Source organism: Hyphomonas sp. UBA3195 (assembly GCF_002366485.1).
Lineage (GTDB): Bacteria > Pseudomonadota > Alphaproteobacteria > Caulobacterales > Hyphomonadaceae > Hyphomonas.
In genome coordinates, this window is sequence record NZ_DEXB01000028.1 from 145539 (window position 1) to 186006 (window position 40468).

Sequence of the window (40468 nt, forward strand, 5' to 3'; positions counted from 1 at the left end):
AAACAAAGTCGGAAGACACTCTGCAAGTCAGAGGCCGGTTGGTAAGACCTGATTAACCATGGCCTTCGGGATCATCGTCCCGGCGATGGGCTTCGGTCTCCCGGCGCGCTTTGTCCGCGCGCGCTTGCTCCAGGGATCGATCGGACTTGGTGCGTCCGAATTTCGCGCGGTTTTCCTTGGCCAACTTGTCTTTCTCGGCCTTGGCTTTCGCTTTTCGAAATTTGTTGAGATTGATCGGTTCGGCCATCAGTCCTTCCTCTCGAAACGCGCCAGCCGCGCCTCCAGGCCCTCTTTCACGCCGGGCCATTCGCGGGCGAGGATCGAGAACACCACAGTGGTGCGGACAAAACCATCCGGCAGGACGCGATTATCGCGCAGGACGCCTTCCTGCACGCCGCCCAGCTTGGTCACTGCTGCACGAGACCGGGCATTGCGTTCATCCACATTGAAACAGACGCGGATTGCTCCCTGACCAAAGGCATGGCCGAGCAGCAAATGCTTGCAAGCGGGATTTGTCGCGCCACCCTGAAATTCAGGCGCATAAATCGTCATGCCGATCTCGACATTCTCCGACACTGCATCCGGGTTGAGATAGGCGCTCATCCCAGCGAAGCGACCCTCCGGCGTCAGAACGGCAAACGGCACCAGTGTGCCAGCCTCCGCACGTTTCCGGATCGCTTTTACCCAAACCGAAATCCAGTCGCCCGGCGGATTGAAATACGGCCACGTCGCCAGCCGCTGGCCGGACCGCTCAGCCATGTCCCGTAACGCTTCGGCATGCGCGTCAATGTCAAACGGCACGAGCCGTACGAAACGGTTCTCCAGCGTGACGGGCGCAATCTGCAAACCGGCAAATCCCTTAATCGCCGGAATGCGTCTCGCGCCACTGTTCCATGGCCAGCGAGATGGCGAAGGTTTCGCGATATTTCGGGCTGGAGGCCGGGCGCGGGGCCTTGGCGGCCGTCATCGCCATGATCTCGGCCAGCTTGTTGTGGGCCGCGCCGGACTGGCCTGCGCCGATATAGGCGTGCAGCTCGACCAGCGCCGAAGATAGCGGATCATGCGCTCGGATCACGAAGTACGGCTCGTCCTCGGCCAGCTTGTCCAGGATATCGAACTGGGACGGGTTGGATTTGGATCCGACGGGAGCGTTTGCCATGGAGACGGCCTTTCTTGGCGGGAAGTGATTCTGTGTCGCGCAGTCTAGTCTTCACCGCGCCAATCGCCAGCCCTCACTGCATCGCCGCCTGCCGGCGATACGCGCTCGGCGTCAGACCCGTCATCGCCTTGAATGACCTGTTGAATGGGCCGAGCGAGCCAAATCCGCAATCCATCGCGATGGACAGGATAGGCTGACCCTCAAGATCAGGACGGGCAAGCCTGCGCTTCGCCTCGGCTATACGGTAGGAATTGATCATCTGGTTGAAATTGGCGAAGCCAAGGTCGGATACGATGCATTGGCTGATCTTGTATTCCGGTTCGCGCAAACGTTCGGCTACATCGGCGACTTTTATCTGGGGTTCCAGAAACACGTGATCAGTCTCGATCAGACGCTCTAGTCGCAAGGCAAGCGCCGGATGTCCTGCCGCTGACTTTGGCCGCTTGGTCTGCGCAAGAGGATTTTGCCTTCGATAGAGCACTGCCGCGCTTGCACCGACCAATGCGAGCGTGGCGGCGACAATCCTGAACTCTTCCTGCCAAACATCGAGTCCGCGCTGGTCGTTCATGAGGGAAACAAAGACGATCGCGGCATAACCACCCGCAAAGCATAAGCGGAACCGTCGCTCCGCAGATGAGGCCTTCAAGCCATCAATGGCCTCCACGAAAGTCATGAGCAGCATGGCTGACCCAATCAGCCCCTTCATGCTGGCCACCATTCCGACCAGTCTGCCCGCATGCCCTTCCGGGACCACATAACTGATCAGGCAGGTCAAATAGAGCGTCACGACCACGACGAGCGGCCAGGCTTTTCGCTCGGTTTCCTGCCGGAACAATTCGCGCGACAAAAGCCAGGCCATACCGCAAGGCACGAAACCGATGAGCACCAGCACAACACCGAGCTGGGGGACAATGCCGCCGACGAAATACTCGGCAATGAAAGCACATACCGAAAGCGCAAACGCCGCCCAATACAGTGTAAGCGGAGCAACTGGACCAAATGGCAGGCCGTGCCTGAACATGCCATCGTTCTCAATGCGTATTTGGGCGATCTTCATAAGCATCTCTTCCAGTTGGCCAGCAACGGGGGCAAGCTTAGAAGCTTACCGGAGCAATATCGACGGTTTTCTGCGGAAATCCTCGCCGATTTCCAAATCGGCAAGACGTTGTCGGCGATCCTGACCACACCTTCCCTGTTTGAAACATGGAAGGATTGCGCGTGGCACCCACTTCACAAAATCTTGGAAAATGGAACAAGCTCCTGAGCCGCACAGGCATAGCGTGGTTTTGCATTGCTGCGGTCGGCCAACTGGCCTTCATCGCCTTTATCATTGCTCATTATGGCACCCGCACAGCCACGGGAAACTTTGCAAGGTGGAACGACAAGCAACTCATCAAAGGCCATGTTCCGGGAGACGATGCGGGCAATCTGATGTTTGCAAGTCACGTCTTGCTGGCGGCCGCAATGACGCTGACGGGCCTCATACAGCTCATTCCGGCTCTGCGGCGGCGGCTCCCAACCCTGCACAGATGGTCTGGCCGCATCTTTTTGGTGCTGGCTTGCACCCTTGCACTGGGGGGGCTCTGGCTCACGTGGGGGCGCGACACATACCTGTCTCTTGTGGGAGCCGCCAGCGTGTCGCTGAACGCCGTGCTGATCCTGGTTTGCGCCGTTTACACAATCCGCTTTGCGTTGGCGCGCCGACTCGCCGACCATCAACGCTGGGCCATGCGCCTGTTCATGGTTGCCAATGGCGTCTGGTTCGTTCGGGTCGGCCTGATGGGCTGGATAATGATCAACCAGTCCCCTCGCTGGATGAACAGCACGATGAGCGGACCTGCCGACATCATCATCACCTATGGCAGCTACCTGATTCCGCTGGCCGTGCTTGAACTCTATTGTGCCGCCCGCCGGAGTCGCTCCGCCGCCGCAAAGGCGGCAGCCAGTCTGCTTGTCGCAGCGGCCACCGTCTTCACCGCGATCGGCATTTTCGGAGCGTCGACGTTTCTCTGGTTCCCGCAGCTCTAGCTGGACGAGACAATGCCGCCATCGCACGGGACGGTGTGCCCGGTGATATAATTGGAGGCCTTGGATGACAGGAACATGGCGAGGCCGGCAATGTCGGAGGGCTGGCCCACCCGGCCAGACGGATTCTGGTCGCCAATCTTCTGCCAGTCGACGCCTTCGGTTTCGCCTTTGAAGCCGACGCCGGTGGATAGCATATAGGTCGGGAATGGGCCCGGCGCGATGCCGTTGCAGAGAATATGCTCACCGGCCAGATGCGCGCCCATGAAGCGCGTCAGATGGATGACGGCCGCTTTGGACGTGCCATAGGCAAAGCCGCTCATCGGTGAGGTGTGCATGCCGTCGATGGAGGCGATGTTGATCACGCGGGCCGGAGAGTCCGCGCTCGCCGCCTTGCGCAGCAGCGGCATCAGCTTCTGGGTCAGGAAGAAGAGCCCCTTCACATTGACGTCCATCACCTTGTCCCAGCCATGCTCCGGGAAGTCTTCCAGCTTAGCACCCCATGCCACACCGGCATTGTTGACCAGAACGTCGACCTTTTCTTCCCGCTCGGCGAGCGTGTTGGCGAGGTGTTCGATGCCGACCATCTGGCCCACATCGGACGGAATGGCATAGATTTCGCCACCATATTTTGCTTTCAGACGCTCGACCGTTTCCTCACAGGCATCCGCCTTGCGCGAGGAAATGATCACCTTCGCGCCATTTGCCAGAAAGCCTGCCGCGATCATTTCGCCAATGCCGCGCGAGCCGCCCGTAATCACGACGGTCTTGCCGGCCACCGAAAACAAATTGCTGAAATCCATATCCATGCGCCTGTTCCTCCAAGTTTCTGATTGGCGTTCCTAGTGGCGGAACTGCCGATCCGAGGCAAGGAGATTACGTCGCAGGCGCGCGTCAGTGCGCTCCGCTGAAGGCACCTGTCTTGACCGAATAATCCACCGCAATCGCGTATTCGGGATCATCATCGGAATCGACCATTAGTTGCCCGGCCTTGCTGAGCAACTTGTGGCAATCACGCGAAAGATGGCGCAGCTGCAGGGTCTTTCCGAGGGCCTCATAACGACGCGCAAGGTCTTCGATCGCTTGCAATGCGGACTGGTCCACAACACGCGAGCGCATGAAATCCACGATCACCACATCTGGGTCGGTTTCGGGATGGAACAGTTCGGCAAAACCATCGGTCGATCCGAAGAAAAGCGGGCCTTCGATCTCGTAGACATGCGCGCCCGGTGTGCGCACGCTGTCACGCTCGATGACGTGGATGCGGCGAGCATTGTTCCACGCATAGGCGAGCGCCGAGACGATCACTCCAACGACCACAGCCGTCGCCAGGTCATAGAAGACGGTGACGATGGTCACCAGTACGATCACGGCGGCGTCCAGCAGCGGGATCCGCGTCATGATGCGCAGGCTGTTCCATGCGAATGTGCCGATCACGACCATGAACATGACGCCGACCAGCGCGGCCAACGGGATCTGTTCGATGAGGCCAGAACCAACGAGAATGAAGGCCAGCAGGAACAGTGCGGCGGCGATGCCTGCGAGGCGCGTACGTCCGCCGGATTTCACATTGATCATCGACTGGCCGATCATGGCGCAGCCGCCCATGCCGCCAAAGAAGCCTGTGATCAGGTTTGCGGTGCCCTGCGCCACGCACTCCTGGCTCGCTCCGCCTCGCTTGCCGGTGATCTCCCCGACAAGATTGAGCGTCAGCAGGCTCTCGATGAGGCCGATAGCTGCGAGAATGACCGCGTAAGGCAGGATGATCTTGAACGTCTCAAATGTCAGCGGCACGCTCGGCATATGGAAACTCGGCAGGCCGCCCTGAATGGAGGCGAGATCACCCACGCGCGGCACGTCCAGGCCGAACCCGATCACCACGGCAGCGACAATGCCGATCCCGGCCAGTGGCGCAGGAATGATTTTGGTGAATTTCGGCAACAGCCAGATGATCGCCATGGTCAGGCCAACCAGCGCCAGCATGACCGCGAGCGGCCAGCCGCTCATCCATTCCCCGCCGGACATGCCGTGCGCCGACACTTCAGCCGTGCCCGGCACCTGGAACTGGGTCAGCTGCGCCATGAAGATCACGATGGCGAGGCCGTTCACGAAGCCGAGCATCACCGGATGCGGTACGAGGCGGATGAACTTCCCGAACCGGAAAATGCCCGCCACCAGCTGGAGGATACCCATCAGCACAACAGTCGCGAACAGGTACTCAACGCCATGCTGCGCGACGAGCGAAACCATAACAACCGCCAGCGCGCCGGTCGCGCCGGATATCATGCCGGGACGCCCGCCAATCACCGCTGTCACGAGGCCCACGATGAAGGCCGCATACAGTCCGACCAGCGGGTGCACGCCCGCCACGAAAGCGAAAGCCACGGCCTCCGGCACGAGCGCCAAGGCGACTGTCAGGCCGGACAGCAATTCGATCTTGATCCGGTTCGGCGTGAACTGGGTGAAGCTGGCCTGCGACAGGCCCTGGGCGCCAAGGCGATCTGCGAAGGCTGCAAAAGTCGATTTTACCACGGGATGACACTCTTCGATCTGAGGGCAGGAAGATGTTTGCCGCCGTATGGCGATCTTCCCCCTGCGGCGCAACCGCAGGCGTGAAGAAACTGGCCGGGAGACTTCAGTCTGCCGGTTTCCTGTACAATGAAACGTGCATCCTGCTTTCGGGGGTGAAAGGCTCTCGCTTCCATCCGCCCCAGCGGTGTTCCAGCATCAGGCCGCCCAACTCTGCCATCAGGTCCATTTCCTGCGGCCAGGCATAACGCATGACCAGCGGCACAAGTTTTGTACCGCCCTCGGTGATACGCACGCGCTGGAATTGGATCACTTGCCGGGTTGGATCATGCATCTTCGCTTCAAACCAAAGGGACTTGAAGCCAATCTGCGTCGTGCGCATGCTCTGATTGTCGTGATACCCGGAAAAATCCGGCACAAAGGTTTCCACCAGAAACCCACCGCCGGGTACCAGCCTGTCAGCAACATGGCGGAAACAGCGCACCTGAGCGTCCTGACTGGTCAGGTTGAACAGCGTGTTGAAGACGAGGAAAGCAAACTCGAAATCGCCGTCTATGGCACAGTCGGCCATATCGCCGATGACGACCGGAATGTCTGCCCCGCCCGGCTTTTCGCGCAGCTTCTCCACCATGGCGGCGGAGCCTTCGATGCCGGATATGGCAAAGCCGCGCTTTGCCAGTGGCAGGGCCATGCGGCCTGTGCCGATTGCCAACTCAAGAATGCGGCCCTTGCCAGCCAGCTCCGCAATCAGGGCGACAGACTCCTCCGTCGTCCCCGGATCATGGAGGGCGTCATAATCATCCGCATTGAGCGCGCCAAACGTCTCGGGATCAAAATCCAGCATGCCCGCTCATAGCATATCAGCCAGGCGAGATCATCTTGGACGGATCGACGATATTGTCGAAATCTTCGCCGGGAATGCCGTCCTTGATCGCTTCCTCGCGAAGCGTCGTCCCGTTCTTGTGGGCCGTCTTGGCGATCTTGGCAGCGCGGTCGTAGCCATACTTTTCCTTCAGCGGCGTCACCAACATGAGGGAATTCTCGAGGCCGCGCTGGATATTCTCGAGCCGTGGCTCGATTCCGACAACGCAATTCTCCGTGAAGCTCACCGCCGCATCGGCAAGCAGGCGCACCGACTGGAGGAAGTTGTAGGCCATCATCGGGTTGAACACGTTCAGCTCGAAATGGCCTTGGCTGTCGGCAAAGCCGATGGCGGCATTGTTGCCATGAATGTGCGCGCACACCTGGGTCAGCGCTTCGCACTGGGTCGGGTTGACCTTGCCCGGCATGATCGAACTGCCCGGCTCGTTTTCCGGCAAGGCCAATTCGCCAAGGCCGGAACGCGGGCCGGACCCAAGGAAACGGATATCATTGGCGATCTTGAAGCAGGACATGGCCACGGTGGTGATCGCCCCATGCGTGAACACCATCGCGTCATGCGCGGCCAGCGCTTCGAACTTGTTCGGTGCGGTCGTGAATTTCAGGCCGGTAATGCCAGCGATCTTCTCGGCAACTTTTTCTGCAAATCCGACCGGCGAGGCGAGGCCCGTGCCGACGGCCGTGCCGCCTTGCGCGAGTTCCATCAGCTTTGGCAGCGTCAGTTCGATGCGCTCGATGCCATTGGCCAGCTGCTGCGCGTAACCGGAAAATTCCTGGCCGAGCGTGACGGGCGTTGCGTCTTGCGTGTGCGTGCGGCCGATCTTGATAATGTCGGCCCATTCCTTGGCTTTGGAATCGAGCGCATTGTGCAGAACCTGAAGCGCCGGCACCAGGCGATGAACGACTTCCTCAACGCACGCGATGTGCATCGCCGTCGGGAACGTGTCGTTCGACGACTGGGACATGTTCACATGGTCGTTCGGGTGAACCGGCTTCTTTGAGCCCTTTTCGCCCCCCAGAATCTCGATGGCGCGGTTCGAGATCACTTCGTTCGAATTCATGTTGGACTGCGTGCCCGACCCGGTCTGCCAGACGACGAGGGGGAAATGATCGTTCAGCTTGCCTTCAATGACTTCTTCGGCGGCCTGCACGATCACTTTGCCCAGTTCGGGATCCATCTTGCCGAGGTCCATATTGGCTTCAGCGGCGGCCTTCTTGACGATGCCAAGGGCACGGATGATCGGCTCTGGCTGTTTTTCCCAGCCAATCTTGAAGTTTCCGAGGCTGCGCTGAGCCTGCGCGCCCCAATAGGCGTCATCGGAGACCTCGATGGGGCCCATCGTGTCGGTTTCGGTGCGCGTCGTCATGAGTGCAAGCTCCTTCGAGAATAAGTTGGACAGGACACCCTTGGCGCCGGATGGCCCTGTAGAAAACCTGAGAACCGGCGCGGTGTAGCACGGCCATGCGCCGCTGCAAGGCGACATTCGGCCTATCTGGCCATGGCAACGTGGAATTAAGGCCTGTGGTCTAGTCAGCCGCCATGAAAACGATTGCAGCTCTCGGTTTTAGCCTGGTCATGCTCGGCGTCGGTCTTCTCTTCATCGGAAAGGCCGGTCTGAACACCTATCGCTATCTCGGCTCCAGCAACTGGGAAAGGGCACCAGCCCTGATCGAAAGCAGTGAAATTCGTACGGGACGGGATAGCGTGGCCCGGTCCGGAATCCGCGCAAAGGTGCGACGCGCGCTGACATTGTACGAAACGCAGGTGACCTACCGCTACGAGTATGACGGCAAGGCCTATACCGGCCATCGGGTCGATCTCGGGTCACGGCGCTCCTCGGACGCCAAGGCACATCGCAAGCTGAAACGGCGGTTCGACCAATTGCAGGCAGAGCAGCGCCAGATATATGCATGGGTGAACCCCACCAGCCCCGAAGAGGCTGTGCTGTATCGCACCCACAATTGGGTGGTTACAGCGTCCATGGCACTGTTCGGACTGTTCGGACTTGGCATCGCCGGCGGCGTGGTCGCATCCGAGCTTTGAACCCGGCGACCTTCAACAGGCGCCACCTTCTCCCCCATTCGTGTCTTGCGCGGTCCTGACGGCCTCGCCTAGATTGCGGGTTCGCGGGGCCCAACGGGGCCGGACCGAGATACATTTCCGGAAGACGCCAGGACTGCCCATGAACGCTCTCGCCCAGGCACTGTCACAACCGGCGACGCTGCTTGTCGCCGCGCTGGCCTTCGCGCTCGGTTTTCTCGTGCGCGGGATCGGACTTAATTCCTTCTCGCCACCCCTCATGACCGAGGCCCAGATCGAAGAAGCCCTGTCGAAGGTCACCAAGGCCAAGTGGGCCGAGATCGACCGGGCAACCGACGACCGCAAGAAAATCCTTGCCATCAAACTGCTGCGCGAACAAACGGGTCTCGGCCTGAAGGCCTCGAAGGAAGCGGTCGAGGCGCGCATGCAGTCACGTCATCGGATGCGGGGATGAGCCTTGCCGAATGGGTTTCCGCCGGAAAGGTGCGCGCGCGCATCACGGATGAGGGCGCGCTCGAAGTGCGCTGTCACGGCCTGACGACGCAGGCGAAATATTACAAGACCCTGCTCAAGGAATTCTTTCGCAAGGAGTTCCCGCCCCTGCGGCCCGGCTATGGGGATTATTCCGTTCACATCATGATGGAATACACAGGCGATGCGCCCTGGATGGACCTCGACAATCTCGCCAAGGCCCTGCTCGACAGTTTGACAGGGAACGTCTTCGAGGATGACCATCAGGTCGCCCGCCTGCTGGTCGAGCGGCGCGTGGGCGAACGCGAAGGCATCTGGCTGAAAGCCGAGGCGATGGACTGAGCCGTCAGAACGGGTTCAGCGTATAGCCATCCTGTTGCAATTTCGCGTGCGCGGTCATCGCCGAAAGTGCGATTTCGACACCCGGCAGCAAATCTGATTTCTCGATGTCGCGATAGGCTGCAGTCTGGCCACACAGAATAATACGGACACGGTGCTTTGCGAGCGCGGCCACCAAGGGCGCATTCGCGTTACCTGCTCCTGCCACAAGGTCCGCCGAGGCTCCGCCATGCACAACCACCGCCAGCTTGATGTTGGCAGCAGGGATACCGACCGCCTCGTGCATGTTCAGGAAACGCGCTGCGCTTTCCAATGTCCGGTTCACCTTGCCCGGCTCAGCAGGTGCCGCCGTGTCGAATGCGATCTTGAAGACGGCGTCCTTGGACAGCCGCTCGGCATCCGGCACACTCGCCACTTTCCCGAAAGCAGGGATCGCCATACCGGGTTTGAAATCATCAGGACCCGCCAGCGCAGGCGCAACCAGCAGCAAAGCCGCGGTAGCGGAAAGGATTGATCGTATCATGGACATCTCCTCTAAGTGCCGCTGACCCTAGGCGGTGGCGCCAGCGACGTCGAGCCGCATTTGATATAAGGGCTTTTGCGTAGTCACCGGGCCGCCCACCATTGCTAGGACCATCGCCATGAAACAGGCATGGATTCCTTTCGCGTCGCGCCCCGTCCCGCGCTATACAAGCTATCCCACGGCGGCGGATTTCACGCCGCAGGTGGCGGAGACGGAGGCCGGGATCTGGGCCAGCCAGACTGCGTCGGACAAACCGATCTCGGTCTATATCCACGTGCCGTTCTGCGAGAAGCTTTGCTTCTATTGCGGATGCGCGACCAGCGTGCCGAATGGTTACACGCGCATTGCTGCTTATCTGGAGATATTGCATCGCGAAATCGACCTCTGGGCCAGGGCGCTGGGGGCCCATGACGGGATGGCGCACCTGCATTTTGGGGGCGGCTCTCCCAATGCGCTTTCAGCCGAAGACTTCAAGGACCTTGTCGCGCATGCAAGCCGCGCCTTTGGCCTGCGTCCCGGCGCCGAGATCGCGGTCGAGATAGACCCGCGTGGCCTGACCCCGGATTTCATCCACGCCATGGCGGCCTCCGGCGTCAATCGCGTCAGCTTCGGCGTCCAGACGCTCTCCGCCACCGTTCAGCAAGCCGTGGGCCGCATTCAGCCGAAAGTCCTCCTCAGCGAGGGCATCGCCCGACTGCATGAAGCAGGGATCGGTGCGATCAATATGGACCTCATGTATGGCTTGCCCCACCAAACGGTCACGGATGTCGAGGAAGCCGCGCATTTCGCCGCCGAGATGGGCGCCGCCCGCATCTCGCTGTTCGGCTACGCGCATGTGCCATGGTTCGCCAAACACCAGGCCGCTATCGACGAAGATGCCCTTCCCGGCCTTGAAGCGCGCTTTGAACAGGCCGAGGCAGGCGCGCGCACGCTGGAACTGGCAGGCTACCAGGCCATTGGCCTTGATCATTTCGCTCGCGCCGACGACTCGCTCACTCAAGCCGCCCGCACGGGCGCGCTTCACCGCAATTTCCAGGGTTATACGGACGATCCATGCGATACGCTGGTCGGCATAGGCAGCACGGCAATCTCCCAGTTTTCGGGCGGTTACATCCAGAACTTCAAGGAGCGGACAGCATGGCGCGCAGCGATTGAAGCGGGTCGCCTACCGGTCGAGCGTGGTGTCGCGCTGACTGAGGATGACCGCCTGCGCGCCCGCGCCATCGAGACGCTGATGTGCCAGATGGAAGTGGACGTGGACGGGCTCTGCCGCGAAATGGGCGCTGCCCCCGACAGCCTCGCCGACGCGCTTGAAACCGCCCGCTTTCTCCAGTCCGCAGGCCTGTGCCGGATCGCCGGCAGCACTATCCAAGTACCACCAGACGCACGCCTTTTCCTGCGCACGGTCGCCCAATGTCTTGATGGTCGCTACAAGCCCGCGCCGCGGCGCCATACCAAGGCAGTCTAATCCCGCGCGTTTGGACATATGGCATCCGACATATGGCATCCCTTGCAGATACTCGATCTGGTGTTACACGCAGGCTCTACAATCCGGAGCGCGAAATCCCATGGCTGAATTCCTGGTCCTGCATCAGAAAAACAATAACAAGGTGCGCGTCGTGAATATCGAGCATGTACGCATGCTGCGGCCCCATGACGAAGCCGGCACGTGGCTGGAGTTTGGTGGCGACAGCGAAATATCCAGCCTCCTGGTTCGGGAAGATCTGGATGACCTGATCACTTTTCTGGAAGCTGAACACGTTTAGCCAGAGACGCTCTGCAGCGCCTAAGCCCCCAGCGCTCGCGCATGATGGGCAATATGCTCGTCCATATAGGTCGCGATGAAATAGTAATCGTGGCCGTAGCCATCGCGCATATTGTAATCCAGCCGCTGGCCATGCTTTGCGCAGGCGTCGGTGAAGATTTCCGGCTTCAGTTCGCGCTCCAGAAATGTGTCGGCCGTGCCGGTATCCACGAGGATCGTCGCCTTGGTCTGGCGCTCCTTGACGAGTTCGGTCGCATCATACTGCTCCCATGCCACGGAAGGTTCGCCGAGATAGGCGGTGAAGGCCTTCTGGCCCCAAGGAACCTGCGCCGGGCTTGTGATCGGGCTGAACGCCGAACAGGATTTGTATATTTTCGGATGCTTCAGGTGCAGCGTGATCGCGCCATGACCGCCCATGGAATGACCGAAGATGCCCTGCCGGTCCATGTCGGCATAAGGAAAGTGTTCTGCGATCACCTTGGTCAGCTCATCCGTGATGTACTGATCCATCTTGTAGTGCTTCGCCCACGGCTCTTGCGTGGCCGTCAGATAGAAGCCCGCGCCCTGACCCAGATCATAAGCCTCATCATCCGGCACATCGTCGCCACGCGGGCTCGTATCCGGCGCAATAATCATGATGCCGTGCCGGGAGGCTGCCCGCTGCAGTCCGGATTTCTCCATCACATTCGCCCAGCTGCAGGTCAGGCCGGAGAGATACCACAGCACCGGCACTTTCTCCGGATCGGCCTGCGACGGCGTATAGACCGCAAACCGCATCGTACAGTTCTGCAACGCGCTCTCATGATCATGCACGGACAACGTGCCGCCAAAGGATTGCCATGCGGATACCTGGGTGAGGGTCATGTGCTGAGGTCCTGTCCATTCGAGTGAAAGTAACCTCACTGATGTGGCCCGGTTGAGCCTGCAGGACAAGGCCCCGCCGCGCACATGGTCGCCCGAGGTCAGCCTTGCCAGCCTCGCCCCGCTAGCCCAAAACAGGGCCCAGCCCACCAAAGCCTTCGGAGGATCTATGCCCGGCTATACATTGTACGGCGCCGACGTCAGTTATTACACGGGCAAGGCGCGCGCCTATCTCGACTGGCGCGGCGTGGACTATGTCGAGGAGCTGGCAACCCTACAGGTTTATCGCGACATCATCCTGCCCTCGGTCGGCTGGCCCGTGATCCCGGTGATGAAGACGCCGGACGGCGAGATTGTCCAGGACACGACCGACATCATCGAACACATCGAAGCCGCCGAAGGCCTCTCCCCGCCTGCGATCCCGGACGGCCCGGTGCAGGCCTTTGTCGCCCAGCTGCTGCAACTCTATGCCGATGAGTGGCTGGTCATTCCCGCCATGCACTATCGCTGGAACTATAATGAAGACTGGGCCTATCAGGAATTCGGGGCAATCTCGGCCCCGGACCGCCCGGCGCCGGAGCAATACGAGATCGGCAAGCGCAATGGCGAACGCTTCAAGGGCGCCCTGCCCCCGCTGGGTGTCTCGCCGACCACTGCACCGGCGATCGAGCAGAGCTATGAGGCTTTCCTCCGCGAATTCTCCGCGCATCTGGAAGTGCATCCCTATGCGCTGGGCGGCCGCGCCACGCTGGCCGATTTCGCCCTGTACGGCCCGCTCTATGCGCATCTCTATCGGGACCCGGCTTCGGGTGATCTGATGAGGCGCTATGCGCCCAAGGTCGCCGACTGGGTCGAGCGCGTGAAGGCAGGCTCCCCACCTCAGGGCGACCTGCCCGCCAATGACGAAATCCCCGTCACGCTGGTGCCCATCCTCGCCCGCCAGATGCGCGAGCAATTCCCGGCCCTGCACCAGACCGCGCAACTCTTCGCCAACTGGGCCGAGACCGCTTCCCCCGGCACACATGTGCCGCGCGCGGTCGGCCAGATCGAGATCGACATTGAGGATACGCAAGGTCCAGCCGCTGCGCGCACCTTCCCGCTGTGGCGTTTGCAGGCAGCGCTCGACGCCTATTCGGCGCTTGACGGCGACGCCCTCGCCCGCGCCGATGATCTGCTGGAACGTGTTCGCGGCAGCGCGCTAAAAGAGTTCATCCTGCCGGCCCGGCTTGCGCGCGCAGACTATCGCCTCGCACTCGCCTGATTGGGTCAGGGCGTGACGGCGAGACACTCGATCTCGACCTCTGCCCCAAGAGCCAGACCATTGACACCAAAGGTCGACCGCGCCGGTTTGGGGCCCGGCAGCGCTGCGTCATAAGCCGCGTTCATTGCGCCATAAGCCGCCATGTCGCCCAAGAAAACTGAACATTTTACCACATCAGAAAGGTCGGCATCGAACTCGGCAAGGGTCCGTTCGATATTCGCAAAGATCATGCTGGTTTCAGGGCCTACGCCTCCGGACGCGAGTTCATTCGTTGCCGGATCAATGCCCAGTTCGCCGGAAAGATAGATTACGTCGCCCACGCGCACGGCCTTGGAAAAGGGCAGATCCGTTCCCGCTTTGGTGACGCCGGGAAAATGGGAAACTTCGGGTGAGGTGTTCACCTGAATGTCCTGAACATCCATAGCGACGCAGCCACTCAACAGCATGGCCGCTGCGCTCACCCCCAAAATTCTCATCATGTCCGCCTTCCCCTCAGTGAATCCATTTTGGCTCTTCGCCCTCGATCCCATCCTCCTCGTCATCGTCAAGGTCCGAATAGGTCGTGAACTGAACATCGTATCCGAAGGGCTGGTCTTCCGCTGGCACGTCCGGCTCGGTCACATAGACCTGCAACTCGCCGTCCATCTTGAAGCCAAGCCGCTTGCCGATGACAGAAATCATGTCCGCGGCCTGTTCCGGGTCGGTCGCCCAGACCTTCATGCCCATGATGCACGGACCGATCTCGGTCTCGTAATCGGCGTTCGGCTCGAACACCTGCCCGTCCGCAATCAGCGTATAGTGAGTAAACTCCGTCATGGAGAAATCATTACCCGCTTTGCAGCCAAGGTCGAGCCCGTGGGGCCAATTTCCGGGGGCTGGCGCGCACAAAAAAGGGCGACGCGTACAGCGCCGCCCTCCAAAGTTGACGTGCGTCCCACGCTAGCCGCGCAACATGGTGCAGATCTTGTTGCCGTCCGGATCGCGCAGATAGGCGAGATAGAGCTTCATGCCGCCGCCTTCTCGCCAGCCCGGTGGGTCTTCGATGGCCTTGCCGCCTGCTTCGATCCCGGCCTTGTGCCAGGCATCGGCCTGTTCGGTGCTGTCGACCGCAAAACCGATCGTGCCGCCATTGGCATGACAGGCTGGCTCGCCATCAATCGGCGGCGTGACAAGGAATGTTCCGCCATTGTGGAGATAGATCAGTCGCCCCTTCGGATCGACAATCGCCTCGCGCCCGCCCAGCGACTTGAAAAGCGCGTCGTAGAATTTCTTTGATTTTTCCAGATCGTTCGTGCCGACCATGACGTGACTGAACATGTGTTTCCTCCTTGTGGATGGGGAATTTGTGCCTCAGCCGCCGAAACAGCGCCAGAGGGATTTCGGCCTCCCCCCGCGTCAGCTTGCCATAGCCGCCGCCAGCAGCGGACGCAGATGGCTCAAATAGTCTGCTTTGCCGATGGCCAGCCCTTTGGCCCGCAGGATGTCGTAGGCGGTGACGAGATGGAAATAGAAGTTCGGCGTCAGCCATTCGTCGATATAGTCTTGGCCGGTCATGGAAAGCGTCGGCATGCCTGGCAGTTCGAGAGAGGTCTTCGCCTCGGCGAAGCTTTCCTTCGTGTCGGTCTGCGCCTCGATCCGGGAAATCGTCTCGGCCACAAGGGCTTTCAGGTCCGCGAAGCTCGCCGTATCAACCTCGAACTCTTTCACAGGCGTGTCGTTTAGCTTGCCCAGAAGTAATTCTGCCTGACGGCACGTGAACCAGAGCTGGTTCGGCAGAGGCAGCATGTCCTCGGCCAGCCGCGCCGTCAGCAGGGCTGTCTTCGCCGCGTCGTCCGGAAACAGCTCCGCCTCGGCCCGGCCAAGAATATTCTGCAGCGTGATCAGGCGCGTGCGGTAGATGTCGAGATTGCGTTTTACGATGGTCATTGGATAGTTCCTCCCCGGTCACTCTGAACGTGTCCGCCCTAGTCGTAAACCACCACGCTCCGAATGCTCTCGCCAGCATGCATCAGGTCGAACGCGTCATTGATCTTGTCCAGCTTCATGACGTGGGTGATCATCGGGTCGATCTGGATCTTGCCGTTCATGTACCAGTCGACGATCTTGGGCACGTCGGTGCGCCCTTTCGCGCCACCGAAGGCCGTGCCGCGCCAGTTGCGCCCGGTGACCAGCTGGAAGGGCCGTGTGCTGATTTCCTTGCCGGCCTCGGCCACGCCGATAATGATCGAGGTGCCCCAGCCGCGATGACAGCATTCCAGCGCCTGACGCATCACATCCGTATTGCCGGTACAATCGAAGGAATAGTCCGCGCCGCCATCGGTCAGTTCGACGAGATGGGCGACCACATCAGCGGTCTCCTTCGGATTGACGAAATGCGTCATCCCGAATTTCTCGCCCCATTCCTTCTTGGAATTGTTGATGTCGACACCGATGATCTTGTCGGCGCCCGCCATCTTCGCGCCCTGCAGCACGTTGAGGCCGATGCCGCCCAGGCCGAACACGACGACATTGTCACCGACCTGAACCTTGGCCGTATTGGTCACCGCGCCCACGCCCGTCGTCACACCGCAACCAACATAGCAGGCCTTGTCGAAGGGCGCGTCGGTGCGGATTTTCGCAACCGCGATTTCCGGCAGGACGGTGAAGTTCGAAAAGGTCGAGCAGCCCATATAATGATAGATCGGCTGGCCCTTGTAGCTGAAGCGCGTCGTGCCGTCGGGCATCAGACCCTTGCCCTGCGTCGCGCGGATCGCGGTACAGAGATTGGTCTTGCCGGAAAGACAGCTTTTGCACTGGCGGCATTCCGGCGTGTAGAGCGGGATCACATGATCGCCCGGCTGCACACTCGTCACGCCCGCGCCGACTTCGCGTACAATGCCTGCGCCCTCATGGCCCAGCACGCTCGGGAAGATGCCCTCACTGTCCAGCCCGTCCAGCGTGTAGGCGTCCGTATGGCAAATGCCTGTCGCCATGATCTCGACCAGGACTTCCCCGGCCTTCGGGCCTTCCAGATCCAGTTCGACAATTTCCAGCGGTTTCTTGGCTTCAAAGGCGACAGCGGCGCGCGTTTTCATGAGGGAGCTCCATAATGTTTGGGTGCCATACTACTCTTGCGCTCTGCGCGATAAAGTACGTAATTCGCAATTCATTGTTGCAGGACTGGGATAATGCAAACGGATTGGGATGGTATTGAGGAATTCGTGGCTGTGGCGACGTGCATGGGCTTCAAGCCCGCGGCGGAAATGTTGAACGTCTCAACCTCGCATGTGAGCCGCGCCGTTACCAGACTGGAAAACGCCATTGGCGCGCCGCTATTCTATCGCACCACCCGCAAAGTCTCTCTCACCGATACGGGCCGCACCGTGCTCAGCCATTGCCAGCAACTCATCGAGTCGCGGGACGAGCTGTATGCCGTCGTAGGCGGCACCAATGAACCGCAGGGAGAGATCAAGATCACCTGCCCCACATCTCTGGGCGAACGCTACATCTCGCCCATCGTGCGCGAGTTCAGCCAGGATTATCCCAAAGTAGAGATCACGCTCGACCTCTCCAACCGGCTGGTCGACCTGATCGCCGAGGGCATCGATCTCGCAATCCGCACCGGCATGCTGGAAGATTCCCGCCTGATCAGTTCGCGGGTGGCAAGCCGGCAATTTCTGGTTTGCGCATCCCCTGCCTATCTGGACGCCCACGGCACGCCCGAACGGCTTGACGACCTGAAATCCCACAATTGCCTGACAGGCTCCTCCAGCACATGGCGCTTTCGGCAGGGCGGCCAGCACGAAACCCTCCGTCCACGGGGCAATTGGCGTTCAAATTCCGGCGCATCCGTGCTGGACGGATTGCTCGCAGGCAAAGGAATCGGACAGCTACCACTTTTTTATGTCGCGCCGTATCTCGAGAACGGGCGACTGATCGAACTGTTCAGGGAACTCCGGCCCGAGCCAGAACCCATCTGGGCAGTTTACCCCCAAGCCCGTCACCTTCAGCCCAAAGTGCACTTGCTGGTAGATCGCATCCGCGCACAATTGCAGCCCGCATTCGAAGTGCGCATCCAGCATCACCTGCGAGGATAACCCGGTCACCCCCCGCTAGGCGCAAGACTCCAGATTGGCATCAAACGCGCCCATACGGGAGATTTTCGGCCCATCTTCATGAATATCGCATCGGTCGATCCGCAACTCTCCCTCTTCCAGCCGGATCAGATTGAACGAAGGCGGCTCAGCCCGCAGGCGCACCGATAACGTCCCGGATGAGACGGCGAGATAGCAACCATTGGCGCGCTGGCGCACGACGACCGAGGGCGTGTGGACATGCCCCGTCAGCACCATCTGTACATGGCTCGCCGCCACCATATCGCTGGCGCGTCGGCCTCTGCGGGTCCGTGTGCGGAGCGGCGCACCGGGCAGGGAATGAAACGGATGATGGCAGGCAATCAGTTTGACCTCTGCCCGTGACTTGCCCGCGCGAACAATCGCCTCATCCAGGTCGTCCAGATTGACAGACCCCTCGGCCCAGTTCCGCCGTGCCTGCCAGCCGCGCGCCGTGTTGAGGCCGACAGCGATCGCACCGCCAGCCTCGACGACCTCAAATTGCTGATTGAATCGCCGTTTGAATCGTTTGAAGGGTTCCGCCGCCCGCGCCGCGACATTGAACATGGGGGTGTCGTGATTGCCGGGCACAACGAGCTTCGGCATGTCGAACCTGTCCAGCCACTCGGCCGCAGCATCGAACTCACGTGTACGTCCCCGCTGGGTCAAATCTCCGCACACGACCAACATGTCAGGTTTGGTGGATTTGATACAGGCTTCGGCAGCTTCAATCGCGTTTTCGTCTTCGGCGCCGAAATGAATGTCTGAAATCTGTGCAATAACTGTCATCAGGACATGTCTGGAACGAAGATTTTCACCGCAGAATCGATCCGCCGGAACCTCAGCGGTGTGTCCATCTCTTTGAGCTCACCATCCAGCGTGACATTGATGCGCCCCTTGTCGGTCTGGTGCACCTCGATCTCGTCAGCAAGTTTCAGCGCAACATCCTCAGCATTGCGCCAGCCATCGAACATCATCTCCAGGCCAAGCTTGGCGAGGTCCAGCAAGCCCTGAGGGTCAATACTCGCAATCTCCAGCTTTCCGGGCGTGTCCGGATTGATGTTCACCGTCAGAGTGGTGGCGGTCTCGGCGGCCTTGCCGGGGGCGTTCCAGGCAATGTTGGATTTCAGAGCCAGAGCCGAAGAGTCGTGCACGATCTCCGCGGCCTCAAGAATTTTCCCCTCGCGCAATGCTTCGCGTGAATTGGTGAACCGGGTCATGTCACCCATCATGGCCGCCACGAAGAAGCGGGGTCCGCCGACAATCTCGCCACATGGCATCGGGCGTACCTTGCCGCCCTGCAGCGCGCGATCGATCAGCACGTCCCACTCATGGTCGCCGCCCAGGGCGCGAGTGGGCAACATATTCATCGTCCCGCCCGGCAGTGGCAGGACCGCCGGACCGAGCAGACCGGCATGCGACAACGCGCAGGCAATCGTGCCATCCCCGCCCCAGACAATCAGCGTGTCCGGCTCTTCAGCGAGCGCCGCTTCCATGAGCAGCGCAAGATCATCCTCACCGACCGTATGGATCGAGGCAGCGTCCGGCAGGCCTGAGAGTTTTTCACGCAAGAGATCAGCGGCTCCCTCGGGCGTGCTGCCCGAGAGCGGATTGATCACACAGGACACACGGCCAAGCCGCGAAAGCACATTTGTTGGGGTCATGTGCGTAGAACGCGCCAGATGACAAATTTGTTCCCGGCGTTCAGCAAGCTCTCGCCCTGCGGGAAAACCTCGCTATAACGGCGCGCATGACAGAAATGACACCTTCCGATTCGCTCCGCGTCGCCATAGCCGGCGTCGCGGGTCGCATGGGCCGCCAGCTGGTCGGCGCCGCGCTTGATGCTGGCCTTACCGTGGTGGGCGGCAGCGAGGCTCCCTCTTCCGAACATCTCGGCGAGGATATTGGCGAACTGGCAGGCCGTCGCCTGTTGGACCTGAAACCGGCAACCGATCCCGTCGCAGCTGCGGCAAAGGCTGATGTCTGGATCGACTTCACCCGCCCTGCCGCGACCCTGGCTGCGCTAGACTCCCTGAAACACACAAGCGTGCGCGCCGCCATCATCGGCACGACCGGCTTCACTGATGAAGAAGAGGCCGAGATTGCGCAGGCCGCGCAGTCCCTTGCCATCGTCAAGGCGGGCAATTTCTCGGTGGGCATCAATCTGCTGCAGGCCCTCACCCGCATGGCGGCCGAACGGCTCGGTCCGGATTGGGATATCGAAATCCTCGAAACGCATCATCGCCGCAAGGTCGACGCCCCCTCGGGCACCGCGCTCATGGTGGGCGAGGCCGCCGCTGCAGGCCGCGGAAAGCCGCTGTCAGACCTGCGGGCTGGCCCTTATGATGGCCCAGACGCCAAGCGGCGCGCTGGCAGCATCGGCTTTGCCGTACGCCGGTCTGGCGGGGTGATCGGCGAGCATGAAGTCAGCTTCGGCTCGGACATGGAAATCCTCTCGCTCAGCCATACCGCCATTGACCGCGCGGTCTTCGCGCATGGCGCCCTGGGCGCGGCCGCATGGGCGATGCGCCAGGATCCAGGCCTCTACGACATGAATGACGTGCTGGGGCTTTGAAGCAACGCCCACAGGTCACCATTCTCCCAACAGCTGAATCAGGGTTGACGCTCGTGTTCGCAGTGGCAGCATGACAAGTTCGTAAAGTTTGAGCACTGGGACCGGCATATGATCGGAATTGTGGTTGTCAGCCACGGAAAGCTTGCCCGCGAACTCGTCGCCGCCACGGAACACGTGGTCGGCGAGCAGGATCGATTCCGCTCGATCTCGATCGAAGTGGAAGACGACATCGAGGCGCGCCGCGATCAGATCCGCGAAACGGCCAAGTCCTGCGATGCCGGCAAGGGCGTCATCATCCTGACAGACATGTTCGGCGGCACGCCCTCAAACCTCGCCATGTCGGTGATGAATGCCGGCAATGTCGAAGTCCTGTCCGGCGTCAATCTGCCCATGCTGATCAAGCTGGCCGAAGTGCGCGGCGAGATGACCCTCAAGGACGCCGCCAAAGTCGCCGCAGAGGCGGGCCGCAAGTATATCAACATCGCCTCCGAACTCCTCGCGAAATCAAACTGATGCCCGACACGGAAACCCTCACCGCCAGCCAGCGCGCCATGATCGTCAACCGCAAGGGCCTGCACGCGCGCGCCTCTGCCCGCCTGTCCCGCCTTGCCGGTGAGTTTCAATCCCGCATCATCGTCTCGCACGAGGGCGAAACCGCCGATGCGCGCTCCATCATGGACCTCATGATGCTGGTCGCTCACAAGGGCTGCGAAGTCGACATCAACGCCGAAGGCCCCGACGCGGCCGAGGCGGTCACCGCCATCGCCAGCCTCATCGCCGACGGCTTCGGCGAACAGGGCGACGCCGACACGATCTGCTGAAAATCAGGGCTCAATCGGAAACCACAAGCCGATCATGGGCCTCGACACGGAAGGGAGGCGGACCCGGACCCGTATTGTGCGTCTATTTCAACTGAAAGAAGCGCTCAGCGTTCTTGTAGAGGATCGCCTCGCGTTGGTCTTCGCTCAGCCATTCGATGGATTCCAGGCGGCCCAGGACCAATGCGGTTGGAATATTGTCCGTCCCCATCATGATACGGTCATCGAAACCGGCCTCAATCAGAATTCGCAAGCTTTCATCATACAGTTCAATAGGCAGCGGACCATTTGTGATCGAAAGATCGACATTGACCTGCGGATAATCGCGTAACAGCGCCAAGGTCTCGTCCCAGTGCGGCTCATAGCTCCCTGCGCGTCCGGCTCCGACATGCTGTATCCAGACTCTCAGATTGGGATGACGCTCCAGCACCCGGCGCAACAATGCCGGATTGCCCATTTCAGGATCATAGTCCGGGCAACAATCGGAATCACTGCGCATGGAGTTTATTGCTTTTGGTGGCGGGCCGCGCTGAGTGTGGACGCCGACGGGTAGATCGTATTCCTCCGCCAATGCGAAATATGGATCATATCTCGGATTACCGACCGAAACACCATAATAATTCGGAATGACCTCGTGGATGGCCTCGATTTTTCCGTGCTCGACCATTGTCCGCAGCCATTCGATATCGACCCAACCCTCATCCGCCGGGAAGCAGTTGTACCGGGGCTCCGCAAGATTTCGAGGACACCCCAGCATGACGCCAACCAGAAATGCATCCGGTGCCACATTCTTCCAGGTTTCGACATCGTCATAGTCCGTGATGGAAATTACCGCCAACCGCACACCATTCTGCGACATCTCGCTCAACATTTGCGAGCGGTAAGCATCATCATCCCCTGTCGGCCAGGTGCCATGGCGATGCACGTCAATGATCTTCGCGACAGGTTCCGGCCGCTCTTCCGTGCCGTCACCATACGCTGGCGACAAGAGGGTACAGCTCGTGAGCGTTGCCAGTGCTGCGGCCAGTATCAGAATGTTGTGTGAGCGCATTCACTGTCCCCGTGAAGTCTGGAGTTCACTTGTCGAGGATATCCAAGGCCTTGTCAAAACGACCGCGGGTCGATGCCGGGCTCAGCGCTGATGCTGACATAGAGCGGACTATTTGAAATCGCCTTTGCCATAAACGGTCGAGGATAAAGAATAAATTGCGGGCGCCGGGCCCTGTTGACTACCATCTCAATTCAATTGAGAGTTGCGCAACATTCACGACTGTCGTTTTGCACAGGGGATAAGCTTACAATGAAAACACTGACCATTTGCGCTTTGTTTCTAACGATTGGAATGGTCGGTTGTACGTCAAACGAAAACAGCACATTCACCGATGAGAACGGGCAAGAGTGCAGGCGAACTTACAATCAAATCTATCAGCCACCTGTGACAGTTGGGGGTGCGGGCACAACAATAAGCGTTCCTGGTGATACAGTTTGTACCGACCCCGAAGATGCGGCGATACCAGAGGACGCAATTGTTCCTACTCAAGATGAAGCATCTCGCACGGTGCAGTCCATCAACCAGGCGCAGCGCCAAACACTTTCCTTCTTCGAATCCGCGAATGGTCCAAACCTTACGTGCAAGATCACGGATCGCGGTGAGGACCGTGTTGAATCGATTGAGTGCCAAAAAACGTCCGGCTCTGATTTGTGCCTACGCGGAATGTTCGAAAATGGCGTTGCTGAAAACTTGGAGCGGTGCTTTGACCTACCAGCTCAGGTGACACTTTTCGATTCAACCCGGTACGATTTGGGGGCTGAGGAATCTCATCTTTTAGAATCTTGGGCCGTTTGGGGGGCTGAGGAAAATGACCCTGTTGTTTATAATACCATGTTCGCAAGCTTTTCAGGAGCAGAGTGGCAACCAATGTTTGCTGGCTTTGGCCAACCGTCCAAAAAAATTGCCCAATTCATGGCACCGGAATGGTTGAATCGCCCAGAATCGAGAGGGCGTGTGGTGCCGCCGAAGAAGCCAGTATTAGTGACTGAATAATAAAATACCGAAGCGAAGTTCAAACCTTGGTTGAATAAGTCGGGAGAACTCCAGACCCTCTTCGGCTGGAAGCCCCCTCCTCACCATCCCGGGAAGCCGGGAGGGCATATGCGGGCCCTAGACTGGCTCACTCCAAACACCTCCCCCCTTCCAAAACCCCCAAATCATCCCTATATTGGTCATGTCTTCGGACTATGGCGATAAACGCGCGTGCAATAAGCGGTTCGGACCCGGGGGCGGTACCCGGCGGCTCCACCAAAAGCAGGTTCAGGCATTCACCGGCCTGTTTCTGACGGGGCCGAAATAGGATCGACGGACGTGTAAAGACGATGCCTTTGCCGGATTGGGCCCCCTCAGAAGCCCATATCACATAGTTGCAAATGACAACTTTGCTGAAGGTGAACTGCTCGCAGCGTAAGCTGTGCTCGGTTAACCGATCTAACTCCTAGGGTTTCAGACCCCTAGGCGGGGCCCGGAGGCGCCTGGCAACAGAAGCCTCCACCTTATCCTTTTCCTCGCAAATTCGTGGCCGCCGCGCGCTGGCCAGTCTGGAACTTTGTCGCTAGCGTTCGGATCGAACACGCTGAGGGAGCTGGCCACCATGAAACATTACCTCGTCGCCGCCATATCGGCGCTCGCCCTGACCGCCTGTTCCCCGCAGACTGGAGACACGTCGATGCCGGATACCAAAGCGCCGATCAGCTATGCCGCCGAAGGCTGGACCGTAAAATCCCTGCCTGAACTGGCGGAAGCCCTGCAAACCGGTGAGGTCTCCGCCGAAGCGCTGACCCAGGCCTATCTGGACCGGATCGAGTTGGTCGACCGCTCCGGCCCCACGCTGCAAGCGGTCCTCACCCTGAACCCGGATGCGCTGGAGGCCGCCCGCGCGCTGGACGCAAAGCGGGACGCCGGCGAGCCGCTCGGCGCGCTCCACGGCCTGCCAATCCTGCTCAAGGACAATATCGAAACAGCAGACAACATGCCCACCACGGCTGGCGCCCTCGCCCTGAAGGACAATGTCACGGACCGCGACTCCCCGCTCGTCGCGGGGCTGCGCGCTGAGGGCGCCATCATCCTCGGCAAGACCAATCTCAGCCAATGGGCAAACTTCCGCTCCAACAGTTCGATGAGCGGCTGGTCCGCGCTTGGTGGACAAGTCCGCAATCCGCACATGCTGGACCGCAACCCCTGTGGCTCAAGTTCCGGATCGGGCGCTGCCGCCGCCGCCTCCCTCGCCGCGGGTACGGTCGGCACCGAAACCAATGGCTCGATCATTTGCCCATCCAACGTGAATGGCGTCGTCGGCTTCAAGCCCACGGTCGGCCTCGTCTCGCAGGACTTCATCATTCCGATCTCCTCCTCACAGGATACAGCCGGCCCGATGACGAAGACGGTCATGGGCGCCGCGATGATGCTCAACGCCATGGCGACCGGCGCAGCGAAGACAGACTATGCCGCCACCCTTGATGCCGCCGCATTGCAAGGCAAGCGCATTGGCGTCCTGCGCGGCGCCCAAGGCAGCAGCCCGCTCATCAAAGACAGTTTCGAACAGGCCCTTTCGGACATGGAATCGGCAGGCGCAATTCTGGTTGATATCGACGACATCGACATGCCCGACGGCTTTTGGGGAAAGTCATTCGATGTGTTGAAGTATGAGTTCAAGGCGACACTGAATGCCTATCTCGCGAGCACGCCGGACACGGTCACAACGCCCACGCTGGCCGACCTGATCGCTTTCAATGCCGAACATGCAGACATCGAACTCGCCTTGTTCAATCAGGATATTTTTGAGCAGTCAGAAGGCATGGAAGATCTTGAACCCGATGGCTACAAAGAGGCTGTTGCCTTCGTCCAGTCCGCCACCCGCGAAAACGGCATAGACCGTCTGTTGGCAGAGCATGACGTGATCGCCCTTGTCGCCCCTTCAGGGCCACTTGCCCCGCGCGCTGATCCGGTCAATGGCGATGTCTGGCCGGACTGGGCAGGCGCGGGCTATGCAGCGGCCATTGCCGGCTATCCGCACCTGACGGTGCCAATGGGCACTGTTCGGGGCATCCCCATTGGCCTGTCCTTCATGGGCGGCAAGGACCAGGACGCGGCGATCCTCTCGCTCGGCTATGCTTATGAGCAGCGGACGCAAGCCCGCGCCGAGCCGCAATACTACCAGACCGCCGAAGACCTGCCCGAAATCGCCGAGGCCATGCGCCGCCGGGACTGATCGCTAGAGCAGGATCGTGCCCTTGCCATCCTTTTCCAGCGCGCGCTGATAGGAGGGATAGGCGCGCATCTGTTGCAGGAATCTGTGCGCATTCGGATAGTTCCCGGCATCCATGCCGGCCCGGTGCGCCGCCAACTCCATCGAGTATCCCATCACGATATCTGCCGCGGTCAGATTATCTCCGGCAAACCATGTACTCTTGCCAAGTGCTTTTTCGATTTCGGTCATCAATGCCTTCAGGCGCGGACCGAAGAACGCCTTGTCCAGTCCGCCGACCAGCATCTTCGCCGCAGGCTTCAGGAAAAATGGCGCACGCGCTGTCATCGCCATCATGACGAATTTGTTGGTCAGCAAAGGCTGCAGGCTTCCCTGCGAGACATGAAACCAGAACAGGTAATCGGCCCGGTTCGGTGTGCCCGGCGCGGGGCGCAGGCGGCCATCATCATGCGTATCCAGGATATGATCCATGATCGCATTCGTCTCCGAGAGCGTAATGTCGCCATCGGTGATGCAGGGCGCCGTCCCCAGCGGTGAGACCGCCTTGTACTCAGCCGGGGCCAGCCGCGTGTTCGGGTCGCGGTCATAGAGCTTGACCTCGTACGGCACGCCCAACTCCTCCAACAGCCAGAGGATGCGGATGGATTGCGACTTTTCGAGATGGTGCAGCGTGATCATGGTTTGGCCCCTCAGCCCAATATTGGCGACAGATGGACTGTAGGGCGCGACGGCCCCACGTCCAGCCACGATCCTGCGAGGGAAACACGAATTTCCTGTAACAATCAGAGCGTGATTTCACGCCCTTCAGCCGCAGAGCGATAGATCGCCTCGATCAGGGCCATGTCGCGAAGGCCCATTTCGCCCGGCGTGAGGATCGCTGCATCCTCCCGGATCGCATCCGCCATATGGTCACACATGCGGGCAAACTGCACATCGGGATCGCCGGGCACGAGGTCTTCGCGGACACCGTCGCGCACCAACGACATCTTATGCCCGCCATAGCCGGTTGCAGGTTCCATTATCAGCACACCGCCCTCCCCTTCGACCCGCGCAAGATTGCGGCCGGGTGTCGTGTCATAGGACGTGACCATATTGGCCACGGCTCCGGACGGGAAACGCATCTCTGTCGTCACTGTAGAGAAGATTTCTGCAAAACGCGGATCATTCGCCGGTTGCTCTGTTACGGCCTTTACAGAGACCGGCATTTCGCCGGAGAGGTACAGCGCCGACTGCAATCCGTAGATGCCATAGTCTTCCAGAGGACCACCCCCTGCAAGCGCCCGGACAACCCGCCAATTTTCCGCCACGCTGGTCGGACCCATGCGATAGGTCTGGGCCGTCTCGATCGTCTTGATCTTGCCAACCGCACCCTCACGCATCAGCTCCATGGCGCGCAGGTTAAACGGCTCGAAATGGCAGCGATACGCAATCATCAGCTTCTTGCCTGACGCTTCCGAGGCCGCGATCATCTGCTCGCACTCGGCCGCGGACAGGGCCATCGGCTTTTCGCACAGCACATGCTTGCCTGCCGCAAAACTCTTTTCGGTCCACTGCAGATGCAGCCCCGTCGGGAGCACATTGTAAACTGCATCTACCCGGTCATCGTCTGCGATCCGGTCAAAGTCTTCATACGAATAAATAGCATCTTCCGGCAGGCCATAGGCGGCGGCCACGGTCTTCGCCTTCTCCGGATTGCCGGACACAACCGCCGCAACATGGCAGCGTTCACCATTCGCCAGCGCAGGCAGGACCTTGCCAATGCCATAGCCGCCGAGCCCCATCACCGCGAAGCCGACACTGCCTGCATTGGGCGCGGATGGCGGTGTGTCAGGCAGTTCGCCCCAATTGGGCCAGGGCATGCCAATCGCCTTGGCCGGGATCGCCGCGCTGCCTTCTGCGCTCGCGCAACTTGCCAGCCATGGCGCTGCTGCCAGCGTGGCGCTGCTCAGCACCATGAAACGCCTGCGTGAATGCGTGAATTCGGTCATGACAATCTCCCTGAAGGCCACAGTCTTCTGTTAGCGCTATCTCAAGAAAACCGCAGGCCGCCAAACCGGTCAAGGAAAAAGCCGAGCGGTCCGGATCACAATTGGATCACATCAAACCGGGACCTGTCTTCTTCATCAGCCGCTCGACCACCGCGCCGACATGATACTTCATCGCGTCCGGCCCCATCGGTGCCTGCCGGGCGAATTCGTCTTGTACTTCATCTGCGCGTTTTTCCGCCGCCAGCCAGGCCGATGGCTCCGGCACGATCAGGAATGTGCCGCGCGCAATCTCGTCCAACGTATGTCGCGCGACCTCGAGAGGCGGTTTGCCTTCGGCCATCACGGCGCGGGCCATGTCGCTGCGGCGCTCATCTGCCGACATACCCGTCGCAGCGGGGCTTGTATCCGGCATGTGCGTTGCCGTCAGGCCGGGGCACAGCACGCTGACACCAATCGACTCTGGCAATTCGGCGCGGAACACATCGCCCAGCGCCAGTACGCCATGCTTTGACGCCGTGTAAAACCCATTGCCCGGATGCTGCAGGCCCAGCGCGTGTTCCGACGCGGTCAGGCAGAGATGCCCGGCATGGTCCGCATCGATCATGCGTGCGGCAAACGCCCTGGCTGTCGCCCAGACGCCTTTGAGGTTGACGCCCATCGTTACGTCGAACTCCGCCTCGCTGGCCTTCATCAGCGGCCGCGCCACGCTGACCCCAGCATTGGCGAACACCAGATCCACTCCGCCCAGCCAGTTCCAGGCCTCGCCGGCCATGGCCTCGACCCCCGCCACAGCGGCAACATTGCAGGCGATGGCCAGCGCGGCATCGCCGAGTCTGGCCGCATGTGCCTCGGCCGCATCCTTGTTGATGTCCACAATCACGACGCGACCGCCATCGGCCACCATCGCTTCGGCCAACGCCGCGCCGATGCCGCTTGCACCGCCCGTGATGACCGCCGTTCTGCCCTTGGTTTCCATTATCCGCCCTCCCTGGCGTTCTGACCTGTCAGCTATAGCGCGCTTCAACCTTTTCACCGGCCTTGCCAGCCTGCACCGCTTTCACGCTGGCTTCGAGGTCTGCGAGATAGGCGTCGGCCACATCGGCATGTTTGGGGCTCAGCATCAGGTGCAGGCTCGGCGGCTCTTTCGTGACCGATGTGAACCAGCCACGCCTGAAAATCTCGCCATAAATCGCGAAGGCATGGGCATCGGGATGGTGAAAGGCCATCAGGCCCAGCATCGGATTTCCGACAATCTCGAAACCGAGCCGCTTCACGCCGTCTTCCATTCGCTCCCGCGTCGCACAGACCTGCCCCTGCAACCGCTTGTACCCTTCGACACCCAGCGTGTTCATCACGCCCCAGGCCGCGGAGATCGCCCCGCCCGGCCGCGTGCCCGCCAGCGTCGGCGTCTTCATCGGCGCGCCGCTCCAGCCCGCCATGTCGAACGGCATGTGGGCGTAAAGCTCCTCACTCCGGAACAGCACCGTGGAGGCGCCTTTGGCGCAATAGCCATATTTGTGAAGGTCGGCGCTCATCGACTGAACCGCTGGCACTTCGAAATCAAAGGCTGGCACCGGCACGCCATTCATCCGCGCGAACGGCGCGAAATATCCGCCCACACAAGCATCGACATGCAGCCAGACACCGTGCTTCGCGGCCACCTCGCCCAGTGCCGCAATCGGGTCGATAATGCCGTGCGGGAAGTTTGGCGCCGAACCGACCATCATGATGGTGGCTGCATCCACCGCGTCACCCATGGCAACCGGATCGGCCTCATAAGACCCATCCGTCTTCAGCGGCACGCGGCGGATTTCGATGTCCATCAAATGCGCCGCCTTGTCGAACGCCAGATGTGCCGATTGCGGCAGCACGACATTCTGGCCTTCGCGCGGCTTGCCCAGCGACCGGGCATAGTCGCGGGCTGTCTTCATCGCCATCGTGATCGAGTCGGTCCCGCCGGATGTCATCGCCCCGGTGGATCCGTCCGGCCCATGGAGCAAGCCCAACCCCATGCCGATGACTTCCTTTTCCATCTGCGCGAGGCTTGGAAAGGCCAGCGGCCCCAGACCGTTCTCCGCCATGTAGAGCCCATAGGCATCATGCTGGACTGCTGAAATTTCCGGCCCGGCATTGAAGACATAAACCGCTGTGCGTCCGTCGCGCCATTGCGCATCGCCCCCGCCGCGCGCAACCATTTCTGCGCGCACATCGTTCCAGTCGCGTCCCGTCTCCGGCATCTGCATGATCATTCAGCCTGTCCTCCCCTGTTGCCAGTCTTCTGGTCTGTCGCCAGCAGCCTAGAGAGATTGCCTCCCAACGCAACCGAACGCCGCCAAATGCGTTGATCCGGCACGAAGGAGATTCACATGACCGAGCAAACTGATCCCAAAACCCGCAAGCCCGATCCAGAGACAGACAATCAGGATGAACCGACCCATCACAAGACGGTCCGTCCGGCGGGTGCAGAAAACATGGAACACCCGCCCGAAGAGTGGGACGAAGTGGACGAGGAACTCGACGAGTCGTTCCCGGCCAGCGACCCGCCTGCAAATTACTAACAGGAAATATCGAGGCGCCATGGCGGAAAAGATCGCCATGACCACAAGGGGTTAGTCACAGCGGCTAACAAGCGAGCAGCAATTTTTTGCTCGCCCCTTGTGCGAAGGCCGTTGCGGGCCTCTTTTCCCGACCTTACTGTATGAATCACAGGTTCAACCATACCAAACCGGGAACTCGCGCGCCTATGACGGACTATATCGGCTACGAAGCGCTCACCCAGGCTGCCATGCGCGGTGTTGTCCGCGAAGCCCTGCGCAAGGGCTACAACTCAAATGGCCTGCCGGGTGATCATCACTTCTATCTCACCTTTCGCACCAAGGCGCCGGGTGTGAAGATTGCTGATTACCTTGTCGAACGGTTCCCAGAAGAAATGACCATCGTTATCCAGCACCAGTATTGGGACCTGGAAGTCGAAGACAGCCATTTCGAGATCATCCTGAAATTCTCGGGCGTGCCACAGCACCTGCACATTCCTTATGCCGCGATCACGCGTTTCGTTGACCCGTCTGTAAACTTCGGACTGACCTTCGAATCGCCGGACAAGGACGCGTCGGTCATTTCGCCAGCGGGGGAAGCCACTGCCGCGGATGTGCCGCCCGTCGAGGCCGAGGAAGAGCCCGGTACGGTCGTAAATCTCGACGCTTTCCGCCGGAAATAGGCCGCGCCCGACCTGATGGCAGATACCGAAAAACCCCGCGCCTCGGACGCCGACATGCTCGCGCGTTTCCAGAATTCCAAGAAGCGCCCACCCTGCTCCGATACGCTCGGTATGCGCTTGGCTGAAGTCGAGCAGGACGCTCAGCGCATCCGAATGGATTTCGACGTCTCCCCCAGCTTTGCTAACCCGACCGGTGCGGTTCAGGGCGGCTTCATCTCCGCCATGATGGACGAGGCGATGAGCACCTGCGTCATCATTGCTTCCAACATCACGATGACCGCGCCGACGCTCGAAATGAAGACCAGCTATCTACGCCGCCTGATGCCAGGCAAGGCCAGCGTGGAGGCCCGTATCCTGAAACTCGGCAAATCGGCCGCCTTCATGGAAGCGGAATGCTTTGACGCGGACGGCCAACTCGTCGCCAAGGCCACTGCCACCGCCATTCCCATGCTGTTCAAGCGGCTCGGCTGATGACGTTTGACAAGCGCGCTTTCTGGCAGGATCTCCTGACCAACAAGACGCCGCCCAAGGCAACCGCCTTTCTGGGCTTTGAACTCATCGCTTTCGATCCCGACGCCGGCTGGGTTGAGGCCGCTTTCACTCTGCCCGAACACGCCACCAATCCCGGCGGCGACGCGCAGGGCGGCTTCGTCTCGGCCATGCTGGATGAAGTGATGAGCCTTGCCGGCTCAATCGCGCAGGATGGTCCGGCCATGTCCCCGACCCTGCAGATGACGACCAGCTATCTCCGCCCGGTGCCGATTGGCGAGCGCCTTCTCGGGCGCGGCGAATGTGTCCGCCGGGGCCGCGCAGCCCTCTTCACGCGCGGCGAGCTGACCCGCGAAGACGGCACCCTGCTTGCGCAAGCTACCGCCAGCTGCATCCCCCGCGCCCTGCCTTCCGGCACATAAGTGTGATGCCAGGCCAATTGCCGACCTGACGGTTGATCCCGTCAGCAGAATTGTTATCTGATAATGAGAATAATTCTCAATGCAGGTATGCCACTCATGTCCACACCGAATTTCGCCGAAGCCATTGTCCTGCGCACCCAGCAGCTATCCCCGCACATGGTCCGCCTGACCTTCCAATCCGAATTTGCGGCAGATTTCGTGACCGGCGCGCCAGGCGCATATTTGAAAGTCATTGCTCCCACACCGGGAGAGGCCGGACCGCCCGCTTTCGATCCGGCCTCCTTCAAGACACGGATGCGCACCTATACACTGCGCCATGTCCGGCCGGCCGAGCATGAGTTCGACATTGATTTCGTTGTGCATGGCGATGACGGCATTGCCGGACCGTGGGCCAGACACGCCGCCCCCGGCAACCGCATCCTGATCTCCCGTCCCGGCACGCTCAAATTCGGCACCGAGGGAGCAGACTGGCACCTCTTTGTTGCAGACCTGTCCTCCATCCCCGCCGCTGCCGTTGAACTCGAAGCGCTCCCCTCTGATGCCATCGGTGACGCATTCTTCGAAATCCCCAGCGACGAGGACCGGCAACCTATCCGCACACCAACGGGTATCCGTGTGCATTGGATCATCAAATCAGACCCGCACGCACCCAGCGAAGCGCTGATACAGGCGGTGCAGACCCTCGACTGGCGCCGCGGGGAGCCAAGCGTCTTCGTTGCCGGCGAATTCGCCCTCGCAGGCGCGCTACGCACTTATTTTCGCAAACAGAAGCCGACCCGGAAAGACCTGACTTATGTCAGCTCCTACTGGAAACTCGGCCTGATCGAACCGGAACACAAAGCCTTCAAGGCGCAGGCCGCCTAGGCCGTCTCCATCGCCTTGACCTGCACCTTGGTCGGTCGCGAATTGCCCTTGCCGTAGAGATTCACTTTCAACTTCGAGATCGCATGGACGAGCGCGTTCGGCCCGTATTTGATGTCGCCGGTGAACTCGATGTTCGGGAAACGCTGGAAGATCTGCTCATAGGCAACACGCAGCTGCATCTGTGCCACGCGCGAACCGAGGCATTTATGGATGCCGTGGCCAAAGGCGATATGCTTGTCGACATTGTCACGCATCATGTCGAACCTGTCCGGGTCCGGAAAGACTTCCGGGTCGCGATTGCCTGCACCATACCACATGACGACTTTCTCATCCTTGGCGATGAGCTGGCCGTTGAGTTCTGTCTCTTCCAGCGCGGTGCGGCGCATATGCTTCACCGGTGAAACCATGCGCAAGGCTTCTTCCGACATGCGCGGAATGAGAGACGGATCGTCCAGCACCATTGCGCGCTGGTCCGGCCATTCGGTCATCAGCTTGATCGTACCCGACAGCGAGTTCCGCGTCGTGTCATTGCCGGCGAAGATGATCAACAACCAGGAGCCATCCAGGTATTCCTGCGGCAATTGTTCATCATCCAGCTTTGAATGCGCGATCATGGTCAACAGGTCATGGCGCGGATTGGCCCGGCGGTCGGCCATGACACGTGCGCCATAGGCAAACATCTCTTCGACCACTTTCTTGAACCGTAGCGGAAACAGCGGCTCGCTGAGGAAGGTCCGGAACGGGTTCGTCATGAACTGGCTCGCCATTTCCAGATAGTGCATCCAGTAGACGATTTTCTGGCGGTCTTCCTCGTCCACGCCCAGCATTTCGCACAGCGTATAGAGCGGCAACTGGTTGGAGAAGAATTTGACGAAATCCAGCTCAGGCCCGTTCGCCTCCAGATCATCGAGCAGCGACTCGACCTTCACGCTGACCTTCTCACGCAGCTCTTTGACATAGGCCGGAATGAAGAAGTCTTTTTGCTGGATCCGCATCTGCATGTGGCGCGGCTCGTCCATCGAAATCAGATTGTCCATCGCCGCGCGGATCAGGACTTCGGGCCGCCAATGCTCACGCGGTGGCACGGCCATATTGATACCGCCCCGCTCGGACGAAAAGATTGCCGGGTTCAACTCGACTGTCTTGATGTCTTCATATCTCGTAACCGACCAGAAACCGCTGCCGCCCCGGCCCATTTTCGACCACATGACCGGCGCCTCGCTGCGCATTCGCGCATACAGGTCATGAGGGTGGCCCCGCGTCCAGGAATTGGGATTCCAAAGCTCGAAGTCGGTTTCCAGCATGGGATATGCGCTGGCGTGTACCGGCATGTCCGCGCCGGTATCTTCCAGGATGTGATCGCTGACGAGTTGAGTCATTACAAGCTCCGTAAGGCCGTCACTGAAGTTGACGCAGTTGCGCGTCAAGGCAAGCGACAAGGGGTTACAGAATCATTTAGCCTGCGCTCTCCCTACGACATTCAAGGGGAAAATAGACATCCGAGCCTCCTGGCCCTCAACGCCTTCCCGCAGGTTCACCCACGATTTCAGCGCAAATCCATGATAGGCTTCGTTCATATGATCCGGCGCAAAGACCGGACAGGGAGGAAAACATGGCCGATGATCCGGGCACGCCGCGCGTGCCACAATCCGTGCTGGAAGTGACGGCTTTCTCGCCCGACGCCCGCAACGATCCCCACCCCCCACTGGAGGCCCTGCGCCACAATTGCCCTGTCCTGCGCGACGAGATGGCCAAGACCTGGTTCCTGACGCGCTATTCCGACATTCGCGAAACAGTGAATGATCGCAGCTTTGTCCGTCACCCGTTGAATGCCGAGCAAGGCTCGATCTCTCGCCAGCTGATCGAGGATGATGACCAGCCCCGACGCACCTCCATCCTCTTTCTTGATGATCCGGACCATGCCCGCGTGCGGCCTCCGCTGGCCAAGGCATTCTACACGCGCATCCAGAAGATGAAGCCCCAGATCGAGGCCATCATCGACGACACGATCAACGCCGCGCCCGCGTCCGGCACCTTCGATCTGATGTCAGAGATTGCCGTGCCGATTCCGGTCCTTGTCATCGCACGCATCCTCGGCGTGGATGAAGACCGCCTGCCGGATTTCCGGCAATGGTCAGAGGACGTGATCCTCAGCCTGAACCCCGTGCGGACACCTGAAGAAACCGCCCGGATGGAACAAGGCAGCCACGCGCTGGACGCCTATTTCACCGAATTGATGGAAGCCCGCCGTAAAGTGCCGGGCGATGACCTCATCACCGACATGGTCCAGCTGCAGGCCAGCGGTGACGCTCCGCTGTCGGATGATGAAATTCGCATCAATCTCGGCGCGCTGCTGGTCGGCGGCAACCTCACCACGACCGACCTGATCGGAAATGGCGTCTGGTTGTTCCTGAACCATCCTGAGCAACTCGCCGCACTGAAATCCAATCCCGCCCTTGCCGGACAGGCGGTGGAGGAAGTCCTGCGCTTCGAGGCCCCCGTCTCGGCGACATCCCGGATCGTTGAGGCCGACAGGACGGTTGCCGGCTGTCCGATGAAAGCGCGTCAGGTCGTCTTCTGCTCGCTGGCCTCGGCCAATCGCGACGAGACCATGTTCGAGAGCTCGGAACGCTTCGACATCATGCAAAAGCGCGCCAGCCATGTCGCCTTTGGGGGCGGCCCCCACATCTGCATCGGCGCGCCGCTTGCCCGCATGGAGGCCCGGCGTGTCTTCGAAAAACTCTTCGCGCGCTATCCAGACCTGTCCCTGCCCCCGCAAGACCTCGTCTGGCGCGCGCTGCCCTTCTTCCGCGGCCTCGAACGGCTCGACGTGAAAGGTTAACTTCACCCCGTGTCTCCGGCGCATGCCGGAGCCTCCCGCGGCTGGCTTCCAGCAGGACCCGCATGAGACCCCGGCATGCGCCGGGGATACGGATATTTGAGGCTTGCCCTCACATGCGCACCCTTTATGGCGCCGACTGCAAAAACGTGCCATACGGGGCAAAATCTTCCCGCGGCGCGCATGAAAGCTGCGCCAGCGCCCCAGAAAGCCCTACCAAATGACCGATACCCCTTCTATCCCATCGGCGCTCGCCGAGGCCCTCGCACAGCGTGGCTACGAGACGCTCACCCCCGTCCAGTCCTCTGTCATTGAAGCAGAACTCGACGGCAAGGACCTCCTCGTCTCCGCCCAGACCGGCTCCGGCAAGACCGTTGCTTTCGGCCTCGCCATGGCTGGCGACCTGCTCGCCGGGGCAGACCGCTTCGAGAAATCCGATACGCCGCTGGCCGTCATCGTCGCGCCAACCCGCGAACTTGCCCAACAGGTCGCCCGCGAACTGGAATGGCTCTACGCCAAGTCCGGCGCCCGCATGGCCACCTGCGTCGGCGGCATGGACATGCGCGAGGAGCGCCGCACGCTTGCCCGCGGTGCGCACATCGTCGTCGGCACACCCGGCCGCCTGTCAGACCATATCCGTCGCGGCTCGCTGGATGCCTCGAACGTCCGCGTTGTCGTGCTGGACGAGGCCGACGAAATGCTCGACATGGGCTTCCGCGAGGAACTCGAACACATTCTCGAAGGCACGCCGGAAACCCGCCGCACGCTGATGTTCTCGGCCACCGTGCCAAAAGGCATCGCCGCCCTTGCTGCGCGCTACCAGAAGGATGCGATGCGCATCACCACGGCTGCCGAACAGCAACAGCATGTCGATATTGAATACCGCGCCCTGCTCGTCGCCCCCGGCGACGAAGAGAACGCCATCGTCAACATTGTCCGCCATTCCGACAGCGAGACCGCCATTGTGTTCTGCACGACGCGCGCCGCCGTCAACAAGCTGATCAGCCGCATGGGCAATCGCGGCTTCCCGGTGGTCGCCCTGTCGGGTGAGCTGAGCCAGAAGGAACGCGGCAACGCGCTTCAGGCCTTGCGCGATGGCCGTGCCCGCGTCTGTATCGCCACAGACGTCGCCGCCCGCGGCCTTGATCTGCAGAACCTCGGCCTCGTCATCCATGCGGACCTGCCGCGCGATCCGGCCACCCTGCTCCACCGTTCGGGCCGCACCGGCCGGGCTGGTCGCAAGGGCGTCAGCGCCCTGCTGGTCGCCCCGCGTGCCCGCCGCCGCGTCGAGCGCCTGTTGCGCGATGCCAAGATCGAAGCGAGCTGGGGCAAACCGCCGTCTGCGGACGAAATCAATGCGCTGGATGATGCGCGCCTGATGGCCGACCCGATCTTCACCGAAGATTCCAGCGCCAATGAGGCCGAACTCGCCCGCACGCTGATCGACACATATGGCGCCGAACAGGTTGCCGCCGCCTTCGTGCGCCGCCACCGCGCCGGGCGCACCGCGCCAGAAGACCTGCGCGATGTCGATGACCGCGCCCCGTCCCGTGACCGCAACGAACGCGGAGACCGGCGTGACCGCGACGACCGCCCGCCCCGCGAAAAGCGCGAGCGTCAGGACCGCAAGGGCTTCGACGACGCAACATGGATCGGCATCAATGTCGGTCGCAAGAAAAACGCCGAGCCGCGCTGGCTGTTGCCCATGCTGTGCAAGGCCGGGGGCCTTGGCCGTGACGATATTGGCGCGATCCGCATCAATCCGGCCGACACGCATGTCGAGCTGAAGCCCGACGCCGCCAAACGCCTGTTCGAAGTGATCGGCAATGATGGGATGCTGGAAAAAGGCCTGCGCGCCTTTGCGCTGGACGGCCCGCCGCCTGCCCAGCCGCCGCGCCAGGATTACGCTCCGTCGCGTGAGCGCACGCCCGGCAAGCCGCCACGCAAGCCGCACCTGAACAAGAAGCCAAAGTCCGCCGCCGCTGCGCCGGAAAAGGCCTTCGACCCGCTGACCGACTACATCCAGGACGACCGCCCCGCCGGCAAGCCCCGCAAGGACAAGCCGCACGCCCATGGCAAAGGCAAACCCACCGGCGGCGACAAGACCTATAAGCGTCCCAAGCCGCAGGGTGGCAAGAAACCCTTCAAGAAGGGCCCGAAAAAGCCCCGGGACTGACACTCCCGCACGGTCAGAGATTGACGCTCCGCCCCGGACCCCGCACACCCCTGCAGGAAACCCGAAGCGGAGCGCCCCATGACTGACCACATCACCCAGAGCCTCGAAAATCGCGTCCTGACGCTCACCATCAACCGGCCCGAGCGCAAGAATGCGCTCACCCAGGCCATGTATGGCGCGCTGGCCGATGCCATCAACGCTGCCAATGATGACAAGGCCATCCGCGCCATCATCATCACCGGCGAAGGCGACATGTTCACCGCGGGCAACGACCTGACCGACTTTGCCTCCGATTCCGAGCGCTCCTCTGGCGAACCGCCGGTTACACGCTTCCTGAATGGTATCCGCGACGCCGAGACGCCGCTGATCGCTGCCGTCAACGGCCCCGCCGTGGGCGTTGGCCTGACCATGCTGCTGCATTGCGACATCGCCTATGCGGCAGAGAGCGCCAATTTCCGCGCGCCCTTTACCGCGCTTGGCCTCGTGCCGGAGGCAGGCTCCTCGCTGCTGCTGCCGCTGTCTGTGGGCAATTCCATGGCCAATGACATCCTGCTCGCCGGCCGCATCCTGTCGGCCCAGGAGGCGCTCGATTGCGGCCTCGTCTCGCGCGTCGAGCCGGACACGGGCCTGATGTCGGCCGCGCTTGCCACGGCCGAGCGCATCGCCATTGCCGCCCCGACCGCCATTCGCCGCTCCAAGGCGCTGATCCGCATGAATCGCGACGCCGTGAAGGACCGCATGGAAGCCGAAGGCAAAGCCTTTGCCGAACAGCTCAAATCCCCGGACTTCGCCGAAGCCGCCGCCGCCTTCATGCAAAAGCGCAAACCAGTGTTTCAGGACTGATCCAGATAAGTTTCATCCTCTGAAATGTCTGCCAAAAGGCCCGGAATCGCCCCTGATTCCGGGCCTTTTTGACGGTTTTCTGACCCGGTCTTCCGCAGGCGGAAGCCCTGCCCATCGAACGCCCCTGCAACACCCTGTATTTACAGGCTTTTTGCGGCTGCAAAATCCCCTCCCCATCTGTGGCCTTTACCCCCCAAACCCCCTATAAACAAAGGTGAATTTACGAATCGATGAGGACGCCTAAATGGCCGAAAGCACGCAAGCTGAAAATCCGGAATATGGCGCTGGCTCGATCAAGGTCCTGAAGGGCCTCGAAGCGGTCCGCAAACGCCCCGGCATGTATATCGGTGACACCGATGACGGTTCGGGCCTCCACCACATGATCTACGAGGTCGTGGACAACGCCATCGATGAAGCGCTTGCTGGCCATGCAGACCGCGTCACGGTCACCCTCTTCCCCGACGGCTCGGCTGAAATCACCGATAATGGCCGCGGCATCCCCGTTGGCATGCACCCCACAGAGGGCGCCTCAGCCGCCGAAGTCATCATGACCCAGCTGCATGCGGGCGGGAAGTTCGACCAGAACTCCTACAAGGTTTCCGGCGGCCTGCACGGCGTCGGCGTGTCGGTTGTGAACGCGCTGTCGGACTGGCTGGAACTGACCATCCACCGCGAAGGCAATGAACACTGGGTGCGCTTTGTCGAAGGCGGCCGCGTCGAGGCCCCGCTGGTCACGCGTGGCCCCTCCCCGATGACCGACAAGGGCAAGCCCTATACCGGCACGGCGGTGCGCTTCCTGGCCTCTGCCAGCACGTTCACGATGACCGATTACGACCGCAAGACGCTGGAGCACCGCCTGCGCGAGCTGGCCTTCCTGAACAGCGGCGTCCACATCATCTTCCGCGACGAGCGCGACGCAGAGCCTTACGAAATCGACCTGATGTATGAGGGCGGCGTGAAGGCCTTCGTCGAGCATCTCGACAAGACCAAGTCCAAGCTGATCCCCGAACCCGTCTACGCCATTGGCGAGAAGGACGGCATCACGGTCGAGGTCGCGATGGAATGGAATGACAGCTACCACGAGAACGTGCTCTGCTTCACCAACAACATCCCCCAGCGCGATGGCGGCACCCACCTTGCCGGCTTCCGCGGCGCGCTGACCCGCCTGATCAACAAATACGCCAACGAAACCGGCATCGCCAAGAAGTCCAAGGTCGAGATTTCCGGCGATGATGCGCGCGAAGGCCTGACCTGCGTGCTCAGCGTGAAAGTGCCGGACCCGAAATTCAGCTCGCAGACGAAAGACAAGCTGGTCTCCTCCGAGGTCCGCCCGGTCGTCGAGAGCCTGATGGGCGAGAAACTGGCAGAATGGTTCGAGGAGCATCCGAAGGAAGCTCAGGAAATCATGATGAAGATCGTCGAGGCAGCGGCTGCGCGCGAGGCCGCCCGCAAGGCGCGCGAGCTGACCCGCCGCAAGTCTGCGCTCGACATCACCTCCCTGCCCGGCAAGCTGGCCGACTGTCAGGAAAAAGACCCGGCAAAATCCGAACTCTTCATCGTCGAGGGTGATTCTGCTGGTGGCTCCGCCAAGCAGGGCCGCAGCCGTGACAACCAGGCCATCCTGCCCCTGCGCGGCAAGATCCTGAACGTGGAACGCGCCCGCTTTGACAAAATGCTGTCATCTGACCAGGTCGGCACACTGATCATGGCGCTCGGCGCGGGCATTGGCCGGGATGAGTTCAACATCGAGAAACTGCGCTATCACAAGATCATCATCATGACCGATGCTGATGTCGACGGCGCGCACATTCGCACCCTGCTGCTGACCTTCTTCTATCGTCAGATGCCGGAGCTGATCGAGAAGGGCTATCTCTACATCGCCCAGCCACCGCTCTACAAGGTGACGCGCGGCCGTTCGGAACGCTATCTCAAGGATGATGCCGAGCTGGATTCCTACCTGATCGACGAAGGCACGAGCGGTGAAGCCCTGATCCTGCCGGACGGCACCCAGATTGCGGGCGAAGACCTGCGCGA

Annotated in this window: 45 protein-coding genes and 1 other RNA gene; 23 read left to right on the top strand and 23 right to left on the bottom strand. The window is 60.8% G+C overall.

Translation table 11 applies throughout. From position 1 onward, the window contains the following. Positions 1 to 52 precede the first annotated feature (52 nt). The 4 genes from B2344_RS09295 to B2344_RS09310 form a co-directional block, all read right to left on the bottom strand. Positions 53 to 247, bottom strand: a complete 195-nt coding sequence (locus tag B2344_RS09295; RefSeq protein ID WP_290485063.1) for a DUF4169 family protein — start codon at positions 245 to 247, stop codon at positions 53 to 55. Then, complete coding sequence (locus tag B2344_RS09300) at positions 247 to 846, bottom strand: GNAT family N-acetyltransferase (protein ID WP_290483260.1); 600 nt, start codon at positions 844 to 846, stop codon at positions 247 to 249. The genes B2344_RS09295 and B2344_RS09300 overlap by 1 nt, the downstream gene beginning before the upstream one ends. 13 nt (positions 847 to 859) lie before the next feature. After that, positions 860 to 1159: an aspartate decarboxylase gene (locus tag B2344_RS09305; protein WP_206991186.1), complete on the bottom strand. Its 300-nt coding sequence runs from the start codon at positions 1157 to 1159 to the stop codon at positions 860 to 862. A gap of 73 nt (positions 1160 to 1232) precedes the next feature. Next, positions 1233 to 2222: a helix-turn-helix domain-containing protein gene (locus tag B2344_RS09310; RefSeq protein WP_290485064.1), complete on the bottom strand. Its 990-nt coding sequence runs from the start codon at positions 2220 to 2222 to the stop codon at positions 1233 to 1235. Positions 2223 to 2362: 140 nt separating this feature from the next. On the opposite strand from B2344_RS09310, the gene B2344_RS09315 reads away from it, so the two are divergent. After that, positions 2363 to 3187 (top strand): DUF2306 domain-containing protein, encoded by an 825-nt coding sequence (locus tag B2344_RS09315; protein WP_290485065.1) that lies wholly within the window; start codon positions 2363 to 2365, stop codon positions 3185 to 3187. On the opposite strand, the gene B2344_RS09320 is transcribed toward B2344_RS09315, so the two are convergent. From B2344_RS09320 to fumC, 4 genes are all read right to left on the bottom strand, one after another. Further along, positions 3184 to 3987 (bottom strand): SDR family oxidoreductase, encoded by an 804-nt coding sequence (locus B2344_RS09320; RefSeq protein WP_034811827.1) that lies wholly within the window; start codon positions 3985 to 3987, stop codon positions 3184 to 3186. The two genes, B2344_RS09315 and B2344_RS09320, sit on opposite strands and share 4 nt — an antisense overlap. A 91-nt stretch (positions 3988 to 4078) precedes the next feature. Continuing rightward, positions 4079 to 5665 (bottom strand): SulP family inorganic anion transporter, encoded by a 1587-nt coding sequence (locus B2344_RS09325; protein ID WP_349679563.1) that lies wholly within the window; start codon positions 5663 to 5665, stop codon positions 4079 to 4081. Positions 5666 to 5819: 154 nt separating this feature from the next. After that, positions 5820 to 6557 carry a class I SAM-dependent methyltransferase gene (locus B2344_RS09330; RefSeq protein ID WP_290485066.1) on the bottom strand — a complete coding sequence of 246 codons (738 nt, stop codon included), beginning with the start codon at positions 6555 to 6557 and terminating at the stop codon, positions 5820 to 5822. Positions 6558 to 6573: 16 nt separating this feature from the next. After that, on the bottom strand, positions 6574 to 7959 hold the full coding sequence (fumC, locus tag B2344_RS09335) for a class II fumarate hydratase (RefSeq protein ID WP_290483265.1): 1386 nt from the start codon (positions 7957 to 7959) through the stop codon (positions 6574 to 6576). Positions 7960 to 8132: 173 nt separating this feature from the next. Between fumC and B2344_RS09340 the strand changes: the two genes are divergently transcribed. From B2344_RS09340 to B2344_RS09350, 3 genes are all read left to right on the top strand, one after another. After that, positions 8133 to 8636, top strand: coding sequence for a DUF3592 domain-containing protein (locus B2344_RS09340; RefSeq protein WP_290483266.1), 504 nt, complete (start codon positions 8133 to 8135; stop codon positions 8634 to 8636). A 139-nt stretch (positions 8637 to 8775) separates the two neighbouring features. Further along, positions 8776 to 9087, top strand: coding sequence for a hypothetical protein (locus B2344_RS09345; protein ID WP_206991194.1), 312 nt, complete (start codon positions 8776 to 8778; stop codon positions 9085 to 9087). Beyond that, positions 9084 to 9446 (top strand): RusA family crossover junction endodeoxyribonuclease, encoded by a 363-nt coding sequence (locus B2344_RS09350; RefSeq protein ID WP_206991195.1) that lies wholly within the window; start codon positions 9084 to 9086, stop codon positions 9444 to 9446. Before B2344_RS09345 ends, B2344_RS09350 begins: the two co-directional genes overlap by 4 nt. Before the next feature lie 4 nt (positions 9447 to 9450). On the opposite strand, the gene B2344_RS09355 is transcribed toward B2344_RS09350, so the two are convergent. After that, a complete protein-coding gene (locus B2344_RS09355) occupies positions 9451 to 9966 on the bottom strand; it encodes a DsrE family protein (RefSeq protein WP_206991196.1) in 516 nt (171 codons plus the stop codon). Positions 9967 to 10084: 118 nt separating this feature from the next. Between B2344_RS09355 and hemN the strand changes: the two genes are divergently transcribed. Then, positions 10085 to 11434: an oxygen-independent coproporphyrinogen III oxidase gene (gene hemN, locus B2344_RS09360; RefSeq protein ID WP_290485067.1), complete on the top strand. Its 1350-nt coding sequence runs from the start codon at positions 10085 to 10087 to the stop codon at positions 11432 to 11434. A 100-nt stretch (positions 11435 to 11534) separates the two neighbouring features. Then, positions 11535 to 11732, top strand: coding sequence for a hypothetical protein (locus tag B2344_RS09365; RefSeq protein WP_290485068.1), 198 nt, complete (start codon positions 11535 to 11537; stop codon positions 11730 to 11732). Positions 11733 to 11752: 20 nt separating this feature from the next. Here B2344_RS09365 and fghA read toward each other — a convergent pair whose 3' ends face one another. Next, the gene (gene fghA, locus B2344_RS09370) at positions 11753 to 12595 is read right to left on the bottom strand and encodes an S-formylglutathione hydrolase (protein WP_290485069.1); all 843 of its coding nucleotides are present in this window, start codon (positions 12593 to 12595) and stop codon (positions 11753 to 11755) included. A gap of 166 nt (positions 12596 to 12761) precedes the next feature. Here fghA and B2344_RS09375 point away from each other — a divergent pair, with 166 nt between their 5' ends. Next, the gene (locus B2344_RS09375; RefSeq protein ID WP_290485070.1) at positions 12762 to 13853 is read left to right on the top strand and encodes a glutathione S-transferase family protein; all 1092 of its coding nucleotides are present in this window, start codon (positions 12762 to 12764) and stop codon (positions 13851 to 13853) included. 5 nt (positions 13854 to 13858) lie between these two features. Here B2344_RS09375 and B2344_RS09380 read toward each other — a convergent pair whose 3' ends face one another. The 5 genes from B2344_RS09380 to B2344_RS09400 all read right to left on the bottom strand — a co-directional run bounded on the left by B2344_RS09380 (position 13859) and on the right by B2344_RS09400 (position 16927). Beyond that, positions 13859 to 14332 carry a RidA family protein gene (locus tag B2344_RS09380; protein ID WP_290485071.1) on the bottom strand — a complete coding sequence of 158 codons (474 nt, stop codon included), beginning with the start codon at positions 14330 to 14332 and terminating at the stop codon, positions 13859 to 13861. A gap of 13 nt (positions 14333 to 14345) precedes the next feature. After that, on the bottom strand, positions 14346 to 14669 hold the full coding sequence (locus B2344_RS09385) for a hypothetical protein (RefSeq protein ID WP_051607429.1): 324 nt from the start codon (positions 14667 to 14669) through the stop codon (positions 14346 to 14348). Between the two features lie 123 nt (positions 14670 to 14792). Beyond that, positions 14793 to 15170, bottom strand: coding sequence for a VOC family protein (locus B2344_RS09390; protein WP_206991202.1), 378 nt, complete (start codon positions 15168 to 15170; stop codon positions 14793 to 14795). A gap of 78 nt (positions 15171 to 15248) precedes the next feature. Beyond that, entirely contained in the window at positions 15249 to 15779 is a 531-nt protein-coding gene (locus B2344_RS09395; protein WP_290485072.1) for a DUF1993 domain-containing protein, read from the bottom strand. A gap of 38 nt (positions 15780 to 15817) precedes the next feature. Then, positions 15818 to 16927: an S-(hydroxymethyl)glutathione dehydrogenase/class III alcohol dehydrogenase gene (locus tag B2344_RS09400; RefSeq protein WP_290485073.1), complete on the bottom strand. Its 1110-nt coding sequence runs from the start codon at positions 16925 to 16927 to the stop codon at positions 15818 to 15820. 93 nt (positions 16928 to 17020) lie between these two features. Between B2344_RS09400 and B2344_RS09405 the strand changes: the two genes are divergently transcribed. Further along, positions 17021 to 17929: a LysR family transcriptional regulator gene (locus B2344_RS09405; RefSeq protein ID WP_290482598.1), complete on the top strand. Its 909-nt coding sequence runs from the start codon at positions 17021 to 17023 to the stop codon at positions 17927 to 17929. A gap of 15 nt (positions 17930 to 17944) precedes the next feature. Here the strand turns inward: B2344_RS09405 and B2344_RS09410 are convergent, their stop codons facing one another. Next, positions 17945 to 18733 carry a metallophosphoesterase family protein gene (locus tag B2344_RS09410; RefSeq protein WP_290485074.1) on the bottom strand — a complete coding sequence of 263 codons (789 nt, stop codon included), beginning with the start codon at positions 18731 to 18733 and terminating at the stop codon, positions 17945 to 17947. After that, positions 18733 to 19608: a diacylglycerol/lipid kinase family protein gene (locus B2344_RS09415; protein WP_290482597.1), complete on the bottom strand. Its 876-nt coding sequence runs from the start codon at positions 19606 to 19608 to the stop codon at positions 18733 to 18735. Before B2344_RS09415 ends, B2344_RS09410 begins: the two co-directional genes overlap by 1 nt. Positions 19609 to 19703: 95 nt before the next feature. On the opposite strand from B2344_RS09415, the gene dapB reads away from it, so the two are divergent. The 3 genes from dapB to B2344_RS09430 all read left to right on the top strand — a co-directional run bounded on the left by dapB (position 19704) and on the right by B2344_RS09430 (position 21340). Continuing rightward, positions 19704 to 20519 carry a 4-hydroxy-tetrahydrodipicolinate reductase gene (gene dapB / locus B2344_RS09420; protein WP_206991209.1) on the top strand — a complete coding sequence of 272 codons (816 nt, stop codon included), beginning with the start codon at positions 19704 to 19706 and terminating at the stop codon, positions 20517 to 20519. 108 nt (positions 20520 to 20627) lie between these two features. Further along, positions 20628 to 21032, top strand: a complete 405-nt coding sequence (locus tag B2344_RS09425) for a PTS sugar transporter subunit IIA (protein ID WP_034810778.1) — start codon at positions 20628 to 20630, stop codon at positions 21030 to 21032. Then, on the top strand, positions 21032 to 21340 hold the full coding sequence (locus B2344_RS09430) for an HPr family phosphocarrier protein (RefSeq protein ID WP_290485075.1): 309 nt from the start codon (positions 21032 to 21034) through the stop codon (positions 21338 to 21340). The genes B2344_RS09425 and B2344_RS09430 overlap by 1 nt, the downstream gene beginning before the upstream one ends. 82 nt (positions 21341 to 21422) lie before the next feature. On the opposite strand, the gene B2344_RS09435 is transcribed toward B2344_RS09430, so the two are convergent. Continuing rightward, positions 21423 to 22388 (bottom strand): amidohydrolase family protein, encoded by a 966-nt coding sequence (locus tag B2344_RS09435; RefSeq protein WP_290483714.1) that lies wholly within the window; start codon positions 22386 to 22388, stop codon positions 21423 to 21425. A gap of 249 nt (positions 22389 to 22637) precedes the next feature. Here B2344_RS09435 and B2344_RS09440 point away from each other — a divergent pair, with 249 nt between their 5' ends. The 3 genes from B2344_RS09440 (at position 22638) to B2344_RS09450 (ending at position 25599) form a co-directional block, all read left to right on the top strand. Next, positions 22638 to 23381, top strand: coding sequence for a hypothetical protein (locus B2344_RS09440; RefSeq protein WP_290483713.1), 744 nt, complete (start codon positions 22638 to 22640; stop codon positions 23379 to 23381). A 144-nt stretch (positions 23382 to 23525) separates the two neighbouring features. After that, positions 23526 to 23884: a transfer-messenger RNA gene (gene ssrA / locus B2344_RS09445) on the top strand. Positions 23885 to 23982: 98 nt separating this feature from the next. Beyond that, positions 23983 to 25599, top strand: a complete 1617-nt coding sequence (locus tag B2344_RS09450) for an amidase (RefSeq protein ID WP_290485076.1) — start codon at positions 23983 to 23985, stop codon at positions 25597 to 25599. A 3-nt stretch (positions 25600 to 25602) separates the two neighbouring features. Here the strand turns inward: B2344_RS09450 and B2344_RS09455 are convergent, their stop codons facing one another. From B2344_RS09455 to B2344_RS09470, 4 genes are all read right to left on the bottom strand, one after another. Beyond that, positions 25603 to 26274: a glutathione S-transferase family protein gene (locus B2344_RS09455; RefSeq protein WP_206991212.1), complete on the bottom strand. Its 672-nt coding sequence runs from the start codon at positions 26272 to 26274 to the stop codon at positions 25603 to 25605. A 104-nt stretch (positions 26275 to 26378) separates the two neighbouring features. After that, entirely contained in the window at positions 26379 to 27584 is a 1206-nt protein-coding gene (locus B2344_RS09460; protein ID WP_290485077.1) for a Gfo/Idh/MocA family protein, read from the bottom strand. Between the two features lie 106 nt (positions 27585 to 27690). After that, entirely contained in the window at positions 27691 to 28560 is an 870-nt protein-coding gene (locus tag B2344_RS09465; RefSeq protein ID WP_290485078.1) for an SDR family oxidoreductase, read from the bottom strand. Between the two features lie 28 nt (positions 28561 to 28588). Next, on the bottom strand, positions 28589 to 29833 hold the full coding sequence (locus B2344_RS09470) for a pyridoxal phosphate-dependent decarboxylase family protein (protein ID WP_290483709.1): 1245 nt from the start codon (positions 29831 to 29833) through the stop codon (positions 28589 to 28591). A gap of 117 nt (positions 29834 to 29950) precedes the next feature. On the opposite strand from B2344_RS09470, the gene B2344_RS09475 reads away from it, so the two are divergent. From B2344_RS09475 to B2344_RS09495, 5 genes are all read left to right on the top strand, one after another. Next, on the top strand, positions 29951 to 30142 hold the full coding sequence (locus tag B2344_RS09475; RefSeq protein WP_206991215.1) for a hypothetical protein: 192 nt from the start codon (positions 29951 to 29953) through the stop codon (positions 30140 to 30142). Positions 30143 to 30327: 185 nt separating this feature from the next. Continuing rightward, on the top strand, positions 30328 to 30801 hold the full coding sequence (locus tag B2344_RS09480) for an SspB family protein (RefSeq protein ID WP_206991216.1): 474 nt from the start codon (positions 30328 to 30330) through the stop codon (positions 30799 to 30801). A gap of 15 nt (positions 30802 to 30816) precedes the next feature. Continuing rightward, positions 30817 to 31272, top strand: coding sequence for a PaaI family thioesterase (locus B2344_RS09485; protein ID WP_206991217.1), 456 nt, complete (start codon positions 30817 to 30819; stop codon positions 31270 to 31272). Then, complete coding sequence (locus tag B2344_RS09490) at positions 31272 to 31712, top strand: PaaI family thioesterase (protein ID WP_290485079.1); 441 nt, start codon at positions 31272 to 31274, stop codon at positions 31710 to 31712. Before B2344_RS09485 ends, B2344_RS09490 begins: the two co-directional genes overlap by 1 nt. 96 nt (positions 31713 to 31808) lie before the next feature. Continuing rightward, positions 31809 to 32576 (top strand): siderophore-interacting protein, encoded by a 768-nt coding sequence (locus B2344_RS09495; protein WP_290485080.1) that lies wholly within the window; start codon positions 31809 to 31811, stop codon positions 32574 to 32576. Here B2344_RS09495 and B2344_RS09500 read toward each other — a convergent pair. Continuing rightward, positions 32573 to 33955: a cytochrome P450 gene (locus B2344_RS09500; RefSeq protein WP_206991220.1), complete on the bottom strand. Its 1383-nt coding sequence runs from the start codon at positions 33953 to 33955 to the stop codon at positions 32573 to 32575. The genes B2344_RS09495 and B2344_RS09500 overlap by 4 nt on opposite strands. A gap of 233 nt (positions 33956 to 34188) precedes the next feature. Between B2344_RS09500 and B2344_RS09505 the strand changes: the two genes are divergently transcribed. The 4 genes from B2344_RS09505 to B2344_RS09520 all read left to right on the top strand — a co-directional run. After that, positions 34189 to 35418, top strand: a complete 1230-nt coding sequence (locus B2344_RS09505) for a cytochrome P450 (RefSeq protein ID WP_290485081.1) — start codon at positions 34189 to 34191, stop codon at positions 35416 to 35418. Positions 35419 to 35635: 217 nt separating this feature from the next. Next, positions 35636 to 37591: a DEAD/DEAH box helicase gene (locus tag B2344_RS09510; protein ID WP_290485082.1), complete on the top strand. Its 1956-nt coding sequence runs from the start codon at positions 35636 to 35638 to the stop codon at positions 37589 to 37591. A 78-nt stretch (positions 37592 to 37669) separates the two neighbouring features. Continuing rightward, the gene (locus B2344_RS09515; RefSeq protein ID WP_206991223.1) at positions 37670 to 38434 is read left to right on the top strand and encodes an enoyl-CoA hydratase; all 765 of its coding nucleotides are present in this window, start codon (positions 37670 to 37672) and stop codon (positions 38432 to 38434) included. A gap of 244 nt (positions 38435 to 38678) precedes the next feature. Next, positions 38679 to 40468: DNA gyrase subunit B (locus B2344_RS09520; protein ID WP_290485083.1), on the top strand; the 1790-nt coding region annotated here is incomplete at its 3' end.

Excerpts from the sequence above, each read along its gene's own strand:
- B2344_RS09295 (WP_290485063.1), bottom strand. The coding sequence starts at position 247 with ATGGCCGAACCGATCAATCTCAACAAATTTCGAAAAGCGAAAGCCAAG.
- B2344_RS09305 (WP_206991186.1), bottom strand. The coding sequence starts at position 1,159 with ATGGCAAACGCTCCCGTCGGATCCAAATCCAACCCGTCCCAGTTCGAT.
- B2344_RS09310 (WP_290485064.1), bottom strand. The coding sequence starts at position 2,222 with ATGCTTATGAAGATCGCCCAAATACGCATTGAGAACGATGGCATGTTC.
- B2344_RS09315 (WP_290485065.1), top strand. The coding sequence starts at position 2,363 with ATGGAAGGATTGCGCGTGGCACCCACTTCACAAAATCTTGGAAAATGG.
- B2344_RS09320 (WP_034811827.1), bottom strand. The coding sequence starts at position 3,987 with ATGGATTTCAGCAATTTGTTTTCGGTGGCCGGCAAGACCGTCGTGATT.
- B2344_RS09330 (WP_290485066.1), bottom strand. The coding sequence starts at position 6,557 with ATGCTGGATTTTGATCCCGAGACGTTTGGCGCGCTCAATGCGGATGAT.
- fumC (WP_290483265.1), bottom strand. The coding sequence starts at position 7,959 with ATGACGACGCGCACCGAAACCGACACGATGGGCCCCATCGAGGTCTCC.
- B2344_RS09340 (WP_290483266.1), top strand. The coding sequence starts at position 8,133 with ATGAAAACGATTGCAGCTCTCGGTTTTAGCCTGGTCATGCTCGGCGTC.
- B2344_RS09345 (WP_206991194.1), top strand. The coding sequence starts at position 8,776 with ATGAACGCTCTCGCCCAGGCACTGTCACAACCGGCGACGCTGCTTGTC.
- B2344_RS09350 (WP_206991195.1), top strand. The coding sequence starts at position 9,084 with ATGAGCCTTGCCGAATGGGTTTCCGCCGGAAAGGTGCGCGCGCGCATC.
- B2344_RS09355 (WP_206991196.1), bottom strand. The coding sequence starts at position 9,966 with ATGATACGATCAATCCTTTCCGCTACCGCGGCTTTGCTGCTGGTTGCG.
- hemN (WP_290485067.1), top strand. The coding sequence starts at position 10,085 with ATGAAACAGGCATGGATTCCTTTCGCGTCGCGCCCCGTCCCGCGCTAT.
- B2344_RS09365 (WP_290485068.1), top strand. The coding sequence starts at position 11,535 with ATGGCTGAATTCCTGGTCCTGCATCAGAAAAACAATAACAAGGTGCGC.
- fghA (WP_290485069.1), bottom strand. The coding sequence starts at position 12,595 with ATGACCCTCACCCAGGTATCCGCATGGCAATCCTTTGGCGGCACGTTG.
- B2344_RS09375 (WP_290485070.1), top strand. The coding sequence starts at position 12,762 with ATGCCCGGCTATACATTGTACGGCGCCGACGTCAGTTATTACACGGGC.
- B2344_RS09380 (WP_290485071.1), bottom strand. The coding sequence starts at position 14,332 with ATGATGAGAATTTTGGGGGTGAGCGCAGCGGCCATGCTGTTGAGTGGC.
- B2344_RS09385 (WP_051607429.1), bottom strand. The coding sequence starts at position 14,669 with ATGACGGAGTTTACTCACTATACGCTGATTGCGGACGGGCAGGTGTTC.
- B2344_RS09390 (WP_206991202.1), bottom strand. The coding sequence starts at position 15,170 with ATGTTCAGTCACGTCATGGTCGGCACGAACGATCTGGAAAAATCAAAG.
- B2344_RS09395 (WP_290485072.1), bottom strand. The coding sequence starts at position 15,779 with ATGACCATCGTAAAACGCAATCTCGACATCTACCGCACGCGCCTGATC.
- B2344_RS09400 (WP_290485073.1), bottom strand. The coding sequence starts at position 16,927 with ATGAAAACGCGCGCCGCTGTCGCCTTTGAAGCCAAGAAACCGCTGGAA.
- B2344_RS09405 (WP_290482598.1), top strand. The coding sequence starts at position 17,021 with ATGCAAACGGATTGGGATGGTATTGAGGAATTCGTGGCTGTGGCGACG.
- B2344_RS09410 (WP_290485074.1), bottom strand. The coding sequence starts at position 18,733 with ATGACAGTTATTGCACAGATTTCAGACATTCATTTCGGCGCCGAAGAC.
- B2344_RS09415 (WP_290482597.1), bottom strand. The coding sequence starts at position 19,608 with ATGACCCCAACAAATGTGCTTTCGCGGCTTGGCCGTGTGTCCTGTGTG.
- dapB (WP_206991209.1), top strand. The coding sequence starts at position 19,704 with ATGACACCTTCCGATTCGCTCCGCGTCGCCATAGCCGGCGTCGCGGGT.
- B2344_RS09425 (WP_034810778.1), top strand. The coding sequence starts at position 20,628 with ATGATCGGAATTGTGGTTGTCAGCCACGGAAAGCTTGCCCGCGAACTC.
- B2344_RS09430 (WP_290485075.1), top strand. The coding sequence starts at position 21,032 with ATGCCCGACACGGAAACCCTCACCGCCAGCCAGCGCGCCATGATCGTC.
- B2344_RS09435 (WP_290483714.1), bottom strand. The coding sequence starts at position 22,388 with ATGCGCTCACACAACATTCTGATACTGGCCGCAGCACTGGCAACGCTC.
- B2344_RS09440 (WP_290483713.1), top strand. The coding sequence starts at position 22,638 with ATGAAAACACTGACCATTTGCGCTTTGTTTCTAACGATTGGAATGGTC.
- B2344_RS09450 (WP_290485076.1), top strand. The coding sequence starts at position 23,983 with ATGAAACATTACCTCGTCGCCGCCATATCGGCGCTCGCCCTGACCGCC.
- B2344_RS09455 (WP_206991212.1), bottom strand. The coding sequence starts at position 26,274 with ATGATCACGCTGCACCATCTCGAAAAGTCGCAATCCATCCGCATCCTC.
- B2344_RS09460 (WP_290485077.1), bottom strand. The coding sequence starts at position 27,584 with ATGACCGAATTCACGCATTCACGCAGGCGTTTCATGGTGCTGAGCAGC.
- B2344_RS09465 (WP_290485078.1), bottom strand. The coding sequence starts at position 28,560 with ATGGAAACCAAGGGCAGAACGGCGGTCATCACGGGCGGTGCAAGCGGC.
- B2344_RS09470 (WP_290483709.1), bottom strand. The coding sequence starts at position 29,833 with ATGATCATGCAGATGCCGGAGACGGGACGCGACTGGAACGATGTGCGC.
- B2344_RS09475 (WP_206991215.1), top strand. The coding sequence starts at position 29,951 with ATGACCGAGCAAACTGATCCCAAAACCCGCAAGCCCGATCCAGAGACA.
- B2344_RS09480 (WP_206991216.1), top strand. The coding sequence starts at position 30,328 with ATGACGGACTATATCGGCTACGAAGCGCTCACCCAGGCTGCCATGCGC.
- B2344_RS09485 (WP_206991217.1), top strand. The coding sequence starts at position 30,817 with ATGGCAGATACCGAAAAACCCCGCGCCTCGGACGCCGACATGCTCGCG.
- B2344_RS09490 (WP_290485079.1), top strand. The coding sequence starts at position 31,272 with ATGACGTTTGACAAGCGCGCTTTCTGGCAGGATCTCCTGACCAACAAG.
- B2344_RS09495 (WP_290485080.1), top strand. The coding sequence starts at position 31,809 with ATGTCCACACCGAATTTCGCCGAAGCCATTGTCCTGCGCACCCAGCAG.
- B2344_RS09500 (WP_206991220.1), bottom strand. The coding sequence starts at position 33,955 with ATGACTCAACTCGTCAGCGATCACATCCTGGAAGATACCGGCGCGGAC.
- B2344_RS09505 (WP_290485081.1), top strand. The coding sequence starts at position 34,189 with ATGGCCGATGATCCGGGCACGCCGCGCGTGCCACAATCCGTGCTGGAA.
- B2344_RS09510 (WP_290485082.1), top strand. The coding sequence starts at position 35,636 with ATGACCGATACCCCTTCTATCCCATCGGCGCTCGCCGAGGCCCTCGCA.
- B2344_RS09515 (WP_206991223.1), top strand. The coding sequence starts at position 37,670 with ATGACTGACCACATCACCCAGAGCCTCGAAAATCGCGTCCTGACGCTC.